57 protein-coding genes and 1 tRNA gene (2 of these 58 cut by a window edge) are annotated in these 55,763 nt (G+C 59.4%); 27 read left to right on the top strand and 31 right to left on the bottom strand.

Features of this window, described 5'->3' with window-relative positions:
* The 5 genes in view from CFA77_RS01460 to CFA77_RS01440 are tightly spaced (at most 53 nt apart) and all read left to right on the top strand, a layout consistent with a single transcriptional unit that may run on beyond the window.
* Positions 1-95, top strand: the 3' end of a protein-coding gene (locus CFA77_RS01460; RefSeq protein WP_206991941.1) for a 3-hydroxybutyrate dehydrogenase. It extends 688 nt beyond the left edge of the window; only the last 95 of its 783 coding nucleotides appear in the window; its start codon lies off the left edge, out of view; the stop codon is at positions 93-95.
* Positions 96-148: 53 nt separating this feature from the next.
* On the top strand, positions 149-505 hold the full coding sequence (locus tag CFA77_RS01455) for a hypothetical protein (protein WP_206991940.1): 357 nt from the start codon (positions 149-151) through the stop codon (positions 503-505).
* A 47-nt stretch (positions 506-552) separates the two neighbouring features.
* Positions 553-1,200, top strand: a complete 648-nt coding sequence (locus CFA77_RS01450) for a hypothetical protein (protein WP_206991939.1) — start codon at positions 553-555, stop codon at positions 1,198-1,200.
* A 19-nt stretch (positions 1,201-1,219) separates the two neighbouring features.
* On the top strand, positions 1,220-1,624 hold the full coding sequence (locus tag CFA77_RS01445) for a heavy-metal-associated domain-containing protein (protein ID WP_206991938.1): 405 nt from the start codon (positions 1,220-1,222) through the stop codon (positions 1,622-1,624).
* Entirely contained in the window at positions 1,621-2,007 is a 387-nt protein-coding gene (locus tag CFA77_RS01440) for a hypothetical protein (RefSeq protein WP_206991937.1), read from the top strand. Before CFA77_RS01445 ends, CFA77_RS01440 begins: the two co-directional genes overlap by 4 nt.
* 38 nt (positions 2,008-2,045) lie before the next feature.
* On the opposite strand, the gene CFA77_RS01435 is transcribed toward CFA77_RS01440, so the two are convergent.
* Entirely contained in the window at positions 2,046-2,687 is a 642-nt protein-coding gene (locus CFA77_RS01435) for an SCO family protein (protein ID WP_206991936.1), read from the bottom strand.
* A gap of 62 nt (positions 2,688-2,749) precedes the next feature.
* Between CFA77_RS01435 and CFA77_RS01430 the strand changes: the two genes are divergently transcribed.
* From CFA77_RS01430 to CFA77_RS01420, 3 genes are all read left to right on the top strand, one after another.
* Positions 2,750-4,120 carry an ActS/PrrB/RegB family redox-sensitive histidine kinase gene (locus tag CFA77_RS01430; protein WP_206991935.1) on the top strand — a complete coding sequence of 457 codons (1,371 nt, stop codon included), beginning with the start codon at positions 2,750-2,752 and terminating at the stop codon, positions 4,118-4,120.
* 47 nt (positions 4,121-4,167) lie between these two features.
* Positions 4,168-4,740, top strand: coding sequence for an ActR/PrrA/RegA family redox response regulator transcription factor (locus CFA77_RS01425; RefSeq protein ID WP_051608054.1), 573 nt, complete (start codon positions 4,168-4,170; stop codon positions 4,738-4,740).
* 109 nt (positions 4,741-4,849) lie between these two features.
* Positions 4,850-7,090 carry a TonB-dependent receptor gene (locus tag CFA77_RS01420; protein ID WP_206991934.1) on the top strand — a complete coding sequence of 747 codons (2,241 nt, stop codon included), beginning with the start codon at positions 4,850-4,852 and terminating at the stop codon, positions 7,088-7,090.
* 3 nt (positions 7,091-7,093) lie between these two features.
* Here CFA77_RS01420 and CFA77_RS01415 read toward each other — a convergent pair whose 3' ends face one another.
* Positions 7,094-9,148, bottom strand: a complete 2,055-nt coding sequence (locus CFA77_RS01415) for a glycosyltransferase family 39 protein (RefSeq protein WP_206991933.1) — start codon at positions 9,146-9,148, stop codon at positions 7,094-7,096.
* Positions 9,149-9,312: 164 nt separating this feature from the next.
* On the opposite strand from CFA77_RS01415, the gene CFA77_RS01410 reads away from it, so the two are divergent.
* Entirely contained in the window at positions 9,313-10,044 is a 732-nt protein-coding gene (locus tag CFA77_RS01410; RefSeq protein ID WP_084333547.1) for a glycosyltransferase family 2 protein, read from the top strand.
* Here CFA77_RS01410 and CFA77_RS01405 read toward each other — a convergent pair.
* Both CFA77_RS01405 and ccrA read right to left on the bottom strand, forming a co-directional pair.
* Positions 10,041-10,394, bottom strand: a complete 354-nt coding sequence (locus CFA77_RS01405) for a nuclear transport factor 2 family protein (protein WP_034817639.1) — start codon at positions 10,392-10,394, stop codon at positions 10,041-10,043. The two genes, CFA77_RS01410 and CFA77_RS01405, sit on opposite strands and share 4 nt — an antisense overlap.
* Before the next feature lie 11 nt (positions 10,395-10,405).
* Positions 10,406-11,662 carry a crotonyl-CoA carboxylase/reductase gene (ccrA, locus tag CFA77_RS01400; protein ID WP_034817636.1) on the bottom strand — a complete coding sequence of 419 codons (1,257 nt, stop codon included), beginning with the start codon at positions 11,660-11,662 and terminating at the stop codon, positions 10,406-10,408.
* Positions 11,663-11,824: 162 nt separating this feature from the next.
* Between ccrA and CFA77_RS01395 the strand changes: the two genes are divergently transcribed.
* Positions 11,825-12,709: an aminotransferase class IV gene (locus CFA77_RS01395; RefSeq protein WP_206991932.1), complete on the top strand. Its 885-nt coding sequence runs from the start codon at positions 11,825-11,827 to the stop codon at positions 12,707-12,709.
* On the opposite strand, the gene CFA77_RS01390 is transcribed toward CFA77_RS01395, so the two are convergent.
* Positions 12,655-12,957 (bottom strand): SemiSWEET transporter, encoded by a 303-nt coding sequence (locus CFA77_RS01390; RefSeq protein WP_034817631.1) that lies wholly within the window; start codon positions 12,955-12,957, stop codon positions 12,655-12,657. The genes CFA77_RS01395 and CFA77_RS01390 overlap by 55 nt on opposite strands.
* A gap of 113 nt (positions 12,958-13,070) precedes the next feature.
* Positions 13,071-13,589: a hypothetical protein gene (locus CFA77_RS01385; RefSeq protein ID WP_206991931.1), complete on the bottom strand. Its 519-nt coding sequence runs from the start codon at positions 13,587-13,589 to the stop codon at positions 13,071-13,073.
* Positions 13,590-13,715: 126 nt separating this feature from the next.
* Here CFA77_RS01385 and CFA77_RS01380 point away from each other — a divergent pair, with 126 nt between their 5' ends.
* A complete protein-coding gene (locus CFA77_RS01380; RefSeq protein ID WP_206993140.1) occupies positions 13,716-15,701 on the top strand; it encodes a protein meaA in 1,986 nt (661 codons plus the stop codon).
* 81 nt (positions 15,702-15,782) lie between these two features.
* Positions 15,783-17,207, top strand: coding sequence for a 30S ribosomal protein S6--L-glutamate ligase (gene rimK / locus CFA77_RS01375; protein WP_034817624.1), 1,425 nt, complete (start codon positions 15,783-15,785; stop codon positions 17,205-17,207).
* On the opposite strand, the gene CFA77_RS01370 is transcribed toward rimK, so the two are convergent.
* The 4 genes from CFA77_RS01370 to CFA77_RS17235 form a co-directional block, all read right to left on the bottom strand.
* Positions 17,194-18,462, bottom strand: coding sequence for a multidrug effflux MFS transporter (locus tag CFA77_RS01370; RefSeq protein WP_242517444.1), 1,269 nt, complete (start codon positions 18,460-18,462; stop codon positions 17,194-17,196). The genes rimK and CFA77_RS01370 overlap by 14 nt on opposite strands.
* Positions 18,463-18,592: 130 nt before the next feature.
* The gene (locus tag CFA77_RS01365; protein ID WP_034817622.1) at positions 18,593-19,165 is read right to left on the bottom strand and encodes a hypothetical protein; all 573 of its coding nucleotides are present in this window, start codon (positions 19,163-19,165) and stop codon (positions 18,593-18,595) included.
* Positions 19,166-19,332: 167 nt separating this feature from the next.
* Entirely contained in the window at positions 19,333-20,763 is a 1,431-nt protein-coding gene (locus CFA77_RS01360; protein ID WP_206991930.1) for an aldehyde dehydrogenase family protein, read from the bottom strand.
* 100 nt (positions 20,764-20,863) lie between these two features.
* On the bottom strand, positions 20,864-23,140 hold the full coding sequence (locus CFA77_RS17235; protein WP_034817619.1) for an NADP-dependent malic enzyme: 2,277 nt from the start codon (positions 23,138-23,140) through the stop codon (positions 20,864-20,866).
* A 171-nt stretch (positions 23,141-23,311) separates the two neighbouring features.
* Between CFA77_RS17235 and mutS the strand changes: the two genes are divergently transcribed.
* Positions 23,312-26,011: a DNA mismatch repair protein MutS gene (gene mutS, locus CFA77_RS01350; RefSeq protein WP_206991929.1), complete on the top strand. Its 2,700-nt coding sequence runs from the start codon at positions 23,312-23,314 to the stop codon at positions 26,009-26,011.
* On the opposite strand, the gene CFA77_RS01345 is transcribed toward mutS, so the two are convergent.
* From CFA77_RS01345 to rsfS, 4 genes are all read right to left on the bottom strand, one after another.
* Complete coding sequence (locus tag CFA77_RS01345) at positions 25,994-27,214, bottom strand: NAD(P)/FAD-dependent oxidoreductase (protein ID WP_206991928.1); 1,221 nt, start codon at positions 27,212-27,214, stop codon at positions 25,994-25,996. The two genes, mutS and CFA77_RS01345, sit on opposite strands and share 18 nt — an antisense overlap.
* A gap of 1 nt (position 27,215) precedes the next feature.
* Positions 27,216-28,514: a TAXI family TRAP transporter solute-binding subunit gene (locus CFA77_RS01340; RefSeq protein WP_206991927.1), complete on the bottom strand. Its 1,299-nt coding sequence runs from the start codon at positions 28,512-28,514 to the stop codon at positions 27,216-27,218.
* A 311-nt stretch (positions 28,515-28,825) separates the two neighbouring features.
* Positions 28,826-29,290, bottom strand: coding sequence for a 23S rRNA (pseudouridine(1915)-N(3))-methyltransferase RlmH (locus CFA77_RS01335; RefSeq protein WP_067327323.1), 465 nt, complete (start codon positions 29,288-29,290; stop codon positions 28,826-28,828).
* Positions 29,291-29,299: 9 nt separating this feature from the next.
* Complete coding sequence (gene rsfS, locus CFA77_RS01330; RefSeq protein ID WP_242517443.1) at positions 29,300-29,632, bottom strand: ribosome silencing factor; 333 nt, start codon at positions 29,630-29,632, stop codon at positions 29,300-29,302.
* Between the two features lie 261 nt (positions 29,633-29,893).
* On the opposite strand from rsfS, the gene CFA77_RS01325 reads away from it, so the two are divergent.
* From CFA77_RS01325 to CFA77_RS01310, 4 genes are all read left to right on the top strand, one after another.
* Positions 29,894-30,580, top strand: a complete 687-nt coding sequence (locus CFA77_RS01325) for a BON domain-containing protein (protein ID WP_051608048.1) — start codon at positions 29,894-29,896, stop codon at positions 30,578-30,580.
* Positions 30,581-30,625: 45 nt separating this feature from the next.
* Entirely contained in the window at positions 30,626-31,576 is a 951-nt protein-coding gene (gene gshB / locus CFA77_RS01320) for a glutathione synthase (protein ID WP_206991926.1), read from the top strand.
* Positions 31,577-31,604: 28 nt separating this feature from the next.
* Positions 31,605-31,964, top strand: a complete 360-nt coding sequence (locus tag CFA77_RS01315; RefSeq protein WP_156486770.1) for a hypothetical protein — start codon at positions 31,605-31,607, stop codon at positions 31,962-31,964.
* Between the two features lie 200 nt (positions 31,965-32,164).
* Positions 32,165-32,560: a helix-turn-helix domain-containing protein gene (locus CFA77_RS01310; protein WP_206991925.1), complete on the top strand. Its 396-nt coding sequence runs from the start codon at positions 32,165-32,167 to the stop codon at positions 32,558-32,560.
* Here CFA77_RS01310 and mutM read toward each other — a convergent pair.
* Positions 32,557-33,402, bottom strand: coding sequence for a bifunctional DNA-formamidopyrimidine glycosylase/DNA-(apurinic or apyrimidinic site) lyase (gene mutM, locus CFA77_RS01305; RefSeq protein ID WP_067327313.1), 846 nt, complete (start codon positions 33,400-33,402; stop codon positions 32,557-32,559). The genes CFA77_RS01310 and mutM overlap by 4 nt on opposite strands.
* Before the next feature lie 48 nt (positions 33,403-33,450).
* On the opposite strand from mutM, the gene CFA77_RS01300 reads away from it, so the two are divergent.
* The gene (locus tag CFA77_RS01300) at positions 33,451-34,239 is read left to right on the top strand and encodes a class I SAM-dependent methyltransferase (RefSeq protein WP_206991924.1); all 789 of its coding nucleotides are present in this window, start codon (positions 33,451-33,453) and stop codon (positions 34,237-34,239) included.
* A gap of 6 nt (positions 34,240-34,245) precedes the next feature.
* On the opposite strand, the gene CFA77_RS01295 is transcribed toward CFA77_RS01300, so the two are convergent.
* The gene (locus CFA77_RS01295) at positions 34,246-34,425 is read right to left on the bottom strand and encodes a hypothetical protein (protein ID WP_206991923.1); all 180 of its coding nucleotides are present in this window, start codon (positions 34,423-34,425) and stop codon (positions 34,246-34,248) included.
* Between the two features lie 81 nt (positions 34,426-34,506).
* Between CFA77_RS01295 and ubiB the strand changes: the two genes are divergently transcribed.
* Positions 34,507-36,021 (top strand): 2-polyprenylphenol 6-hydroxylase, encoded by a 1,515-nt coding sequence (gene ubiB / locus CFA77_RS01290; RefSeq protein ID WP_206991922.1) that lies wholly within the window; start codon positions 34,507-34,509, stop codon positions 36,019-36,021.
* Between the two features lie 127 nt (positions 36,022-36,148).
* On the top strand, positions 36,149-37,381 hold the full coding sequence (coaBC, locus tag CFA77_RS01285; RefSeq protein ID WP_206991921.1) for a bifunctional phosphopantothenoylcysteine decarboxylase/phosphopantothenate--cysteine ligase CoaBC: 1,233 nt from the start codon (positions 36,149-36,151) through the stop codon (positions 37,379-37,381).
* 2 nt (positions 37,382-37,383) lie between these two features.
* On the opposite strand, the gene CFA77_RS01280 is transcribed toward coaBC, so the two are convergent.
* From CFA77_RS01280 to CFA77_RS01240, 9 genes are all read right to left on the bottom strand, one after another.
* Complete coding sequence (locus CFA77_RS01280) at positions 37,384-38,637, bottom strand: folylpolyglutamate synthase/dihydrofolate synthase family protein (protein WP_206991920.1); 1,254 nt, start codon at positions 38,635-38,637, stop codon at positions 37,384-37,386.
* Positions 38,634-39,617 (bottom strand): acetyl-CoA carboxylase carboxyltransferase subunit beta, encoded by a 984-nt coding sequence (locus tag CFA77_RS01275; protein ID WP_206991919.1) that lies wholly within the window; start codon positions 39,615-39,617, stop codon positions 38,634-38,636. The genes CFA77_RS01280 and CFA77_RS01275 overlap by 4 nt, the downstream gene beginning before the upstream one ends.
* Before the next feature lie 29 nt (positions 39,618-39,646).
* Complete coding sequence (gene trpA, locus CFA77_RS01270; protein ID WP_206991918.1) at positions 39,647-40,474, bottom strand: tryptophan synthase subunit alpha; 828 nt, start codon at positions 40,472-40,474, stop codon at positions 39,647-39,649.
* Positions 40,474-40,749 carry a divalent-cation tolerance protein CutA gene (cutA, locus tag CFA77_RS01265; protein WP_371822966.1) on the bottom strand — a complete coding sequence of 92 codons (276 nt, stop codon included), beginning with the start codon at positions 40,747-40,749 and terminating at the stop codon, positions 40,474-40,476. The genes trpA and cutA overlap by 1 nt, the downstream gene beginning before the upstream one ends.
* Before the next feature lie 92 nt (positions 40,750-40,841).
* Positions 40,842-41,246 carry a VOC family protein gene (locus tag CFA77_RS01260; RefSeq protein WP_034817580.1) on the bottom strand — a complete coding sequence of 135 codons (405 nt, stop codon included), beginning with the start codon at positions 41,244-41,246 and terminating at the stop codon, positions 40,842-40,844.
* Between the two features lie 11 nt (positions 41,247-41,257).
* Complete coding sequence (trpB, locus tag CFA77_RS01255; RefSeq protein ID WP_206991916.1) at positions 41,258-42,469, bottom strand: tryptophan synthase subunit beta; 1,212 nt, start codon at positions 42,467-42,469, stop codon at positions 41,258-41,260.
* Between the two features lie 88 nt (positions 42,470-42,557).
* Entirely contained in the window at positions 42,558-42,941 is a 384-nt protein-coding gene (locus CFA77_RS01250; RefSeq protein ID WP_206991915.1) for a nuclear transport factor 2 family protein, read from the bottom strand.
* Between the two features lie 65 nt (positions 42,942-43,006).
* Positions 43,007-43,636 carry a phosphoribosylanthranilate isomerase gene (locus CFA77_RS01245; RefSeq protein ID WP_206991914.1) on the bottom strand — a complete coding sequence of 210 codons (630 nt, stop codon included), beginning with the start codon at positions 43,634-43,636 and terminating at the stop codon, positions 43,007-43,009.
* 38 nt (positions 43,637-43,674) lie between these two features.
* A complete protein-coding gene (locus CFA77_RS01240) occupies positions 43,675-44,193 on the bottom strand; it encodes a DUF11 domain-containing protein (protein ID WP_206991913.1) in 519 nt (172 codons plus the stop codon).
* A gap of 271 nt (positions 44,194-44,464) precedes the next feature.
* Here CFA77_RS01240 and CFA77_RS01235 point away from each other — a divergent pair, with 271 nt between their 5' ends.
* Positions 44,465-44,944, top strand: a complete 480-nt coding sequence (locus tag CFA77_RS01235; protein ID WP_206991912.1) for an SH3 domain-containing protein — start codon at positions 44,465-44,467, stop codon at positions 44,942-44,944.
* Between the two features lie 71 nt (positions 44,945-45,015).
* Here CFA77_RS01235 and CFA77_RS01230 read toward each other — a convergent pair whose 3' ends face one another.
* Positions 45,016-46,815 (bottom strand): DUF3604 domain-containing protein, encoded by a 1,800-nt coding sequence (locus CFA77_RS01230; protein ID WP_206991911.1) that lies wholly within the window; start codon positions 46,813-46,815, stop codon positions 45,016-45,018.
* A 236-nt stretch (positions 46,816-47,051) separates the two neighbouring features.
* A tRNA-Ser gene (locus CFA77_RS01225) sits at positions 47,052-47,141 on the bottom strand.
* A 107-nt stretch (positions 47,142-47,248) separates the two neighbouring features.
* Here CFA77_RS01225 and msrA point away from each other — a divergent pair.
* Complete coding sequence (gene msrA, locus CFA77_RS01220; RefSeq protein WP_206991910.1) at positions 47,249-47,905, top strand: peptide-methionine (S)-S-oxide reductase MsrA; 657 nt, start codon at positions 47,249-47,251, stop codon at positions 47,903-47,905.
* A 15-nt stretch (positions 47,906-47,920) separates the two neighbouring features.
* On the opposite strand, the gene CFA77_RS01215 is transcribed toward msrA, so the two are convergent.
* Positions 47,921-48,988 (bottom strand): hypothetical protein, encoded by a 1,068-nt coding sequence (locus tag CFA77_RS01215; RefSeq protein ID WP_206991909.1) that lies wholly within the window; start codon positions 48,986-48,988, stop codon positions 47,921-47,923.
* 126 nt (positions 48,989-49,114) lie between these two features.
* Between CFA77_RS01215 and gluQRS the strand changes: the two genes are divergently transcribed.
* The 5 genes from gluQRS to CFA77_RS01190 all read left to right on the top strand — a co-directional run bounded on the left by gluQRS (position 49,115) and on the right by CFA77_RS01190 (position 54,039).
* Positions 49,115-49,966 (top strand): tRNA glutamyl-Q(34) synthetase GluQRS, encoded by an 852-nt coding sequence (gene gluQRS / locus CFA77_RS01210; protein WP_206991908.1) that lies wholly within the window; start codon positions 49,115-49,117, stop codon positions 49,964-49,966.
* Between the two features lie 14 nt (positions 49,967-49,980).
* A complete protein-coding gene (locus tag CFA77_RS01205; protein ID WP_206991907.1) occupies positions 49,981-50,868 on the top strand; it encodes a DMT family transporter in 888 nt (295 codons plus the stop codon).
* Positions 50,869-50,933: 65 nt separating this feature from the next.
* The gene (locus CFA77_RS01200; RefSeq protein ID WP_206991906.1) at positions 50,934-52,505 is read left to right on the top strand and encodes an alkaline phosphatase; all 1,572 of its coding nucleotides are present in this window, start codon (positions 50,934-50,936) and stop codon (positions 52,503-52,505) included.
* A gap of 115 nt (positions 52,506-52,620) precedes the next feature.
* Positions 52,621-53,721 carry a Zn-dependent alcohol dehydrogenase gene (locus CFA77_RS01195; RefSeq protein ID WP_206991905.1) on the top strand — a complete coding sequence of 367 codons (1,101 nt, stop codon included), beginning with the start codon at positions 52,621-52,623 and terminating at the stop codon, positions 53,719-53,721.
* A 72-nt stretch (positions 53,722-53,793) separates the two neighbouring features.
* Complete coding sequence (locus CFA77_RS01190) at positions 53,794-54,039, top strand: hypothetical protein (protein WP_206991904.1); 246 nt, start codon at positions 53,794-53,796, stop codon at positions 54,037-54,039.
* On the opposite strand, the gene CFA77_RS01185 is transcribed toward CFA77_RS01190, so the two are convergent.
* From CFA77_RS01185 to CFA77_RS01175, 3 genes are all read right to left on the bottom strand, one after another.
* Complete coding sequence (locus tag CFA77_RS01185) at positions 54,036-54,530, bottom strand: SRPBCC family protein (RefSeq protein WP_206991903.1); 495 nt, start codon at positions 54,528-54,530, stop codon at positions 54,036-54,038. The two genes, CFA77_RS01190 and CFA77_RS01185, sit on opposite strands and share 4 nt — an antisense overlap.
* A 102-nt stretch (positions 54,531-54,632) precedes the next feature.
* On the bottom strand, positions 54,633-55,460 hold the full coding sequence (gene dapD / locus CFA77_RS01180; protein ID WP_206991902.1) for a 2,3,4,5-tetrahydropyridine-2,6-dicarboxylate N-succinyltransferase: 828 nt from the start codon (positions 55,458-55,460) through the stop codon (positions 54,633-54,635).
* A gap of 21 nt (positions 55,461-55,481) precedes the next feature.
* Positions 55,482-55,763 carry the 3' portion of a pyrimidine 5'-nucleotidase gene (locus CFA77_RS01175; protein ID WP_206991901.1) on the bottom strand. It continues 465 nt past the right edge of the window, so 282 of the gene's 747 nt are visible here — the last part of the coding sequence; the start codon falls outside the window, past its right edge — the gene reads right to left on this strand; it ends in the stop codon at positions 55,482-55,484.

The raw sequence follows: 55,763 nt of genomic DNA, 5'->3' as shown, positions 1-55,763 counted from the left end.
AGATTGGCGGCTTCGTTGCCTTCCTCTGCTCGCCGGATGCTGACCAGATCAATGGTGCCGACCTCTCCATGGACGGCGGCTGGGTGGCACAATAGCTCACTGAAAGGTCATTTGACGGCGCAGCTATCGTGCGAGATAGAAAACGACGATGTTCCAAAGGATCGCCCTTCTTTGCCTCAGCCTGTTGCTGATCGCATCCGGTACGGCAAGCGCCGCGCAGGACAGCTGTCCTGCATCGGATGTGGGCCAGATGACGCATGTGATGCCTGCAATGAATGGGGATTGCGACATGGGGATGGGGTCCATGGACCACTCCCAGCCAAAAGATCAGGACGGGCCATCGCACGATACGGCTTGTTGCTGTCCGGCCATCGTTGCGGCGCTGCCGAGTGCTGCTGCCCCTGAAGGCCATAGCGACCTTTACCCGCCCCTGTTCAATATTCCTCTGGATGCGACGCCAATCTCGGTCGCATCCGTTCCGGAGCCGCCTCCTCCCCGGGCCTGATGATCCTCTCATAATCTCAGGATCAACCCGGAACAAAGGAGAAGGCCTTGTCCTTCCTTTCCCGCGCCGCGCCTTTCGCGGCCTGTCTCACATGGGCGGCCCTCGCTCCCATGGCCGAGGCCCGTCCCGTCTCCTACCCAGGCGGCTGGACGGTCATGCAGATGAACAATGGGGATTCCTCCTCGCTGCATGCACACTATTCACCCACAGCATCGGACTCGATCGGGTTCTATGCAGAGCGTAACTGGGCCGAAGACGTCCAGTTCACCGGCCTGCAATACAACCGGCTGCTGAAACGATGGAACGGCCCTTCAAGCCAGGCGAACACCTATTTCAAATTGGGTGTGGGTCAGGCCGATCCGTTCGGGAGTGAGTCTCCTGAACTGTCCGGTTTTGCCGCTTTCGCCGCGGACTGGGAGACCCGCCGCTGGTTCGCCTCCTATGAGGCAAAAGCCACCGACTATGCCGGCAACAAGAGCGTGCGCCATAGTGGCCGCGTCGGCGTTGCCCCGTATATCGGCGACTATGGCGACCTTCACACATGGTTGATGCTGCAGGTGGATAACCACCCCGAAAGCAATGAGCCCGTTACCACAACCCCCCTCGTCCGGTTCTTCAAGGGCGTCCAGATGGTCGAGCTCGGCTACACGCTAGAAACCGAAGAGCTGCTCGCGAACTGGATCGTCCGGTTCTGACTTTCAAAGGATATTACTCATGAAACTGATTAAACCCGCTTTCGCGTCCCTCGCTTTTTGCCTGCTCGCCGCTCCGGCACTGGCTGATGAAACGATGGATCATTCCAAGATGGACCATTCGATGATGGATCATTCGGCGCATGCCGACATGGTCGCTGAACCCAATACCGATGCCGACCCGGCCGCTTCAGCCCAGACCGTCACCGCCAAGGTGAACGGCCTCGTCTGCGATTTTTGCGCACAGGCCGTCCGCAAGGTTTTCAAGAAGCAGGACGCCGTCGAAAGCGTCAATGTCGACCTGGACAATGGCGAAATCGTCCTTGGCCTGAAGGCTGGCGCGACGATGGATGATCAAACGATCGAAAAGCTGATCCGCAAGTCCGGTTATTCGCTCGTCAGCATTGACCGCGGTGGCGACGCATGAGCGAAGACGTAAAATCTCCCAGCACCCTGCCTGCCTTCCTGTCGCTGTTCACTTCAACCGGAACACTGATCTGCTGCGCCCTACCGGCCCTGCTGGTCAGCATCGGCGCCGGCGCGGTGATGGCAGGCCTGATCGAGGCCGTGCCGCAGATCACCTGGCTCGGCAAGAACAAGGGTCTCGTGTTCGGCATCGCAGCGTTGATGATCGCGTTGGCTGGGGCCTGGCAATGGCATGCAAGGTCGCTGCCCTGTCCAATTGACCCGGTGAAGGCACGGGCGTGTACGCGCGCGCGCCAGCTCAGTTGGGTCGTCTGGTGGGTCAGCGTTGTCGCATTTCTGGTTGGCGGGTTCTTCGCCTTCTTCGCGGCAAGCCTGTTCATCTAAGATGTTCAGGGCCCGGCTGGAAAGTCGGGCCCTTCATCCTAATCCTGCAGGATCTCTTCGAGACAGGCCGAGATGGTTTCAGCCGTGTCTTCATGCGTGAAGAAGGTCTTCAACTGCCAGTTCTCATCCATCAGATAGAGCAGCGACGTATGGTCCATTGTGTATTCGGACTGGCTTTCAGATTGCTCTACGCGAGAAAAGTCCGACAGGAACTCATCCGCGGCCGCGCGAACTTCCTCTGGCGTGCCCGTCAGGCCGACGAGGTTTTTCGGAAAGCGCGGCGCCTTCACATAGCTAGCCAGAACTTCGGGCGTGTCCCGTTCCGGATCCACCGAAATGAGCAATGTCTGCGGCGGCTCAACACTTTCGGGCAGCTGCTCATAGGCGCGCTCCACATTGACGAGCGTCATCGGGCAGACGTCCGGGCAATAGGTGAACCCGAAATAGATCAGCGTCGGACGACCTTTGAAATCGGCTTCCGTCACGCGCGCCCCGGAATCGGAGATGAGTGAGATCGGCCCGCCAATCTCCGGATAGGCACGGCTGAGGCAACTGGCCTGCGCACCTCCGGACTTTACCGCTCCGGCGGAGTCTTTCTCCGGCGCGCTGGCGGGAGCGCAGGCGGCCAATACGGCGGTGGCGAGCAGGGCGGATGACGTTGCAATCGATCTGAGCATCATAGGGGGGATATGCGCCGCAAGCGGCGCTTGGCGCAAGCGTCACGCTGCCGCATAAGGCGCTAATGGATGATTTGGCCCGCGACGGACACATAGATCTCGACGATGCGATCTTCACCCTTCCCCCAGAAGGGTTGGGATCGGCGCAATCCGCCCTCGGGCGCACGCGCCTGCGCACTTTCATCACGCTGCGCTGGCTGGCCGTGGCCGGGCAAACGGCAGCGGTATTGTTCGTGGCGTTCGGACTTGGCTTCGACATGCCGCTTGCGCTCTGCCTGTCAATCATTGCGGCGTCGGCCTGGTTGAACGTGTTCCTGTCTTTTGCCTTCCAGAGCCAGCGCCTGACGCGCGGGTGGGAGGCGACCCTGCAGTTGGCATTCGATACGGTACAATTGGCTGCGCTGATCGCCGCGACGGGTGGACTGTCAAACCCGTTCCTGTTGCTTCTGGTTGCCCCCGTGACTGTTGCTGCGCTCAGTCTCAGCTCGTTCAGGGCCTCCCTTATCGCTCTGCTTGCCTTGGTATTGGCGGCCCTGATGCCGCTTATTCACATGCCCCTGCCCTGGGGTGTGGCGAACTCTTCGATTGCGCTGCCGCCTCTGTTCCAGCTTGGCCAGTTCGCAGCCCTTGCTGTCGGTGTGGTCTTCTTTGCCTTGTCAGCGGCGCGGGTCAGTCAGGATGAGGCCCGGCTCGTGCGCGCGCTCGATGCAGCGGGGGTCGTCATGGCGCGCGAGCAACGCCTGTCCGCGCTCGGTGCAATGTCTGCAATGACCACACATGAGTTGGGAACCCCGCTTGCCACGATCCATCTCGTCGCGAAGGAATTGCAGTCGGATCTCGACTCCGAGGATCCGCGCGCCGAGGACATTATCCTGATTGCCGAACAGGCCGACCGGTGCCGCGCGATCCTCGCCACGATCCGTGAAGCGCGCGAAGCAACCGACATCGTGCATGCGCGAATCCCGCTGGATGCGCTGGTGGCCGAGGCCGCTGCGCCATTCAAGGGGTTGGGCGTGGATCTGACCGTCCGGGCGGAACCTGCTGAAGATGGCACACCACGTGCGCCGACCCTGAAACGCAGTCCGGAAGTTTTGCACGCGCTGGGTGCCTTCATCGAAAATGCGGTGAGTTTCGCCGATACGCGCGTGAACGTCGTGGCGACTTGGACTGCAGACCAGATCATGGTCACAATCAGCGATGACGGCCCCGGCTTTGCCGCCGAAGTGCTGCCGAAACTGGGCGAGCCCTATGTCTCTCAACGCGGCGAGGCGCATCTGGGCGGGGGTGACATGGGGCTTGGATTCTTCATCGCAAAAACGCTTATTGAGCGCACCGGCGGCCGCATCGCGACCCGGAACAGGACCCCGCCGAAAAAGGGCGCGGTCGTCCAGACTCTATGGCCCCTTGGCATTTTGCAGGCGCCTGACTTGGATTAATGACCGGTTCAGACCTATATGACGGTTGTTACATCAAGGAAAAGCCAATGGAACGGCCCATCACTGTGAATTTGCACGAGAGCCTCAAGGATGTTGAGGATCGCTCATGTCTCGTAATGGACGATGATGGTCCGTTTGTGCAACGCATGGCCCGCGCGCTCGCCCAGCGCGGTTTCGTGGTCTCTGCCGTCTCGACCGTGTCCGAAGGCAAGGATATTGCCCGCCTGAACCCACCGGCCTTTGCCGTTCTGGACCTGCGCCTGGAAGATGGCAGCGGGCTGGATGTGGTGGAAGTACTGCACAAGCACCGTCCGGATGCTCGCGCTGTTATCCTGACGGGGTATGGCGCCATTGCGACAGCCGTCGCCGCTGTCAAAGCTGGCGCTGTGGACTATTTGTCGAAGCCTGCAGATGTGGAAGACATCATTCGCGCGCTCGCCGCATCACCTGACGAAAAGCCCGCTCCGCCAGAAAATCCGATGTCAGCCGACCGGGTTCGCTGGGAGCATATTCAGCGCGTCTATGAGCTGTGCAATCACAACGTTTCGGAAACCGCGCGCCGCCTGAACATGCACCGACGGACGCTGCAACGCATCCTTGCAAAACGCGCCCCGCGCTAAACCTGTATCCTGTAATAGTGTTGCCAGAATACGTCGCTTTGGCTGACGCAGCCTCGGCATCAGCTAAATGCAGTTGCGTCGCATTCTGAACGGCTGGTAATCGCCGCTCATGAAAAAATTTCAGTGCTCAGTCGCCCCGCTCGCCCTCCTCGCTTTTGCCCTCCCAGCCACGGCCCAGTCCGATGACCCGGTGAACCGGCTGGACACGATCGTCACCACAGCCACCCCGAGCGCCACGCCTCTGACAGACATTCCGATGTCCGTCAGCGTGATTGATACCAGGGATCTGTCGCTGGCGGATGCTTATGTCAGTGCCGAGGACATGACTGACCTGCTGACCGGGGTTGAGGCCGCTGTCGCAAACGGTACGCAGGTCGCCTTCCAGATTCGCGGCATCGGCGCGGTTGACCATCAGGCCCTGACGCCCACCGCCGCTGCGGTCTATTCCGATGGCGTCTATCTGGCGACCAACGTCCAGACGGGCCTGATGCTGTATGATCTTGCCCGTGTGGAAGTTCTGAAAGGCCCGCAAGGCACGCTGTATGGCCGCAACGCGTCCGGGGGCGCGATCAATTTCATCTCCGCGAAACCTGGCGAGGACCAGCGCCGGTATGTTCGGGCAGGCTATGGCAACCTGAATCGCGCTGACCTGGATGGCGCCTATGGGGAGCACTACGATAATGGCTTCAGCTATCGCCTCGCCGGGCGGTACCTGTCGCGCGACACCGCACTCGACAATGTTGCCGGCCCGGAAGATGCGGGCGGTGTGCGGGACGAATTCGGTTTGCGCCTCGGCCTCAATTGGGACAAGGCGTTTGGTGGGTCCCTGCTCGTGCGCACGCACTATGAGGAAGACAATGGCGTCAATGCCGCGCCGCGCAATGATACACTTGACCTTAACGACCATGAGATCGCGGTGGGCCGTGACGGCGTTCAGGATACCGATAATGAATTCTATGGTGTCTCGGCAGAATATGAGCGCGCTGTCGGGCGGTGGACGCTGACATCTCTCACGGCCTTCGAAGGGTACAATCAGGATTACGGGTTTGACTTTGACGGGGCCGTCGTCCTGTTCGACAATCCGAACTTCAACGCCAACCTCGCCTATATCCGCGACTTCCGGCAGTACTCGCAGGAATTCCGCCTGCAGACAGACTGGGACGGCGCCAGCACCATGATCGGTGTATCGGGATCGCTGGAAGATTTCAGCCAGACCTATACGATCTGGTGCGGCGACCTGGATGCCGACACGCTGCTCGGCACCTGTCCTTATGTCGGCGCCGCCAGCCGGGCAGGGCCAACCCCGACCTCAGATGCACGGGCGATGACTCTGATCACAGATATCAGGCAGGACCGTTCGGCTCTGGCCGCCTTCACCTATAATGAATTCGACCTCTCTGATCGGTTGACCGCTACACTCGGCGCGCGGGTAACGCATGAGCGGATTGAGGGTCAGGGAAGCGGCCGTCACATCTTTGAGGATGGCACGATTGGCTTCAACAATGTCGGGGGTCTCGGCCTGGCGGCAGGCGCGAACGAGATCGAAAAGACGCGGCTTTCGGGCAACGCGGCCCTCGCCTACGAACTCGGCCAAGGCAACGCTTATGTCTCGGTTTCCAACAGCTACAAATCGGGCGGCTTCAATGGCGAAGTCCAGAATAACGCCACTCATTTCGCTGATGCGGGCTTGTTCGACGCAGAGACCGTCACAGCCTATGAGGTCGGCTACAAGAGCCGACCAGACGATACGTTCACTTACAGCATCGCTGCATTTCTTCAGGATTATCAAGACCCGCAGGCGCGCATCTTCGTGAACTTCGCCTTGCCCGACGGTTCAAGCATTACGTCCAACTCGCTGTCCAATCTTGATGAAGCGACATCCTACGGGGTGGAAGTCGATTTGGCATGGCAGGCTACGGAGCAACTATCGCTGGATGGTGGCTTGACGCTTCTGGAAACCGAGATTGATCAGTCGTCCGACATTGGCGGAAATGCCGACACATTTGACGGCAACCCCCTCCCCTTCGCACCAGATGTCTCCGCCACCCTCGGCGGGCGCTACGAGTTCGCGGTTGCGGAAACGATCGAGGCCAGCCTCGCCGCACACGCCAAGTATCGCGGTGATTACTATCTCGACCCAGAGGGCCTGGACAGCCGCATGCAGGACGGCTTCACGACCCTGCAGGCAGAGGCGAACTTCGTGTTTACAGATACCGGTCTCAGCTTGACCGTATGGGGACGGAACTTGACCGATGAAGACTATGCCGTCTCAGGCTATGGCTTTATCGGGTATGACACATTCCGTTCCGACCCGCGCACCTATGGCGTGCGGATCGGCTACGAGTTCTAGAAATCAATCCGGGCAGTCGCCATAATCGAAGCGGAGGGCCCGGAAATTGACTGGGTCCCCGTTTGAATAATTCAACGCATAGTAAGGCTCGGTCTCGGTGACACAGAGGCGCATCTGGTCGGCCTGAGCGCGCAAATGGCGGATCTCGTCTTCGATCGGCGGCTCGGCCTTGCGATCCTCGAAATTGACGAGATAGACGACCGGATAAGCGGACGGGTCTTGAGGCAGGTCGAGCGGGGTTTCCGGCGGGTGGAGATTCTGCGTGCCAAGGGTCAGCACATAGGAGGGCTCGGCATAGCCAAGCGCCAGGATGCGTTCCGGCGGCTGCCAGTCACACGCCTCGCCCGGCACACCGCAAACATCCTCCAGCGCCAGACGCGCCGTTTCGGTCGGCTGCACCCAGACCTGGCTCGGCAGCATGAAGATGCGGATATGCCAGCCGATTGCGACGGCCGCATAGATGGCGAACATGGCAGCATTGCACTCATGGCGCCGACTGAACTCGATGATGGCAACTCCACAAAGGCCAAAGCCGATCCACCAGAACCAAAGTGGGAACGCCCGATAATCCGCCCATGATGCGAGCACGTCTTCGGGAAAGGCTGTCGAGAAATCGCCCGCCGTTTCCGCCATGAAATAGGTTGTCACACCGGGGAATGACGCGGCAAGTAAGAGGATCGCCCCCAACGCGAACAGGATCAGGGACGCCCATCGCGTAACGGGCCACAATTCCCCTTCCATCATTTTAGCCGCTGCATAGCCTGCGAGCAGTCCGAAGGCAGGATAGGCCGGAAGGATGTAGTGACTGAGCAGGGTCGGCATCAGTTCGAAGAAGGCATAGGTCAGGACCGCCCAGGCCACGAGCATGCGGACCGCGCGCGTCTCGTCAGGTATGATCGCTTCTCCGACCGGATGCTTCGCCATCCATGTGTCGCGCCCCGACACCCACCAGAAATAGGCGAGCAAGACTGCTGGCCATGCTGGCAGCGGCTTGAGGGTGGCAATTGTGTTCAGCGCTTGTGCTGCCAGTCCCGTTCCTGCCGGGCGCGGCAGGAAGGGCAGCAGATAACTCAAGATCAACAAGACCGCGAACAATGCCGCGCCCACCAACAAAACGTGCTTCAGCCATGCCGCGCCTTGCGGCTTGATGGGCTTCAACGTCTTCCACGCCGCCACAAAGCCGGGAATGATGAACAGGGTCGCCGGGAAGAACCAGGCCGGAATATGGGTAAGATGGTAGAATGGCCAGCCACCATGCCCCTCAGAGGCGCCGGTGAACTTGTCTTTCAGATCCTTGCCGACCGCGCCCTTGATGTATTGCCCATCAGTCGCAGCCTGAATCCAGAGAAACCAGGGCAGCACCATTGCCACGAAAATCGCTGGCCCCGGCCACCAGAGCAAAACGCGCCACCAGTCGCCTCCCTTACCATCTGTCGCCTTGGCCCAAACCCATGCCCCGATCCCGGCATAGGCGGCCACCATCGGCGTCACTGGCCCCTTGATCAGGAAGCTGGTGCCCATGCAAAACCAGAAGAGCAGCGCCATCTTTTTCGACTGGTCACGGCGCATATAAAGGCGCGCAAGCGCACCTATACTGAGCGTTGTCAGGAAAACGAGCATTCCGTCTGTTTTCGAGATGTGCGCTTCCGATGTCAGAAGGAGCGTCGCGCCGAACAAGGCTGAGCCGACAAAGCTGGCCCTTCGCCCAACCAGGACCAGTCCGGCCCAGAAACAGGCAAGCGTTCCGAAGGCGGCCCCCAACCAGCTCGGCACGCGATAGGTCCAGATCTGCTTTGCCTCGGGCCCCGTAAACACTGCCGTCGAGGCGGCCTGCAGCCAGTGAATGCCTGCCGGCTTCTTGTTGCGCAGCTCATCCTGATACTGGATGCGGATATAATCCTGCTCCTCCAGCATTTCCTTCGAGGCCTGCGCAAACCGGCTCTCATCCCTGTCGAGGGCAGGCAAATTGAACACGCCGGGCGCGGCAGCGCCGAATGTAAGGATGAACAGGACGAACCAGGGTTTCCAGCCGGTGGAAAGTCGATCAAGCAAAGTCATGATTGCCATTTACCTTGTTCATGTCCGCGCGTCTTCAGGGTTTTGCGCTGAGATTCCTAGCGTGACAAATGCGCCGCAGGGCTCGCCTTGCGTCAAATCGCTTTGTATGAGCGTGCGAAACCTGCCTCGCGCGCTCGCGAGCCCCTGCCTGAAAGGTGCCAGCCGTGGCCCAGTCGCTTGAATTTTCCATCGTTGTTCCGGTTCATAATGAATCCGGCAATGTCGAATCCCTGATCACCGAGATTCACCGCGCGCTCGATGGGCGCGCATTCGAAATGGTGTTCGTCGATGATGCGTCGACCGATGACACGCGGGCACGCCTGATCGAACTGAAGGAGCGCTTTCCGATGTTGCGCGTGATCGGGCACCGCAACAATGCCGGGCAGAGCCGGGCCATCCGTTCCGGAATAATGGCGGCGCGCGCGCCGGTGATTGGCACGCTGGATGGCGATGGACAGAACGATCCAGCCGATCTGCCAGACCTGTACCGCCAGCTGACGCGGGCAGATGCGCCGGAATCGCTGAAAATGGTTATGGGCCGCCGCACCAAGCGTAAAGACACTGCCTGGAAGCGGTTTGGCAGCAGTTTTGCCAACAAGATCCGCAAACGCCTGCTGCGGGATGATTGCGACGATGCCGGCTGTGGCGTGAAGGCGATCTATCGGGAAGCCTTCCTGAGGTTGCCCTATTTCGATCATATCCATCGCTACGTCCCTGCCCTGATGCAGGCCGAAGGCTTCGATGTGGAATATCGCGACGTGAATCATCGCGAGCGTCGTAGCGGAACATCGAACTATACGAATTTTGGCCGATTGGCCGATGCCCTGTCCGATTTGCGGGGCGTTATGTGGTTGGTCCGCCGTCGGCGCAATCCGGGCGGCATGGACGAGCTTTAGCCGTAGGTCGCGACAGCGATACAGATTTCGCCATCCTCATCGAAAATAAAAGTTTCAGCCGCGTTCTGGCCGCGATGGTTGGTGTAAAGCAACGTGATCGCGTCTGATCCGGTCAACACGTCTTCCAGTTCAAAATACAGATCACTCGCGCTGGCCATTGCGGCCTGCCAGTATTTGCGCAGCCCCGCTTTTCCAGTCAGGAAATCCTCATCCGTCCCCATCACCAGCGCAATGCGCGGCGAATGGAACACGACCCCGTCGGCATAGTGCGACAGCACAGCGTCGAGGTCGTGATCATTCCAGGCTGCTACCCATTCACGGGCAAACGAATCAGCGTCCGGTCTGGCCATACGGCCTGTTACTAGGCTTGGCCGTTTACCGCCAGAACATCTTCAACCGTTCGGAGACCCGGCTTTGGTGAGGTCACCAGAACAGCCATGTTTCCAGGCAGATGTTTGTTGTCCAGCATCTTGTCGTGCGCGGCCGGAATGTCTTCCCACGGGAAGACTTCGGACATGCCCGGATCAATGCGCCGATTGATCACCAATTGGTTCGCGGCGCTTGCCTGTTTCAGGTTTGCGAAATGGCTGCCCTGTACCCGCTTCTGCCGCATCCAGAGGAAGCGCGCATCCATGGTCAGGTTGAAGCCGGTCGTGCCGGCGCAGATGACGACCATGCCGCCACGCTTCACAACGAACACAGACACAGGGAAAGTCGACTCACCCGGATGTTCGAACACGATGTCGACATCCTTCTTGTCAGTGAGTTCCCAGATCGCCTTGCCGAACTTTCGGCTCTCTTTCATATAGTCATTGAATTCCGGACCATTCACCGTTGGCAGCTGCCCCCAGCAATTGAAGTCCTTGCGGTTGAGCACGCCTTTGGCACCGAGACTGAGCACATGCTCTTTCTTGTCATCGCTTCCGACAACCCCAATCGCGTTCGCCCCCGTGACAGCACAAAGCTGGACACCGAAGCTGCCAAGGCCGCCCGAGGCGCCCCAGACAAGGACATTGTCTGCCGGCTTCACGATGTGCGGGCGGTGGCCGAACAGCATGCGGTAGGCTGTGGCAAGCGTCAGTGTGTAGCAGGCGCTCTCTTCCCAGGTCAGATGCTTGGGGCGCGGCATGCATTGGCGCGCCTGCACGCGGCAGAATTGGGCGAAGGAGCCGTCTGGAGTTTCGTAGCCCCAGATACGCTGACTGGGCGAGAACATCGGGTCGCCGCCATTACATTCCTCGTCGTCGCCATCATCCTGGTTGCAGTGGATGACCACTTCGTCACCCGGCTTCACGCGTGTCACTTTGCGACCGACAGCCCATACGATCCCGGACGCGTCGGACCCTGCAACGTGGAAATCCTGCTTGTGAACGTCGAATACGGACATCGGCTCGCCAAGTGCGGCCCAGATGCCATTATAGTTCACGCCAGCTGCCATCACGAGGACCAGCACTTCGTCGGAATCGATTTCCGGAACCGGAACCTGTTCCAGCTGCATCGCCGTTGACGGACGCCCGTGACGGTCGCGGCGGATCGCCCAGGCGTGCATCATCTTCGGAACGTGGAACTCCGGCGGGATCTCGCCGAGCTCGTAAATATCTTTGGTTTCCCTTGCCATGGCAGGGGGGCCCTCCTCCTTGATTACATTTCCGGGATGGTCCGGCGCACAATTATTCGTGGCTTCACAAACCACCCGGTTCCCGCCACCTTGGCCGCTGAACGAAGAGCTTGCAAGAATTTTGTTGCGCTGCACAAATTTCGAAAAAGGGGCGTTGCAATCATGTCTATCGGCGACACGGTTTATCTGAACGGAGTCTTCACCCAGCGGAAAGACGCCCTGATCTCCCCGCTGGACCGGGGATTCCTGTTTTCCCACGCAGCCTATGAAGTGACCGCTGTTTACGGCGGAAAACTGATCGATTTCGAAGGTCATGTGTCGCGCCTCGGCAACACGCTGGAAGCAATTTCGATCCCTAACCCACATGACGCGGCCGCGTGGGAGGACATTCACAGCCAGTTGATCGCCCGCAACGGCCTTTCAGAGGGACTGATCTATCTCGAAGTTTCAGCAGGCGCCTACGACTCCCGGGATTTTGCTGGCCCGGAGACCTTCACACCCACAATTTTCCTGTATGCGGATCATCGCCCCCTGATCAGTGAGAAAGCCGAGCAGGGCATTCGCGCCATCTTCCTGAACGACATTCGCTGGCGTCGGCGCGATATCAAGACAACTCAGCTCCTGTCGCAGGCCCTCGCCTACCGCGCTGCGCGCGAAGCCGGCGCCGAAACCGCGTTCATGGTCGAGGACGGCCACGTCACCGAAGCGGCCTCCGCCAATACTTGGATCGTGACCGAGGAGGGCCGGATCATCACGCGCAATCTGTCCAGCGACATACTGCCCGGAATTACGCGCGCCCATGTCATTGCCCGGCTTCGCAATCAGGGACTGGATATCGAGGAGCGCGCCTTCACACCGGATGAGGCATACGCTGCCAAGGAGATTTTCACGACCTCAGCGGGGGCTATGATTGCGCCTGTCATACAGCTGGAGGATCGACCGGTCGGCACCGGCAAGCCGGGTCCTGTTACGCGGCAAGTACAGCGCCTCTATTATGAGGCGATTGGCGCTGATGTGGAAAAGGTCGCGGCTTGGGCTTTGGCCTGAAGCGAGTGACGCACTTTGAGGGCCAGGATCATACTGGCCAACAGCAGCGTGACGCTATTGGCCACGATCATGGGGAGCGATCCCAGCAGAATGCCATAGACCAGCCAGCCTGCGACGCCGGTAGTGAACATCGCATACATGATCAGCGATATCCCATCAGTCCTTCCGGTGCGAATGACCATCAGGGCCTGAGGCAGGAAAGACAGGGTCGTCAGAGCTGCGGCCATCAGGCCAATCATGTCAGACATTGAGGGGAAATTCCTTTAGAGCCTGCGCCATATAGCCGATTTGCAGCCCTCACGAAACCGCCTGGAAACGCATGGTGCTCATGAATGTTTGCGGTAACGAGACCATACCCGTTTCAGTCGCGGTCGATCACTTCGCCTTCGATGATTTCACCCGGCCCTTCGCCAGCCTGAGACGCCCCGCCCGGCGGCGTGATATTGGCGTTCATCTGGGCCATGACACTCGACACTTCCCGGGTCGCCATGCGCGCGCTGATGGCATTGGCCAGCAGAGCAACGCCAGCCACGGCAAAAAAAAGACCAAGATCAGTCAGACCGAGCCCCCGCGCCAGAATGGTCTCACGAAACAGAGCGAGCACGCCAAGGCTGACAATGAACAGGCCAGCCAGAAAGCCTGCTCGCACAGCAAAGCCGGGCAATAATCCCGTGATGGCGGGGTACCCCTCATTCCCGGACAACCGGTGCAGTCGAAACCGCTCGACCCAGCTGACCGCCAACATGCCCGCTGCGAGCAAGGCGACCATGAGCACACTACGCTCCATCAGCGCTGCAATCACCACACCGACCGGAAAGGCCAGGATAGCGACAATCCGCAATAGCAATGCAGTCTGGATCAGATTGGTCGGTTGATTCACTCGGGGTCTCCTCTCGCTTGTATCTGGTTGCTCAGACATCCTGACGCAAGCAGTGACGCTTGCTTTGCGACGTCGCACACGGCATGCTGCGCCGCAACATAACAAGGGGAGAATTCCGTGGCAGACATGGACAAAGCATACCAGCACGCACCGGACCGCCCGTGGATTTTCCGGACCTATGCCGGACATTCAACGGCAACAAAATCCAACGAACTGTATCGCGGCAACCTCGCCAAGGGTCAGACAGGCTTGTCGATTGCCTTCGACCTGCCCACCCAGACCGCGTATGACGCAGACCACATCCTCTCCAAGGGCGAAGTTGGCAAAGTGGGCGTGCCGGTCAAGCATCTCGGCGACATGCGCCTCCTGTTCGACCAGCTGCCGCTGGAAGAGATGAACACATCAATGACGATCAATGCGCCAGCCGCCTGGATGCTGGCGCTGTATGTGGCACTGGCGGATGAGCGCGGAGATGATCGCAAGAAACTGCGCGGCACCACTCAGAATGACATTGTGAAGGAATACCTTTCGCGCGGCACCTATGTATTCCCGCCGGAACCGAGCCTGCGTCTGATCTCGGATATGGTCAGCTGGTGCTACACCGAGGTCCCGAAATGGAATCCGATGAATGTCTGCTCTTACCATTTGCAGGAAGCGGGCGCGACGCCGGAACAGGAACTCGCCTATGCTTTGGCCACGGCAATCTCGGTGCTGGATACCGTAAAAGCCGGAGGGCAAGTTCCGGAATCAGACTTTGAAACGGTCTTCGGTCGAATTTCCTTCTTCGTGAACGCCGGAGTTCGTTTCGTTACGGAACTTTGTAAGATGCGTGCCTTTGTGGAACTCTGGGAAGAGATTGGCCGCGAACGCTATGGCGTGACCAGTCCGAAGGCGCTGCTATTCCGCTATGGCGTGCAGGTGAACTCGCTTGGCCTGACCGAGCCGCAGCCTGAAAACAATGTCTATCGCATCCTGATCGAGGCAATGGCCGTCACCCTGTCGAAGAAGGCTCGTTGCCGGGCCCTGCAGCTGCCGGCCTGGAATGAGGCGCTGGGCCTGCCACGCCCATGGGACCAGCAATGGTCGCTGCGTCTGCAGCAGATCCTCGCCTATGAAACAGACCTCCTGGAATACGAAGACATCTTCGACGGCAGCCATGTCATCGAATCCAAAACAGAAGAGCTGAAGGCGCTGGCCCGGGATACGCTGGCTGACCTCGATGCGCGGGGCGGCGCAATCCAGTCGATCGACCATATGAAGGAGAGCCTCGTCGGCGCACATATTGATCGCATCAAGGCGATTGAGAGCGGTGATCTGACCGTGGTTGGCGTCAACCGCTATGTCGAGACGGCGGAGAGCCCACTCGCAGGCGGCGACGGATCGATCCAGACGGTCGACCCGGCAGAGGAATCCGCCCAGGTTCGCGACCTGAAAGAATGGCGCAGCAAGCGAAATGCAAGCGCCGTTGAAAATGCGCTCGCAGCGCTGAAGCAAGCCGCACAGGACGGGACCAATATCATGGAGCCCTCGATTGCCTGCGCGAAGGCCGGCGTCACGACAGGTGAATGGGGCACGGCAATGCGGGACGTGTTTGGCGAATTCCGAGCACCCACGGGCGTCGCCATGGTTATCAAGACCGATGGCGAGGAAGATGCGGCCGCTGTCCGCAAGGACGTCGAGCGTGTTTCCCAAGCGCTCGGGCGCCAGCTGACCTATGTGCTCGGCAAGCCGGGCCTCGACGGCCATTCCAACGGCGCCGAACAGATCGCGGCACGGGGCCGGGAAGTCGGCATGAATGTCGTCTATGAGGGCATCCGGTTCACGCCGTCGGAGATTGCTGCGCAGGCCAAAGAAGCGAATGCACATGTCGTTGGGCTGTCCATTCTCTCTGGCAGCCACCTTGATCTGGTACGCGAAACAATTGCCGAGCTGCGCGCGGTCGGCCTCGGAGACGTGCCGGTCGTCATCGGCGGGATCATTCCGCCGGAAGATGCCCGTGCCCTGCGCCAGATGGGCATTGCCCGTGTCTACACGCCCAAGGATTTCAAGATCACCGAAATCATGGGCGACGTGGTCGGAATCGTCGAGAAAGCCTGGCTGGTCGAAGGCTGATCCGCTGCGTTCTGCGGATAAGAGATTGAATACCTGCCGGTTCACCTTTATCGGGCGCGAACTGGCAGGAAGGCTTTCATAATGTCGCAATCAGACCCGTTCCAACTCGGCTGGGAAGAGTGGCTGACTCTGCCCGATCTCGGCTTGCCCGCGATCAAGGCGAAGGTGGATACCGGCGCGCGCACGTCTGCACTGCACGCCAGCGTCATTGAGCCATTCGGGCCTGCCGATGCACCACAGGTGCGCTTCCTGATCCAACCGGACCCGAGTGATCCGGGCTTGGAAATCACATGTTCCGCGCCGGTTGTAGACCGCCGCGACGTGACCAGCTCCAATGGGGACACCGAGCTGCGTTATGTGATCCAGACCGATGTCGAGATGGGCGGACGCCGCTGGCCGATCCAGCTGACGCTGACCAATCGCGAGAGCATGACCTACCGCATGCTGTTCGGCCGCGGCGCGATCCAGCCGGACATGATCGTCAACGCAAACGCGTCTTTCCTTCAGCCGAAACTCGACTTTGCAGCCTATGCGGGCCTGCCAAAAAAGAAGCCCGTCAAACGTCCATTGCGCATTGCGTTGCTCACGCGCGAGCCGCGGAATTATTCAAGTTTGCGCCTCATCGAAGCGGCACAGGAGCGAGGCCACGTGATCGAGGCCATCGATACCGCACGCTGTTACATGCAAATTGGCACGACACATCCGCAAGTCCACTATGATGGCAAGGCACTGCCCCGCTATGACGCGGTGATTCCGCGCATCGGGGCAGGGATTACAGATTACGGCTTGGCCGTGCTGCGACAGTTCACCAATACCGGCGCATTCTGCTTGAACAGTGCCAGTGCGATCGGCCATTCGCGCGACAAGCTGATGGCGCACCAACTGCTTGCCCGCGCCAAGATCGACATGCCGGTCACGGCCTTTGCGCACAGTCCGAAAGACACCAAGGATCTGATCTCGCTGGCGGGAGGCGCGCCTGTGGTGGTGAAATTGCTCTCATCCACGCAAGGCAAGGGCGTCGTGCTCGCCGAGACCCGCAAGGCTGCGGAAAGCCTGATTGATGCCTTCCGGGGTCTGGAAGCAAACTTTCTGGTACAGGAATTCGTCGAAGAAGCTGCAGGCACCGATGTTCGGGCGTTCGTCGTCGGCAACAAAGTGGTCGGCGCAATGAAGCGCCAGGCCCAGAAGGGCGAGTTCCGCTCAAACCTCCATCGCGGCGGAACAGCCTCAACCATCAGGCTGTCCCGCACCGAACGCGACACGGCCCGGGAGGCCGCCAAAGTGCTGGGCTTGCGCGTCGCAGGTGTCGACCTGCTGCAAACCGAAAAAGGCCCCAAAGTGCTGGAGGTAAACTCTTCGCCGGGTCTCGAAGGCATCGAATCGGCCAGCGGCAAAGACATCGCCGGCCTGATCATCGAGCATCTGGAAAGCCAGGTTCGGCCCTTGTCTCGCATTCGCGAACCGGCCGCCCGAAAGCGCCGGCAAGCCAAGCTCAGCGAGAGCTGAACAATTTGCCCTTCTCGGTGATCAATACGATCACGAGCGAGCCCACCCCAAGACACGCAAACCCGAGAACGAGCGGCACCGTCGTGCCATTGTAGTAGCTTCCGATCAGAATTCCGAGAATGCTTGAAACTGTCGTCGTGGCGAAGCCGTAAGCTGCGGAAGCCGTGCCTGCAATCTTGCCCAACGGCTCCATGGCGAGTGCCGAGAAGTTTGCACCCATCAGGCCAAAACAGGCAAATGTCATCGCGAACATCGGGAAAAACCATAACAGGCTCTCGCCGAAGAAATGCGTCACCAGCGCCAGCGACGTCGACATGATGATGAAGAACACCATTGCGGCATGACTGATGCGGCGCATGCCAATTCTCTCAACCACGCGGGAGTTGAACAGATTTGCGCATGCGAGCGCACCTGCCACACCAGCAAACCAGAACGCGAATGTTTCTTCCTGGCCGAAGACATCCCGAAAGATCTGCTCTGAAGATCCGATAAATGAGAACAATGCGCCGAATATGACACCGGAAGCGCACATGTAACCGAACGTGATGCGACTACGTATGACTGCCATATAGCTGCTGGCGGCAGACGAAACATTCAGAGGATTGCGCGCCTCGGGCGCCAGGGTTTCTGGCAAGCGCAACCATGTCCATGCAAGCAAAAGCCCGCCGAACAAGGCAAGGACGCCGAATATCCATTGCCAGGGGGCGACGAACAGGATCAGCTGACCCATGGCAGGCGCGATCATGGGCACAACCATGAAAATGGTCATGACCAATGACATGAAACCCGCCATACGCCGGCCTGCATAAAGATCACGGACGACCGAAACAGCCACAAGCCGGGCGCCTGAAGCAAAAACGCCCTGCAGGAAACGCGCAGCAAGCAGCGCATGAAAATCCTTTAGCGCGATACAGAGTAGCGCAGTCAGCGAGTAACCAACCAATCCGACGAACAAGGGGACGCGCCGACCGAAGCGGTCGGAGATCGGCCCCCAAACGAGTTGAGGCGCGCCGAAGCCCAATACATAGGAAAACACAATCATCTGCTGACGATTGGCATCCTCCGGGGAAGCACCTGTCAGACCGATCGAATCCGCGATCTCACCCAGTGCAGGCAGCATGATGTCAATGGCGAGCGCGTTAAGCGCCATCAGCGCCGCAACCATGACGACCATCTCCGTGCGCCCCGGCACAGGTCGACCATGGGCACCTTGCAAGGTGCGCGGCTCAGGAACGGGCATTTCAGAGTCCGGCATGGGTTCGACAGGCTTTCTTGAGATTCTCAAGGGCCCTATCTGGGCCTCCTGCAAAGGAATGGCCAGTGTCCAGACCAGAAAAAAGCCCCGCCAAATGGCGGGGCTGCAATGCGAATTCGCGGGTCGAGGACTATTTCAGCTCCGGTCTCATGATGTTTGGGCTGAGATTGAAGACAACTTGCTCTGCATCAAAATAGGCGGCATCGGCGGGCTTTTCGCCCTTACCCATAAGGATTTCTGCAGACGCGACATAGCTCGTCCGCTCACGGTATTCCCGTGGGCCGCCCCAATAAGCGTCATAAGGTCCAAACGCAGAATAGCGAGACCGACGGAATGGGTCATGATAGTAGGCCGCATAAGGGCCGAAGTATCTGTAATTCAGGTGGAAATGGTCGTAATAGGGCGAGCCTCCGCCAACCGGCACAAGGCGGCTTTCAGAATCTGTGTCGCGGCGTACGACCCGGAAGTGGTCATACCCGTTCAGTCGGGTCAGCTCCGCAGCCCGGTAGAGCAAATAGGTCTCTACGGTCTTTCGATCTGTCAGGGAGTTTCCGGAAAACTCGACCTGGAACCGATTGTCCTCGATCTTCATTTCCGAATAGCCGCGATCGCCATCCAGAGCGGCCTGATATGGCGTTGCGGTCGCGCAGGCGCCGAGCACGGCCAAGGCAGCGATTGCACCTGTAAGCTTGAATTTGGGCATGGAATATCACCCTCCAAAGCGATGTTTCCTGTAATGTATGGGGGAAGTTAGCTGAACACTAGTTGAATTGGCTTCACAATTCAGAGAGCCGCCTGATCGATGTCAATCAGGCAAACAAAAAGGGCGACCCGAAGGCCGCCCCATAATATTTTCAGCCGTGAAACCGACTAGGCGGCCTTGTAGCCCATGACTGCCTTGACTTCGAGAAACTCCTCAAAGCCATGCTCGCCCCATTCCCGGCCGTTGCCGGATTGGCCGTAGCCACCGAATGGTGCCGTGAAGTCTGGCCGCGCACCATTGACCTGAATCTGACCGGCACGAATGCGGTTGGCCACTTTGCGGGCTTCATCTTCAGCGCCCTGCACATAGCCTGCCAGGCCATAGACTGTGTCATTGGCCATTTCGACAGCGTCATCCACATCCTCATATGGGATCATGACGAGCACTGGCCCGAAGATTTCCTCACGCGCAATGGTCATGTCATTGGTGACATTCGCAAACACGGTTGGACGCGCGAAATAGCCCTTGTTGAAGCCTTCCGGACGGCCTGGTCCACCGGCGACCAGCGTCGCGCCTTCCTTGATGCCGGTCTCGATCAGATCCTGAACCTTCTGGTACTGGTTGCCGTTCGAAATCGGACCGATAGCGCCCGGTGAGGCTTCACCTGGCATCATCACTTTCACCGATTCAGCCGCTGCCTTTGCGATCGCAATCGCCTTGTCCTGTTGGTCCTTCTGGACGAACATGCGCGATGGCGCGTTACAGGACTGACCCGTATTCGTCATCATCTGCATAACGCCGCCACCGACAGCCTTCTCGAGGTCTGCGGATGGCAGGATAATATTCGGGCTCTTGCCGCCGAGTTCCTGTGCGACGCGCTTTACGGTCGGCGCAGCCGCCTGAGCCACAAGCACACCTGCGCGTGTGGAACCGGTGAAGCTCATCATGTCGACGTCAGGGTGTGAGGACAGCGCCGAACCGACACCCGGACCATCTCCGTTGACGAGGTTGAATACGCCCTTCGGCACACCGGCCTCGTGCATGATTTCCGTCAGGATCATCGCGTCGAGCGGCGCGATTTCGGACGGCTTGAGCACCATGGTGCACCCTGCAGCAATTGCCGGAGCAACCTTGCAGGCGATCTGGTTCAGCGGCCAGTTCCAAGGCGTGATGAATCCGCAAACGCCGATTGGCTCCTTGCGAAGCAGCGTCGTACCCTTCAGCTCCTCGAACTGATAATCACGCAGAATGGCTGCAGTGGTCGCAAAATGCCCCATACCGGCAGGCACTTGCGCCGCATTGGCAAGCCACATCGGCGCGCCCATCTCGTTCGAGATCGCTTCTGCCATTTCCGGCATACGCGCCTGAATGCCTGCAGCGATCTTTTCGAGCAGCTCGGCGCGGTATTCCACGCTGGTCTGCGAAAATGCCGGGAAAGCCTTCCGAGCTGCGGCAACGGCCTTATCGACATCGGCCTTGGAACCAATCGAAATGACCGCGAAGTTTTCTTCAGTGGCTGGGTTCTCGATTTCCAACGTGCGCGGCTCAACGGGATCAACCCATGCACCGTCGATATAGAACTGCTTGTATTCCTTCATGCCGTTCGGGCCTCCCTGTGGTCCATATGCTTGGTATGACTATAGGTGAGCCACTCGCCGCCTGCGAGTCCTGACGCTGGGGAATTTCGTGACGATGACGTTAGCCGCCGTGCACGTGATCCACATCAAAGGCCGCAATCGTTGCGAGGTTCACAATGTCACCGACCGTTGCGCCGAGCGATGCAATCTGTACCGGCTTCTCTAGACCCAGCAGCATTGGCCCAATCACCGTCGCGCGGCTCATCGATTCCAGAAGCTTGGTCGAGATAGATGCGGCGTGAATGGCTGGCATGACCAACACATTTGCCGGACCAGTCAGGCGCGAGAATGGGTAGAGCAGCTTGTGGCTGGTGTTCAACGCAACATCCGCGCTCATGTCACCTTCATATTCGAAGTCGATATCCTTCATGCCATCCAGGATGGCAACGGCATCGCGCACCTTTTCGCCGCGCTCGCCCATCGGGTTGCCGAAGGTCGAATAGGACAGGAATGCCACGCGCGGCGAGAAGCCAAGTGAGCGGACGCCTCGGGCGGCCTCTATGGCGATATTGGCTAGGTCTTCGCCCTGCGGCAGCTCGGTGACGCTAGTGTCTGCGATGAAGACCGTCCGCCCCCGGTTAATCACCATCGACATGCCAATTATGGCCTGTCCCGGTATCGGATCGAGCACCAGCAGCGAGTCGTTCAAGGCGACGTCATAGTTACGGGTCACACCCGTGACCATGCCATCAGCGTCGCCATTCTTCAGCATGCAACAGCCGAAGACATTGCGGTCCTGGTTCACGAGACGCTGGGCATCCCGCTTCAAATAGCCGTCGCGCTGGAGGCGAGCATACAGCATGTCCGTGTAGACCGGATTGTTGTCAGACAGGCGCGCATTTAGAATCTCAAGTGTACCGGGCTGGATACCCATCTGCTCCATGGCGCGCTCGACCTGAGCCTCGCGACCAATCAGGATCGGATGACCAAGCCCCTGGTTCTTGAAGCTGAACGCGGCGCGAACGACGGCGGGCTCTTCACCCTCAGCAAACACGATGCGGCGCTGCAGCTCCTTACAGCGAGCCTGAACCCCCTGAATGAAGGAAGCGGACGGATCCGCGCGGCGGGCCAGCGAATGCCGGTAGGCTTCCATGTCATCAATCGGTTTGCGAGCCACGCCGGTATCCATGGCGGCCTGCGCCACGAAAGGCGGAATGAAGCTGATCAGGCGCGGATCAAACGGGGTTGGGATAATGTATTCACGCCCGAAGCTTGGGCGCGCGCCATGGTATGCAGCCGCCACTTCATCCGGCACGTCTTCGCGCGCCAGCTCAGCGATTGCCCGTGCAGCTGCAACTTTCATCTCTTCATTGATGCCACGCGCACGCACGTCCAGCGCGCCGCGGAAGATGTACGGGAAACCCAGAACATTGTTGACCTGATTGGGATAATCCGACCGGCCGGTGGCAATGATTGCATCATCACGAACCGACTTGATATCTTCCGGCGTGATTTCAGGATCAGGATTGGCCATGGCGAAGATGATCGGGTCCTTGGCCATCGACTTGACCATCTCTTTCGAAACAGCGCCCTTCGCGGACAGGCCCAACAGCACGTCAGCGCCTTCGATTGCTTCTGCGAGCGTTCGCTTTGTGGTTTTGACGGCAAAGGCGGACTTGAACTGGTCCATCTTCTCGGTGCGTCCCTCATAGACAACGCCGCTGGAGTCACACATCAGGATATTCTCAGGCTTCACGCCGAGATGGCGAATCAGTCCTGCACAGGAAAGACCGGCGGCCCCTGCCCCCGAGACGGCGACTTTCAGATCTTTCAGTTCCCGACCCGTAATGTGGCAGGCATTGATAAGGCCGGCCGCGGCAATAATCGCCGTGCCGTGCTGGTCATCATGAAACACCGGAATGTCGAGGTCTTCGCGCAGACGGCTCTCGATGATGAAACAGTCCGGAGACGAGATATCTTCCAGGTTGATGCCGCCCCACGTGGAACCGATGTTCCGGACCGTCATGATGAATTCTTCGACGTCTGTCGTGCTGACCTCGACGTCGAAACTGTCGATATCGGCAAACCGTTTGAACAGGACAGACTTGCCTTCCATCACCGGTTTGGACGCCATCGGCCCAAGATTGCCGAGGCCGAGGATGGCAGTACCGTTGGAAATGACCGCGACCAGATTGCCCTTGGCGGTATAATCGTAGGCCCGGTCTTCGTCTTCCGCGATGGCAAGCACGGGCACCGCAACGCCGGGACTATAGGCCAAAGACAGGTCACGCTGCGTACCCATAGGCTTGGTCGGCGCCATGGAGATCTTGCCGGCGTGTGGCTGCGAGTGAAAATCGAGGGCTTCCTGGTCTGTGAAGCTCGGCCGTTTAGTGGTCATCGCGCGGCAAATCCGTTTTGCAAAAAGTTTCAATTGAGGCGGCAAACTAGGCCGGTGCGAAAGCCATGCCAACCGTAAAACGGGCCATTCGGTGCGATATGATCACTTTGTCGCGCGCAAGCTGGTGCGAGGCTTTGCGAATCTCCGGCACTGACGATAGCGTCCCCGCCCATGGCCGATACTTCTGCTCCCTCGAAACCCACTCCTGCGCCAAGCCCGTTCATGGCGCAATACCTGTCTATCAAGGCACGTCATGAAGATGCCATGCTCTTCTTCCGGATGGGCGACTTTTACGAACTGTTCTTCGAAGACGCGGTTCAGGCCTCGAAAGTGCTCGGCATAACGCTGACGTCACGAGGTGAGTATGAAGGCAAACCCATCCCCATGGCAGGCGTGCCCTATCATGCCGCCGAGGGTTATCTGGCGCGCCTGATCAAGGCCGGATGCCGGGTTGCCGTTTGCGAGCAGACAGAGAGCCCCGCAGAGGCCAAGAAGCGCGGATCAAAATCCATCGTAAACCGGGACATCGTCCGCATTGTTACGCCCGGAACGCTGACCGAAGACGCCCTGCTGCCCGCTAATCAGGATCAGGCGCTAGCCGCGATTGCCATAGGAGGCGGCGGAACCGAAGCGGCCATCGCCGTCTGCGATGTCTCCACCGGACGATTTGATGTCTCCGCGCTCGCAGCGAACACGCTTGCTGACAGCCTGATGGCTTATCCATTGTCTGAACTGTTGGTGTCCGAGGGCGATATCGACAAACCTGCCATCGCAAATGCGACTGCGCTCTCCACCGCACCAGTGACCTTCCGGCCCGCCCGCAGCGCGACGTACAAATCAGGCGAAGCCCTTCTCAAAGAAACATTCGGAATCGCTGCGCTGGAAGCGCTCGGCGACTTCGGCCGCGCAGAACTCGCAGCAATCGGCCTATTGCTGGATTACGTGAAGCTCACCCAAGCAGGCAGCGACATCCGATTGGACCCACCCATTCGAGCACGCGCAGAGGGCTATCTAGCGATTGATCCAGCAACCCGCACGAGCCTGGAGATCGACCGATCCATGCGCGGCGACCGCGACGGATCCCTGCTGGGCACAATCGACCGGACCGTCACCGCACCGGGCGCGCGGCTTCTGGCCTCGCGTCTTTCGCGTCCCTGTGTCGACCGGGTGGAGATTGATGCGCGGTATGACGCTGTGGCTTGGTTTGCGGATGATCGCGACGCGGTGGAATCCGTCCGTGCCAGCTTGAAGGCTGCGCCGGATCTGGAACGTGCGCGGACACGGTTGCGCCTCGGTCGGGGTGGGCCGCGCGACCTCGCCGCGATCGGGCTCGCACTGACTGCCGCACATGAAGCGGCAAGCCAACTGACAGCCAGCTCTGCGGGCCTGCCGCACAAAATCGATGAGGCTGTTGCCGCACTCGACCTGGGCAAGGACAAAGACTTCGCCACACTCGCGCGGGATTTGGAGACAGCACTTTCGGAAAACCCACCCACACTCGCCCGCGATGGCGGGTTCGTTGCACCCGGCTGGGACGAGGCGCTCGATGAAGCCCGTGGCCTGCGCGATGACAGCCGCCAGATCATCGCTGCGCTACAGGCTCGCTACGCTGACGAAACCGGCATCACTGCGTTGAAGATCAAGTTCAACAATGTGCTTGGCTATTTCGTCGATGTCCCGGCCCGCTATGGCGACCCGTTGATGAAGCCGCCTCTGTCCGAAACCTTCATCCATCGTCAGACCCTGGCCAGCAATGTGCGCTTCTCTACGCAGGAACTTTCTGAACTCGCGGGCAGGATCTCCCGCGCAGAAGACGAAGCAAAAGCGCGTGAAATGTCCGTCTTCGAAGGGTTTTGTGAGCGAATCGATGCACTAAACTCGCCTCTATCCCGCACTGCAGGCGCCATTGCGGACCTCGATGTCGCGGCAGCCTCAGCAGAATGGGCGTTTGAGGTCGACGCGATCAGACCCGTACTGACAGAAGACACCACATTTTACGCCACGGGGCTGCGCCACCCGGTGGTCGAAGCTGCGCTCAAGAAAGATGGCAAGGGATTTACCGCCAACGACCTGGGACTAAGTGCCGAGGGCGATTTCGGAACGCGCCTCCTGCTCGTGACTGGTCCGAACATGGCCGGTAAGTCCACCTATCTAAGACAAGCCGCGCTGGCCGTTATCTTGGCGCAAGCAGGGCTCTTCGTGCCTGCGCGATCCCTGACATTGGGCTTGGTCGATCGGATCTTTTCGCGCGTCGGCGCGTCCGACGATCTGGCACGCGGGCGATCCACCTTCATGGTGGAAATGGTTGAGACCGCCGCCATTCTTAATCAGGCTACGGAGCGCAGTTTCGTCATCATGGACGAGGTCGGCCGGGGCACATCAACCTGGGACGGTCTCGCCATCGCCTGGGCGGCAGTCGAGCACCTTCATTCGGTCAACAAGGCCCGGGCCCTGTTTGCCACTCACTATCATGAGCTGACCAAACTGGTTGAGGACTTGCCCGGTGCGGCCAATGCTTCGCTCCGCGCCAAGGAATGGAAAGATGACCTTGTCTTCCTGCATGAAGTTCAGGCCGGGCCGGCGGACAAGTCTTACGGCGTACAAGTGGCCAAGCTTGCAGGCCTTCCAAAGAAGGCCGTCAAACGGGCGGCGCAAATCCTGAAGCAGCTTGAGGCTGAACCTGACGCGCCCGAAAACCTGCCCCTCTTTGCTGCCGCATCTCTTGCGCCGATCACGGACGAGGAGAATGCAGATCAGATAATTGGGCCATCAGAATCCGACCTGTTGCTGCAACAGATTGACCCGGATTCCCTGACACCGCGTGAAGCGCTTGACTTGCTGTACCGCCTCAAATCACTCGGCAGTGAATGATACATCGCCAGCCTTGAGCCCAAGCCTGTTGAGCGGCCTGCCCATTCCGCCCGACACCATGGCGGCGAGCACTTTCGGTGCGGGCGGTATCTTGCTGATCGGGGCCGCCAGCCAATCGCGTAACCATGCAAGTATCGTGGAATCGGACTGGTAGACCGGCGTGAAAAGCCAGCTCATAGTCTGGAACATTCTGACGTGCCCTGAACGCATTGAAGTGTAGTGGCGCAATTGTCTGTCCAGATCGTCGTGGACGCACAATGCCCGCGACAGCGCATAAGCATCAAGCAAGGCCATGTTGGCCCCCTGGCCCAGTTGCGGGCTGGCCGCATGCCAGCTGTCGCCGATGTGCACCAGCCGCTGGTTTACGGCAGGGGCGTGTGTGCGATGGTCATATTCTGCATAGGTTAGCTGAGCGTGGCTCTTCAACTGGTCCAGGAAGACAGCCGTTTCCGGCCAGAGCGCGACCGCCTCTGCTTTCCAAGCTGACAAGGGAGCCTGCTTCCATGCCTGATACTGATCCGTTCGGATGGACCAGAAATAGGTGAGCGTGTCCACGCCCTCTTCTTCTGAGCGGCCTGATGGCATAACCCCCGCCATCTGACGGGCCTGCCGGTAGCGTTGTGCCAAGGCGTTCCGCTCAAACCCATGTCCCTCCTGCCACGGAAGGGTTGCCCAGAGCGCGCCATATGCGAGCTGGCTGCGCGGACGAGATGAGAGCGGGGAGCGCACACCGAGTGCATCAACCACAAGATCAAACGGCCCCAACGTCTTTCCGTCCCCTGTGGTCAGGTAACCTCCCACGGCCTGAGCCGCGATGATCCGTGTGGACGGGACAATATTCGCGCCTGCCTCTCTGGCTGCTTGATACACCAGGTCAAACAGGACGGGACGCTGGATGGATATGCCCCGAAGGCTGGGCCGGATGGCATCATATCGGACATCCAACACGGTGCGCCCGGAATTGACCGCCTGGCCATGCAGGCGCCGAATAGGCGCGCCCAGCGTTTCGGCTCGCTCACGCAAGCCGAGCTCGCCCAATATCGTCAACCCCGTTTCTTGCAGGATCAGGCCAGACCCGACAGGTCCTGGCGCATCGAACTGGTCATAGACGGTGACGTCATGGCCGGCTTGGGCAAGCAGGGCTGCCGCGGCCAGTCCCCCAATGCCGGCACCGGCAATGGCTATCTTTCGCAATGAAGTCATGTCAGCCGGCAACCTTCACCGGATTTCGCTCACGCACCAGTTGCTTGACGAACTCGACATGACTGCGAAGCCGGTAAAGATCGTCCGTATAGGAAAGCGGCACTTCAACGGCACCGATTTCTGCCTGCAGGGTTTCGAGTTCCTCCTGCACCTTGTCACGTTCCGCCTTGTTGTCGGTCGAACGTCCACGCTCTTCGAGCGCACGCAAGTCTTCATACCAGACATAGATTTTCCGGCGCACACGCCAGCGATAGATGGGAGGTGCGACCCGGACCAACGGGAAGAGCAAGGTCAGCAACGGGATTGCAAGCACCCAGGCCCTGTCCAGAAAATTCGCGACGTCGAACGAAAAGTAACGGCGCAGGAATGACGGGCCGTCCTTGTAGTATCGACGTGCCTGTTCGCTGATGGGCAGATCGATCAGGTCCGGATCAGGATACTCCCCCGCCGGGGCCAGCAGCGTACCTTGGGAATGAATCGCCGTTGCAGCATCTATGAGAAGCGCTTCGATGGCCGGGTGCAAGTCCTTGCGGACGACGAGTTGAGCGACAGGTGCGACCAGGGGGATGTCTGTTGCTGGCAGATTCTTGCCGATATCCACAACGCCTCTCAGAAGGACAATATCTGACAGCGCCTCGTGTCGGCGCGCCAGGGCCGGAGCGCGGTCAAACGGAAGCAGGCGGACAACATCCGGACTGTTCAGCAATCGGTCCACATAAGATGCCTCCACCGAGGCAGAGAAAGCAGCAGCGTCCAGACTCCCAGACAGAAGGGCGTCCGCCGCCGCATTGCCCGAAAGCGGCAGCCGAGACGTTTCATCCCATTCGCCCCCATAATCGGCCTCTAGCTCCAGGGCGAGCATGCGCGTGCCTGACCCGGCACCGCCAACTGCCATTCGAGCATCGTGAAGATCGCCCAACGTGTCAGCGGGAACATCATTCCGGACAAACACCCAGAAAGGCTCCGGAAACAGTCCTCCAATTGAGCGCAACTCTTCCTCATCGGACACAGTTGAGAGTCCGCCCTGCACAAGGCCGACATCAACCTCGGAATCATCCAGCAGGCGCAGATTGTCGATTGAGCCCTGCGTCTCCACCAGCACAACCTCCACCCCCTCTTCCGCGAGAAGACGCTGATAGCGTTCTGCAAAGGCATGATAGGCACCGCCCGGGCTGCCAGCGGCGAACCGGATCGTTTTCGGTGGCGCAGGGTCCATCAGCACCAGAGCCAGGAGCACGCCCGCAAAGGCAACGACGACCAGAGGCCAATAGACTTTCAGGAAGTCCCTCAATCCCGACATGGTAACCGCCTCCCACCGCGCTAGTTCGGTCGACTACTGCTCTAGGCCGGGAAATTGCAAGGATCAACAAAGTGTAAGGCTCTGCCCTGAAATCGCCTCATGCGTGCCGCGCATGGAACCTATTCCGTTACAAGAGTGTTCATCAATGTATCGAGGCACCATCTGGAGCCCAAGCGACCAGAAAGGACGATCCCGTGAGCCATCCCATATCCATCACACGACTATTGTCTGTTGCCGTTTTAGGGGTAATCGCGGCCGTAACATTTGCCATGGTCCTGATGCCACAGCCTTCACTCTACGCAGGTTGAGCCTTAATCCTTGTGATAGGGCGTCCCGGCGAGGATCGATACAGCGCGGTAAACCTGCTCTGTCACCATCACCCTGACAAAACGATGGGGCCAGGTCTGGGGTCCAAAAGCCAGAGTATCCGGAACAGCTGACTTCACCGCGTCGCCATAGCCCTCGGCTCCCCCAATCAGGAAAACGAGGTCAGGCACGCCCTGATCGCGCCATTTGGCGAGATTTTCAGAAAATTCGCGAGATCTTTGTGCCCGTCCGAACTCGTCCAGTCGGATACATTTGGCACCTGACGGTAGTTTGGCGAGAATCCGGTCCGCTTCAGCGTCCAGTCCGCCGCCGCTGGGCACTTCGATCTCTTCAATGCCGCGAAAGCCGAGGGATCGTGCGATCGGCCCTGCACGCTTGATATATTCATCGACAAGTTCGCGTTCCGGCCCGGCCTTTAGCCGCCCGACGACCAGAAAGATGATCCGCATGGTCGCCCGCTAATTGGCTGGCACACGATGGGCATTGTCAGATGCCCAGATCTTTTCGAGATTATAGAATTCCCGGACTTCCGGGCGGAACAGGTGGACGATGACATCCCCGGTATCGATCAGCACCCAATCTGCATTTGGCATACCTTCGACACTGGCCGGGCGACCGGTCAGTTTCTTTACGTCTTGTGCAAGATGGTCTGCGAGAGCCGCAACATGCCGGCCTGAACGACCGGATGCGATGATCATGAAATCTGCGAGCGAAGATCTTCCATCAAGGTCAATGAAGAGAATGTCTTCAGCCTTGTCATCCTCAAGGGCCTTGGCGAGGGCTTCGGCCACATTACGGATTTCTTCGAGCGTGGCCTGCTGGGCGGGCTGGAGCCGCGGGGCGCTGGGGGTCAGGGGTCCGGTTCCTTCTTGTTACGTCCTCTTCAGATAATAGCATCTACGGGGCCGAACAACCAGCCATTAAAGGTCTGTCGCCGTCATATCGAGTCTGAATTCGCACCAAATTGCACCTTATGCGCAGTTTGCCAGATTTTCGCCGCATGTTCAGGGCATATTCCGACGTCATTCTTGTTGCTGATGGAGTAGAGTTTCATGCGCATGCAATTTGCTGCTGCCGCCGTTTTGTTTGCTTTGCCGCTCGGGGGTTGCGCCGTTGCAGCGCTTGGCACCGCCGGGGCCGTTGGCGTTGCCGCCGCCCAGGAGAAATCGCTCGGTGAAGCTGTGGACGATGCCACCGCGTCGAATGAGATCAAGAGTAAGCTCCTGTCTGAAAGCGCAAACAAGTTTGGAGAGGTCGATGTGGAGGTCACCGGGGGACTCGTCCTGCTCTCCGGCCGCGTAAACACTCCGGAAGAGCGTGTGAAAGCCGAAGGTATCGCCTGGACCTCTCACCTCACGCGCGATGTCGCCAATGAAATTCGTATCCAGCCTCCGGGCGGTTTCCTCGCAAATGTCTCCGATGAAGTCATCACGGGTCGGGTCCGCGCACGCCTGGTTGGGTCCAGCACGGTCAAAAGCCTCAACTTCAACATCGAAACCTATAATGGCGTTGTCTACCTTATGGGCATCGCGCGGTCGGCCGAGGAGTTGAAGCGCGCAGCCGAGGAGGCCAGTGTGGTGGGCGGCGTGAAACAGGTGGTTTCCTATGTCCGCATTCGTGACAATACCCGCACCCAACAAGCCGCGCCGACGACGCAGGGCACGCCCCCTTATCAAACAGCACCCGATGCCTCATATGACTATCAGGCCGACGGGGAACTGATCGGCGCCAATTACTAGCCGGGTCAGGTCGCGCGGGCGGCGGCCCATGAAGGGAGCCGCCTCATGAGCCTTCGCGTTGCGATCCAGATGGATCCGCTCGAATCCGTCAATATCGACGGAGACACCACTTTTGCCCTGGCCGAAGTCGCACAAGCGCGCGGCATGGAGCTTTTCGTCTACGGTCCCGATGACATGAGCATCGAGCAAGGCCGCGTAACGGCCCTGGTTCGACCCGCGCGCGTTCAACGTGTGAAGGACGCACCCGGCCTGTTTGATGCGCCCGTTCGGCTGGATCTTGCAAAAGACGTTGACGTCATCTTGATGCGTCAGGACCCACCCTTTGACATGAGCTATATCACGGCCTGCCATCTGCTTGAGGAAATCGCAGATGAAACCCTCGTCGTGAACGACCCGGCTGGCGTCCGATCCAGTCCAGAAAAGATTTTCCCGCTAATGTATCCAGACCTGATGCCGCCAACCCTTGTGTCGCGCGACTTGTCTGTCATCGAAGCCTTCCGCGCAGAGCACAAGGACATCATCATCAAGCCGCTCTATGGGCATGGCGGCGCAGGCGTGTTTCGCCTGAAGCAGGACGATTCCAATTTCGACTCGTTGACTGAGCTCTTCTTCAGTCGCTCGCGTGAACCGGTCATGGTTCAGGCATTTCTGCCGGCCGTCAGTGAGGGCGACAAGCGCATCATCTTGATCGATGGCAAAGCCGCCGGCGCGCTCAACCGACGCCCCAAGGAAGGTCAGGTCCGATCGAACCTCGTTGTCGGCGGTACGGCCGAGGAGACAGATATGAGCGACGCGGATATGCGGATTTGCGAAGCCATCGGGCCGGAATTGAAACGTCGCGGACTCGTCCTGACGGGCATCGACGTGATTGGCGGGCGTCTTACCGAGGTGAATGTCACCTCTCCTACCGGTGTTCAGGCCATCAAGAAACTCAGCGGCATTGATATCGCTGCCGATTTCTGGAACGTTGTGCAAGACAAGCTTGCGAGCCGCTGAAGCTCCCGGCAAGAATGGGGACATGATCATGAAACTGACAACGTCTATCGCCATCGTGTCTTTCTGTCTGGCAGGGACGGCCTGTTCTGAAAATTCCAGCAGTGAAGACGCAGCTGTCGTCGCTACCGAGACCGCCCAGGTCGAGGACGAATATACGGGCTCCCTCAATCTGAACCTGCCAAGTTCATCGGCGGCTCAGGACACTGGCAGCGGTACGCTGAATTTGCGAATTGGGCAGTCGGACGAAGATGATGGTCTGCTGATCGGGTCCGGCGGTTTTGGCGGAGGCCAGTTCGAGGATGCTCCGTCGCTTGGCCTGTCCCTTCCTGACGATACTGCAGAGCCGGCATCGTCAGAAGACGACGTCATTCGGCTTGATCCGAAATAGTCGTCGGCCCAATTGATCATCCTGCATGAGGATGTTGGCTCTGGCCGCCTCGAAAGATAAAGCAAAACTCGACACACAATCGCAAGTTGCGTGCGGGCATTCTTTGGGCTTGAAAACCACTCAGGATTGAATATTGTCAGCCCCTGATTTCAATGGGTGCGCGGCGCATTGCGTCAGACACCCGGCCTCAGGGACCCAGGATGCCGCATGCCCCATCTCCCCAGGACGTAAGAAAACCCACAGATGCAGACCGCTTTATCGGTCGGCAAGTCCGACAAGCGCGTCGTGAAGTGGGGATGACGCAAGAGGCGTTGTCCGAAAAGCTGGGCCTTACTTTTCAGCAGGTTCAGAAGTATGAGGCCGGCCGCAGTCGTTTGTCAGCTGGCAGGTTGAGGGACGTGGCCATCGCCCTCGGTAAGCCGATCAACTATTTCTACGAGCCATTTCCTGCGGCACCCGAGGTCCGCGACCTTGAGCATGCAAAGATAGGTTTGCTGAAGCGGGAGGCGAAAAAACTCGTCGACTCCCTTGTACGGGCAGATGATCTGGAAACAGCCATTCAGATTCTGGCCGCGCTGGGGCCATCTCGTCCCTAGCGTTGGCAGGCACTACAGAAGAAACTCGACCTACCTGATTGGACGATGCGTTGGATCGGCTTGGTGCAGTTGCGGCAAGAGTCCCCTTCCCGGTCATAGACGGCGAAAGTGTGCTGGAAATAGCCAAGCTCCCCACTCGCGCTGGCGAAATCTGAGATGGATGAGCCGCCTGCCGCTATAGCTTCGGCTATAACGTCATTGATCGCTGGCACGAGGCGTGCGGCGCGCTGGCCCGGCACGGTCGCTGCACTCCGGCGCGGGGATACACCCGCACGCCACAACGCTTCGCACACATAGATATTACCGAGCCCGGCAATCACCGACTGGTCGAGCAGCGCCGATTTGATCGGCGTCTTGCGCCCCCGCAGAACCGTATTCAGATACGCCTCGGAAAACCCATTGGAAAGTGGCTCCGGCCCCATCGCCATTAACCTTGGATACGCCTGAAACTGCTGCGCGGGCCAGAGTTCCATGAAACCAAATCGACGCGGATCATTATAGGTTACGCGCGCGCCGCTTTCGAGCTGGAAGACAACATGGTCATGGCGTGGGTCTGTGCCGGTCTCGTGATGGAACGCGCCGAGTTTGTCGTCCGCCACCGTGAACCGTCCAGTCATGCCGAGATGCATGACGAGGACCTCATCCGTCGACAGGGCAAGCGTCAGGAACTTCGCCTTGCGGCCCAGATGGGTGATACGCGCACCGCTGAGGCGTTCGGCGAACCGGTCGGGGAAGGGAAACCGTAGATCAGCCCGGTTGTGGACCAGACGCTCAATACGCTGGCCCTCCATGACTGGCGCAAGTCCGCGGCGAACTGTCTCGACTTCGGGTAATTCAGGCATGGCTATGGCATATAGCCTAGGGTGATCGAGGCAACTATGGTGGCGCGCATGTCTGCAGATAGAGATACGGAACGCAAGGTGTCGTTCGGCTTCGAAGAGGTCACCGAGACGGAGAAGGTCGCCCGCGTGAAAGGCGTCTTCCGCTCTGTCGCGTCCCGCTACGACCTGATGAACGATCTCATGTCCGCAGGCGTCCACCGCCTCTGGAAGCATGATGCGATGAATCAGGTGAACCCACAGCCCGGCGAGCGCCATCTGGATGTTGCTGGCGGCACCGGCGAATTGGCACGCGCCTTCCTCACCTTGGCTGACAAGGCGGGCAAGCGCAGGGGCATCGACACGCCCGCCACCGCAATCGTGTCCGACATCAATGATGCCATGCTGGACGCAGGCAAAGCCCGCGCGGACAATGCTAAATGGGAAGGTCGGCTAGACTGGATTTGCGCCGACGGCCAGAATTTGCCCTATCCCGACCGAGCATTCGATGCCGTCACGGTGTCGTTCGGAATTCGCAATTTTGCGGATCGTCTGGAAGGATTGCGGGAGTTCCGCCGCGTGTTGAAACCGGGCGGCAGATTGGCCGTTCTGGAGTTCAGCCATATGACGGTCCCTGCCCTGCAGGCCGCATACGACACATACAGTTTCAATGTGATCCCGCGCCTCGGCAGCCTGGTTGCGGGAGATGCCGATAGTTATCAGTATCTTGTTGAATCAATACGGAAATTTCCGACACAGGACGCCTTCCGCAAAGAAATCGAAGATTCAGGCTTTTCTCGTGTGAGCGTCACGAATTATTCGGGAGGCATCGCCGCCCTGCACTTCGGCTGGGCGGTCTGATGCGGGTCAGCTTGGGCTCGAATCCGGCGTCAGACTGGAGCGCTGTGCAGGGTCCAGCAACAGCTGGTCTGGGGCTTGGCTCGGCTCGGCATAGTAGATCGCCGCAGCAATCATTGCAGCCACAAGCAGTCCACTCGTCACAAAGTATAGAGTTCCTTTGTTTTTTGGTGCTTTTTTAGTGGCCATGACAGCCTCCTCTGTAAACATATCTTCCCTCATCAAACGCCGTCCGGGCCTGCCGGTTCCCGTTGGCGCGCGGAGCATGGCATGGGACTGATTGGAGATTATCGCCGCCTGATGCGCGCTGGCATAGCGCTCGCGCGACACGATGTGATCCTGCCGGGCGCTTACCAGACCCGCCTGCCTCTGCCTGCCCGCATCGCCGGGCGGGTGCTACGCGTCTTTGGTGGTGGGGCACGCGGACGGCCTGGCCAGCGGCTTGCCCGCGCATTGGAAAAGCTGGGACCGGCCTATATCAAGCTCGGCCAGTTCCTGGCCACGCGCCCGGATGTGTTCGGCGCTGAAGTCACCCAGGATCTGGGCCGTCTGAAGGACAAGCTGCCGCCCTTTTCGATGAAAGCGGCGCGCGCCGCCCTCGCGGAAGAGTTTGGTGAGGCTGACGCCGCACGCCTGTTTGCCGAATTGTCAGACCCGGTTGCGGCCGCGTCCATCGCGCAGGTCCACAAGATGTCCCTGCCAGAAGGCGAACGCGCCGTGAAAATCCTGCGGCCGGGCATTGAGCACAAATTGATGGTGGAACTTTCTGCCATGAAACGCGCTGCGCGCACCATCGAAGGCATCTCAGCCGAGAGCCAGCGTCTGAAACCTGTGGCTTTCACTGAAACCATTGCGAATGCCATGATGCGCGAAACCGACCTGCGCCTCGAAGCAGGCGGCGCAGACGAAATGCACGAAATCAGCCAGAAATCCGGCCATTTCGTCATTCCCTCCGTCGATTGGGACCGCACCGGTCGCCGGGTTCTTACCATCGACTGGATCGACGGAGTTTCTCTCACCGATCCAAAAGCGCTGGACCGTCCCGGCATCGACCGCAAGAAATTGGCGAACGACATCACGCAGGGCTTCCTGACCCATGCGATCGAATACGGCGTGTTCCATGCGGACATGCATGAAGGCAATCTCATCATCACGCCGAAAGGCAAGGTGGCCCTGGTGGATTTCGGAATCATTGGCCGGATCGGCCTGGTCGAGCGCCGCTTCCTCGCCGAAATCCTTTGGGGCTTCCTGAAGCGCGATTACCGCCGTGTTGCCGAAGTCCATTTCGAGGCCGGTTATGTACCGGCCAACCAGTCCATCGGGGAGTTCGCACAAGCTCTCCGTTCCATCGGCGAACCCGTACATGGCAAACCAGCCGAAGAAGTCTCGATGGGTCGCGTCCTGCTTCAATTGTTCGACTATACGCACACATTCGGAATGTCCCTGCGTCCGGAACTTGTCCTGCTCCAGAAGACCATGGTCCAAGTGGAAGGCGTCGCCCGCGCGATCGACCCGTCGCACAATATATGGTTTGCGTCCGAACCCGTGGTCGGCACGTGGATCCGGCGCAGCTTTGGTCCAGAGGGCGCCGCAAAACTTGTCGCCGGCAATGTGAAAGAGGTCACCAACCGGTTGAAGCGTCTGCCAGAAGTCATGGACAAATTTGAGGCCTCACTACTCGAACCGGTTTCGCCCCCGCCGCTTCCACGCCGGTTTGCGCCCTGGTGGGGCTGGTTTGGCTTCATCGCGGCCTTGGTTGCGCTGGGCATCTGGGCAGCGAAATAGCGAGTTTCGGGCATTTCCCTGCTGAAACCCGCGAAAACCTTAACCGAGCCGCCAAGTTCACAGGGATTTCATGGGGTAACGGCAAGAAATTTGCGATAAGACACGCTTAACAAACAGAGCCCGGCCCATGACGCAAAAACGCATCCTTTTGATCATTTCCGGCGGTATTGCCGCCTACAAGAGCCTGGAACTGATCCGGGAGTTGCGCCGGCGCGACATTGCCTGTCGGTGCATCGTGACGAAGGGCGGCCAGGAATTCGTCACCCCTCTCTCGGTCTCCGCACTGTCCGGCGACAAGGTCTATACCGAGTTGTTCAACCTCAGTGACGAAGCGGAAATGGGCCATATTGAGCTTTCCCGCTCGGCCGATCTCGTCGTTGTCTGCCCGGCTACCGCAGACCTGATGGCCAAGGCCGCAGGTGGCCTCGCCAATGATCTTGCCTCCACCACACTTCTGGCGACTGACAAACCTGTCCTGGTCGTGCCCGCCATGAATGTGCGCATGTGGCAGCACCCAGCCACGGTGCGGAATGTCGAAACGCTCCGCGCGGATGGCGTGACGGTGATGGAGCCGGACGAAGGCGCGATGGCCTGCGGTGAATTCGGTCCTGGCCGCCTTCCGGAACTTCCGGTCATCGCCGAAGAAATCGAACGCATGCTGGCAGGAGACGCCACCGGCGCACTCGCGGGAACCCACGCGCTTGTCACAGCAGGCCCGACACGTGAACCGCTGGATCCTGTTCGGTTCTTGTCCAACCATTCTTCCGGCAAGCAAGGCTATGCGATTGCCGAAGCGCTCGCGCGTCTTGGTGCGCAGGTCACTTTGGTCTCCGGTCCGGTCGCCCTGCCCGCACCACGGGGAGTGAATTTCGTACCGGTCGAGACAGCCCGCCAGATGTTGAAGGCCTGCGAGGACGCTCTGCCTGCTGACGTGTTCGTTTCTGTGGCCGCAGTTGCTGACTGGCGCCCGGCACGGGCCGCAACCAAGAAGCTGAAGATCAAGGGCGCGGGCAGCGAACATCCCTCCATGGAACTGACCGAAAACCCGGACATCCTCAAGACGCTGGCCAACAAGCGCAAGAACCGACCCGCCCTGGTGATCGGCTTCGCCGCAGAGACGCATGATGTCGAGGAACACGCTGAAGCGAAGCTCGCCCGCAAGAATTGTGACTGGATCGTCGCCAATGATGTCTCCGGGGATGTGATGGGCGGCTCGGAAAACGAGATTGCCCTGATCACCCGGAACGGATCCGAACGCTGGCCACGCATGGGCAAGACCGAAGTGGCGCGCCGACTGGCGCACAAGGTCGCTGAAACGCTGAATGATGAAGGCGACGGGCTGAAACTCGCCGCTGAATAGCGCTACACTGGCGGCTCGCCATTCCGCGCGAGCACTTCCCCTGCCAGATACAGAGATCCGCAAATCAGGATACGATCAACGCCGGTTGCCGCCGCAGCCTTGAGCGCAGCTTCGAGGCTGTCGTACGCGGCGGCTTTCAGCCCCGCATTGGTGGCCGCTTCCGCCAAGGCTTGAGGTTCGGCGCCCTGATGACCCGGCGCGTTCGGCAAGGTGAAGACCTCAGGTCGCACCTGCCGGAACGGCATGAAATAGCCGGTCGCATCCTTGGAGGCGAGCATGGCTGCGACCAGTGCGGTACGCCCGGGCATGTTGTTCAGCTGTCTCGCAATGGCGCGGGCCGCATGCGGATTGTGTCCGCCATCCAGCCAGATTTCCTGATCGGGAGCGAGCGCCGTAAGCGGCCCGTCTTTCAGGCGCTGCATACGCGCAGGCCACACCACGTTGCGGGCGCCTTCGAAGATCGCATTCTGGTCGATGATTGTGGAATTCCCGAACAGCTGCACGGCCATGGCGGCCAGAGCCGCATTGGCCCGCTGGTGTTCGCCCAACAGGCCAAGGTCTTCCGGCATTGCATCAATGAAGTGCGCTTTCAGGCGATAGAGCGGCGCGCCAACATCTTCGGCCCGTTTTGCGATGACATCGTCACAGATCTTGCGCTGAATCGCGGTCAGCGCCGGGCGGCCGGACTTGATGATTCCCGCTTTCTCACCCGCAATCTTGCGAATATCCGAGCCGAGAAAGGCCTTGTGATCAAAGTCGATCGGCGTAATGACGCTCAGCGCGGGCTGGTCGATCACATTGGTCGCATCATAGCTGCCACCAAGTCCGACTTCGAGAATCAGTACATCAGCCGGCACTTCCGAGAAGGCGAGCAGGGCCGTGGCCGTCGTCGCTTCGAATTGTGTGATCTCCTGCCCCTTGATCGCGTCATGGGTTCGCTCCAGCCAGTCGATCAGGCGCGCATCATCCACGATCTCACCGGCGAGCCGGATACGCTCGTTGAAACGCACGAGGTGCGGACTGGTAAAGACATGAACGCTAAGGCCCGCTGCTTCCATCATGGCCCGCATGAAGGCGCAGGTGGACCCTTTGCCGTTGGTTCCGGCCACATGTATCACGGGCGGCAGCCTGTCTTGCGGCCGCCCAAGCAACTCAAGCGCATTCAAGACGCGCCCGAGCGATAGTTCAATCGTGTCTGGATATAGCCCTTCGAACCGCCCCAGCGCCTCGGCCAGGGCCGAACTGTCACCGATCAAGCAGAGCTGCCCTTACTCTTGTTTGGGGTCTTGGCGGCATGCGTTTTGGGTGGCGTCAGAGAAACCGGCAGGCGATCTTCAGCGCGCCGCACATTTGGCATCAGCATCGACAGGACATTTGAGATCGTGTCCTTCAGCTTGCGCCGGTCGCAGACAATGTCCACCTGACCCTTTTCGCGCAGGAATTCGGATCGCTGGAACCCTTTCGGCAGGCTTTCGCGAATGGTTTGTTCAATCACACGCGGGCCGGAAAAGGCGATCATTGCGCCAGGTTCGGCAATATGGATATCGCCAAGCATCGCATAAGATGCCGACACGCCGCCCGACGTCGGATCAGTCAGCAGCACAATATAAGGTAGTTTGGCTTCGGCCAGTTCATTGATCGCGAGCGTCGTGCGCGGCATCTGCATCAGGCTCAGCGTGCCCTCCTGCATGCGAGCGCCACCGGACGCCGTGCACACAACAAAGCCCGCCTTGCGGGCCAACGCCATCTGCGCAGCCGCTACAAAGCCTTCCCCTGCCGCCATGCCCAAGGATCCGCCCATAAAGGCAAAATCCTGAACCAATACGACCGTGGGCACGCCGCCGATCTTTCCATAGGCCGCCACCATACAGTCTTCCTGGATGATCGGTGCGCCACCATTTTCGGACTCTTTCTTGTCCCGGGCCGCAATCTTGGCCTTCGCAGCCTTCAGGCGCGACGGATAAGGCTTGTCATCCTTGAATCTCAGGGGGTCATGCGGAACCGATGGCAGGGCCAAAGGCTCCCAGCGCTCATCATCGAACAGGAGGCGCAGGCGGGTGCGCGGGCTGATCCGCAGATGCGCGCCAGCAGGTGTGACATGCCAGTTTTCTTCCAGATCGGTCTTGTAGACCAGTTCGCCGGACAGAGGACATTTCACCCACAAATCGTCGGGCGTGTCCTTCTTCGCGAGCATGGTCTTCAGGCCCGGCGGGGTGACCTTGGTAATCCAGTTCATGCCAGAACCTCCTCGGCGGCAATCAACACTTAAGGCTTGGTGATCGTTCTGATCGCCGAGCTCAACTCCTTCGCCAACGCGCCCATTCCCCGCGGTGCACTGGCAAAATCCCCCGATTCGTGGGCCTTTTCTGCATGCTCCACGAAAGCGGAGCCTACGACAACCCCATCGGCAATTTTAGCCATTTCTGCAGCTTGAGCGCCAGTTTTGACGCCAAAACCCACACAGACCGGCAATCCTGAAACACGTTTGGCCATTTCAATGTTCCCGGCAATCGCCTGCGGATCCGCGCTGCCAGCGCCTGTAACGCCTGTCACAGCGACGAAATAGAGGAATCCGCTGGCGCCTTCGGCAACTTTTTTCATGCGGTTTTCATGGGTGGTGGGTGTCGCAAGCCGAATCACGGAAAGATCGTATTGCGCATAGGCCTCGCGCAGTTCGCCATCTTCTTCCGGCGGCAAATCTACCAGGATCGTTCCGTCGACACCGGCCGCATGAGCCGCCTTGGCAAACTCAACATATCCCATGCGGAACACAGGATTGGCATATCCCATGATAATGACAGGCGTTGTCTGGTCCTCGGCGCGAAACCGGGCCGCCAGCGCCAGCGTGTCAGCGAGCTTTGTTTTATTGGCGAGCGCGCGCAAGCCCGCCTTCTGAATGGATGCCCCATCGGCCATCGGGTCGGTAAAGGGCGCGCCAAGCTCAATGATATCGGCGCCGTTGTCGCGCAGCGCGCACATGGCAGCATAGCTCGTCTCAAGGTCGGGGTCGCCGGCCATAAGGTAGGAAACCAGAACGGCGCGGGATTCGCCGCTTGCGCGGGCGAAGGTGTCTGTAATGCGGGAAGTTGGCATCAGGTGTCCGTATTCTCGTGAACCCATGCCTCATAAGGCGCATTCGCCTGAATGCAAGGCAATGCGACCATAGCGGGTACTTCATAGGGATGGTGCGTCAGGACGAGGGCTTCGATCCGATCCCAATTCGCTTTCGGCGCTTTCAGCCACAACACGAATTCGAAGGCCTGCTCCACCACACTCTTCCAGCGATAGGTGGACGAGACCGGCCCTTCGAGATTGGCGCAGGCAGCGAGACGGTGCTCGATGGCCGCGTCGCCAATTTCCTCGGCCACACGGCGCGACGGACAGGTAATGCGAATGAGAAGGAGATCAGTCAATTTACTCTCTCGACAAAAGATAAAGTGAAGGCGCAGGGGAACATTTTCTAACCGCCTCGTCCATCGGGATCGTGGCAAACGATGCAAATCTTGTTTCCATCGAGATCTCGGAAATATGCCCCGTAATAGTTCGCGTGATATTGCGGGCGCAGGCACGGGGTACCCTCATCCTGAGCGCCGCGAGAGATGGCAATTGCGTGCGCCTCATCTACGCTGGGCCGGTCGGGTGCGAGCAGGGCGAGCATCTGGCCATTGCCCGGCTCGTGTCGCTGGTCATTGAACGGCCGCACCAAAGCGACCAGCGGGCGGTCATCGCCCGGACGCCGCCACATGATAAACGGATCAGACCGCTCGAATGGTACACGCGGATTCCCAAGCGCCTGCATGATCGGCTCGTAAAAGGCAGCTGCATTTTCCAGATCATTCGTGCCCAAGGTCACATGCGAGATCATCGGCCTCTTCCCTACATATCGACGCCGAGGGCCTTGGCGACCGAGAAAACGTCCTTGTCGCCGCGACCACACATGTTCAGGATCATCAGCCCATCCTTGCCGAGTGCCTGAGCGACCTCACCTACGCGCGCGATGGCGTGTGAGGGCTCGAGCGCCGGAATAATTCCCTCAAGCCGCGTGCACAGCTGGAAAGCTGCAAGCGCCTCCTTATCCGTGCACGACAAGTATTCAGCGCGACCGGAATCTCTCAGGAAAGCGTGTTCTGGCCCGATGCCCGGATAGTCCAGTCCCGCCGAGATCGAATGCGCATCGATGATCTGGCCGTCATCGGTTTGAAGGAGATAGGTCTTGTTCCCATGCAGGATGCCCGGCTTGCCGCCATTCAGCGCGGCAGCATGCTCTCCTGTCTCAATTCCGTGGCCAGCGGCCTCGACGCCGATCAGGCGAACGCCCTCATCTTCAAGGAAAGGATGAAACAGGCCAATCGCGTTCGAACCACCGCCGATACAGGCCATGACCGCGTCGGGCAGGCGCCCTTCCCGCTCAAGGATCTGGGCGCGAGCCTCCTTGCCGATAATGCTCTGAAAGTCGCGGACAAGCTCCGGATACGGATGGGGCCCCGCAGCCGTGCCAATGCAGTAGAAGGTGTCTTCGACATTGGTGACCCAGTCACGCAGTGCTTCATTCATTGCGTCTTTCAGGGTGCCTGTGCCGGAAGAGACCGGGACGATCTCTGCGCCGAGCAGTTTCATGCGGAAAACGTTCGGCTTCTGGCGCTCGACATCCGTCTCGCCCATGAAGACAACGCAATCCAGTCCGAAGCGCGCGCAGATTGTCGCCGTGGCAACACCATGCTGACCGGCGCCCGTTTCGGCGATGATGCGGGTCTTGCCCATACGCCTGGCGAGCAGGACCTGGCCGAGGCAATTATTGATCTTGTGCGCGCCCGTATGGTTCAGCTCATCGCGCTTGAAATAGATTTTCGCGCCATCGAAATGCTCGGTCAGCCGCTCCGCAAAATATAGAGGCGATGGACGCCCGACATAATGGGCCCACAAATCGTCCATTTCCGCCTTGAAAGCTGGATCTTCCTTGGCCTTGCGGTATTCGGCCTCAAGTTCTAGGATCAATGGCATCAATGTCTCGGCGACATAGCGCCCACCAAAGTCTCCAAAGCGGCCATTCGCATCTGGCCATTGATCCCATGTGTTCCGCAAATCCATCGTCCTGCTTTCCTTGAACTACCCGCCCGTATCTAGACCGAAGGACGTGCCAAGGAAAGCGCGACGATGCGCCCGGCCCCGTGACGCGTCAGCCCATGGGGGAATAGAAAAATTCCTCTCGAACGATCTTCCCGTCCTTGACCGTATACACGCCAACCTCCTTGGCTTGCATCCGCTCGCCGGACTCCTTGTTGGTGACATCCATGTCGAAGACGAGAGAAAATTGGTCATCCCCAAACAGGAACGGCCCCTCGGCGCTGACCTGGTGCACATCGTGCGCACCATACCACCAGTCGTGCTTGCCCTTGATGGCGTCGAGCCCCTGAGCTTCGCGGCCCGCATCGCCCATTGCAAGCGCTTCGACCGACACACAATCTTGCGCGTAAAGTGTCTCCAGCGCTTCGGCCTCGCGGCCAGAATTGCAGCATTCCGCCAACTTGCCAGCGACACTCGTCAGTTCTTCTGGAAACATGACACGTCCTCCCATTGCCAATAGGAGCCATATTAGCACAGAACAAAAACGGAACAATCGGTTTGTTATGAATTTTTTGAGGCGTCGATGAATGTCTTTACCAGTACCCGGTCCTTCAGGCCGCGAACACGCTCTACGCCTGAAGAGACATCCACTGCTGGCGCACCGGTCAGACGCACGGCATCGGAGACATTGTCCGGTGTCAGCCCCCCAGCAAGAATCCAGGGTGCCGGTCTCTGCCAGCCTTTCAGCAAATTCCAGTCAAATGACAATCCGTGCCCGCCTGTCCGATCAGCGCCCTTAGGCGGTTTCGCGTCCACCAGAAGCCGATCGGCTGCCGTGTAGGCCTCAGCCCGTTTCAGATCGTCTGAATCGGCAATTCCCACGGCTTTCCAGATCTCCAGACGCGTCCGCGCCTTGACTTCGGCGACGCGCTCAGGGGATTCCGAACCGTGCAATTGCAATATCGGAAACCCCAGCGCCACGATCCGGTCGATCTGCGCGTCGTCCGGGTCAACCAGCAAGGCCACCGGCGTGGCGGACCCTACCTGCATCAACAGGTTGGCCGCCGCTGCTTCCGTTACGTGCCGCGGGCTGGCCTCGGCAAACACGAACCCAATCCAGTCTGCCCCGGCTTGCGCGGTATAGCGCACGACGTCGGGATCGGTCAGGCCGCAGATTTTTACGAGTGTCATGCCGCAGGCGATACGCTAACGGCCTTGCGTCCGTCAATTCAGGGGCTGACGGGACGCGTATTTTCCTTGAGGACCGCCGCAAAGAAAATCTTGCCTGAATCTTTCGGACCAATCTCACGATTGAAGGTCCAGCGCATATGCGTGATCTCTTCCGGCATGGACACGCTCACCGGCTGGATCTCATCGAGACCGGATTCCGCAATCAGTTTTTCACGCGGCACGTATGTCGCCCCACCGTCCATGGAAAAATCAACAGAGGCCTGATCATATTCGGCCATGGCAGAATCTTCGAGCAGGCTCACATCTGCCGGCACTGGCAAGGTCAGAACAGCGTCCCTTGCCGGGGTTTCGCCCGGGTTTGAATATGTCACGGAATAAAACAACTGCTCACCCGGCTTCACTTCCTCAGCAGGCAGCAGCTCCATTTCCAATCCGCCCTCTTCGTCTTCAATGACGATCACACGTTCAACCTGTTGCTCGACGATGAGTTCCTGGGCGAACGCCGGAAGTCCGATGAGGAGAGTTCCGGCAAGAGTGGCAGCTGCGCGTATCAGCATGGCGTTAATCCTTGGCAGGGACGGTTAAAGGTTCAGCGTCAAGAATTGCGACAATTAGTTAACATTCGCTCAAAATCCATAAAGCATTTGCAGAGTTTCCAGTCTGACATTGCCAGATCCTCAACACGCGCCTTGGTGTCGCCACAGAGGCGCCAATCCGGGGACACCGATGTTGCACACCGACACCATTTCCCGGGGAGCTGACAAACCCTCGGCATAGGGATCTCCTAATCATGGTGAACCACGCATTCTCAGGATCAGGACTCATCCCATGCTGAATAAAAAGTTGAAAACCCTCCTCGCTATCGGCCTCGTATCCAGCGCAGCCGCATTCGGGCCCATCGCCTCTGCCCAGGCCCCGCGCGAAAACCCGCAAAGCGCCGCCAGCCATCATGGCATCCGCTATGTGAAAGCGGAAGCTGTAAACGTGCGCGGCGGCCCTGGAGTCAGTAACCCTATCATCACTGTACTGAACCTTGGTGCGGAAGTGTCCATGTATGTCACCAAAGGTGACTGGGCGCGGATCTCTGGGCCGGGTCAGCCGGAGAAATGGATTTACGCGCCACTTCTGCAGGACAACAAACCCCAACCGGTGAAGGCGGCAAAAAAGCAAACAGCGGACCGGCCAACGCAGAAAGCATCCGCCAAGCCTGACAGTCACCAGACGCACGAGCCTGAAGCGTCCCCTTCAAAGAAGGTAGAACATCCGACGGCTCAGAAGGAAAAGCAGGACGCACGGCCTGCACGGTAGACTGCCGCAACTTCACCTCTTCTCCGACGGCTCGCATCAAAGAGCCCTCGGACGGAGTCCCTTGCACAATATTAGGTTGGCCCAGGCTCATACCAGATTGGAGAACTCCACACCCTCTCCTGTATGACCGGATGGAGCGTGGGATTAGGCGGAGTGCCGTTTCGAATGGCGTCCCAGGTAGACCAGCGGCACGTCGGATTTTCCAGTATCCGCACATAGTAGAAGGCCCGCTGGTCGGGGTCGAACGTGGGGTCTTGCCACAGCGTGCGGAGAGCGACGTCTCCCTTGAACGGCGTGGGCTTACAAGTCGTCAGATCTACCGTTGCGAAGTTGTCTGGGCACCGGAACGTCTCGGGGTCAATCGTGCCGCCATCAGCACATGCAACATCGAACACCTGCTCACGAGATTGTCCGTCCTCGACCCACCCCTTCACAATCTGCGCACGCTGCAAGAACGCAGATGACGGATCGCGAAGTCCCCAAACAAAGAATTCAGGCGCCTTGTCTTCTTGATATGACAGATCGCCCCCCATTGGGACCGCCTGTGCATCCATCTGGGCGATACTCTCTGGGATCACCCCTCCCTCTCCCGCCAGATCGTATCCCGCAAAGAACCGAACCTTGATCCGCGGCCCGGAAGTGGCGAACGTTTCCTTGCGCCGCAAGGCATCAAAGATCATGTCGCGGGTGTTGGACTCTGCCCATACACCAACAAGGCCAGCCGAACTCCAGGATTGATAGGGCTTGGATGCTTCGCGGGAATTTGGTGTCCCATCAGGCCAGGTGGTCGCACGGTCCGGCGGCACCGAACTGCGCAGTTCAGCCGTTCCATCGACAACGCCTGCCTTTGAAAAATAGTTCGCTTCTTCTACCGATCCAGGCGCGCTGTTGTGCGTGTCAGAAGAACCTACAAAGCCGAACCGAAAGGGATTGAACCCTTCAGTCTCTTGCAGGAGCAAACCATCCTTCAACGCCTGGCGCACATAGCTGCCACGGAAGTTGGTGACGTCACCATTGGACCCAACCCGCTTTTCCATCAGCTCGAAATCTGACCACTCATCATTCGGAGAGAGGATCGGGTGCGTATCTGATGTCCCCTTGACCTGCGTGATCTCGACCAGCGGCTCATTGCGCATCCGTAAGGCGGCATAATCTGCGTCCATCGGCTCGTCATTCCGGCGAACCAGTTCAAACATGATCCCGTCCGACCCGTTGGAATTATGAGGAATGGCCAGCGCGTCGGCCCCCTCTTCGCGCCATTGGTCCATTTTATTCCAGAGGTCTTCGGGGTCTTCGGAATCCAACGCGGCAAACGGAAATTCCGGCACGGTCGCCGATCGAAACAGGACATTCCGATGAAGGTTCAGTCCACCTGGTTCGGAGGTGAACTCGTATCCGACAAAAGTCGTAAACCGACCGGGCTCATTATATTTTTCGGCGGCGTCCTGAACGATGCCCCATGCCCGGCCGATCACATCAGGTGCCTTGAAATCTTCCGGCATGTCGTTCGCACGATAGCGAGCCAGAACTCGAAAGAATGCGGCATTGGCCTCCGCAGGACTTTCACTGAACAGCCCGGCGGCGAGCGGGTCTTTGGACAACCGACGAGCCGGATCATTCGCTTCCCGCATTGCGCCAAGGTATTCAGCATGATCCGTCACCGCCACGAAATCGAGTGGGGGCCCCAAGAGGCGGACAGGCATGCCATTGGCGTGCGTGATCGTCTCTCCACGCGCGAACCGATAGGCATCTTCCGGCAAGGTGCGTACATTCCCGAGATAAGCATCGAAGGAGAGGCCCGTATGGACGTGGAGGTCTCCGAAATACGCATTACGCTCCGGATTGAACGCTACGCCCGCTCCTGTTGACATAACTTCGGCAGATTCCGTCTTATTTTCTGAAACCGGCGACGGCGCGCCAACGACAGTGCCATCGCATGCCGTTAAAGCTGCAAGCAAAATGATACCGGCAGACCATAGGATCCAGAGGCGGAAACGGGAATATTTGAGCAAGGTCATGACCCGACAATACCTGCCCAATCGGGATTCCGTCTGTGCGAACGACGCCCTCAGCCTTGACGAACGCATCGTTTGGACCTGGGAAATGCTGGCGGTGAGACAGGGATTCGAACCCTGGAGACTATTGCTAGCCTACACACTTTCCAGGCGTGCGCCTTCGACCACTCGGCCACCTCACCGTACTCAGCAGAGGGGAGCCAATAACCGAAGGCCTGCAAGATCGCAAGACTGTGATTGCCGTTCCCGGCAGACAAACCCATATGAGACACAGAAAGGGAGACCCCTCATGTTGTTCTCGAAGAAAAAACTGACCATCCCGGATGCCGAGAGCGCCCTGCCCGGCCGCCCCGATCCGATCCCGACCGCCACCACGCATTATGTATTCGACCGTGACCTGCAGGGCCCCGTTCCGGCGGGATACGAAACGGCCGTATTCGCCCTCGGCTGCTTCTGGGGCGCTGAGCGTGTATTCTGGCAGCAGGATGGCGTTTGGCTGACCCGGGTAGGTTATGCTGGCGGATCGACCCCGAACCCGACCTATGAAGAAGTCTGCTCAGGCGGGACCGGGCACACGGAAATCGTTGAAGTGGTTTTCAACCCTGCCGAAGTGACCTTCGCCGCACTGGTGAAACTGTTCCTCGAAAGCCATGACCCAACCCAGGGAATGCGTCAGGGAAATGACATCGGCACGCAATACCGCTCGGCAATATACACGATATCCGAGGCACAAGCCGAAACTGCGCGTGAGATGATCGCAGTATATGAGAAGTCGCTTGCCCAGAGCGGTCATGCCAGCCAGATCACAACGGAGCTTGCGCCGCTGGACAAGGTTTATCTCGCCGAGGAATACCATCAGCAATACCTTGCAAAAAACCCGAACGGGTATTGCGGGATTGGAGGCACGGGCGTGTCCTGCCCAATCGGCCTGGGTGTGTCGACCTGATCGCGAAAGCTGGCGCTAGCCGCCGAAATTCACGGCAAACCTTTTGCGTGTCTCAAGCAGGTTCTGCGCCTTGTACATGGCGTCAGAAGCGGCTTGGGCGCGCTTTATGGTCGGGTCTGCCTGCAAGGCCTCAATCACTTTGGTGAGGTGACTGATCGCCTCCTCGACGGTCTTGCGATCGAACTGGTTTGTCGCGCGCGCCAGCAGGGCCCGGCCGAGATCCATGTGCGCCTGAACGGCCCGCGATGTGTCGCCATCACTCTTGATATCCTGGAGATGGATTCTCCGAAGCGTGATCACGTGGTCGAGCGCATCCATATCTCCAGACTGTTCGGCAACGTGCACCAGAGACGCGCAAAAATCGGCTTCGATACGGCTGCGCAGAGCGACCGGAAGCGTAGGCGAGTCCTCAAGGATTTCAGCCAGCGCATTAGACAGGATCTTTATCTTTTCGGGCCGGAAGGATTGCGGATTGGCCAGCGCAGGCTGCAATTCCCGCGCAAGGAAGTAAGCGGCCACTCGTGGCATCTGCCCCTCAAGGTCGATCATCTTTCCGGGCATTGGCAGCGTGAACAGCTTCGCTTCCGTGGCTGTCAGGCCACCACCGCGGCTTAGGCCGTGAATGACAAAGCCATCTTCGCGCCGACCCGTCCTGTCTGCCCAGACCAGCATGTCCGCATCTGCCACTTCCAGTCGCCGACGGGCACGCTGGACCGCGCGCGTTTCGATGCCGCCGTGAATAGTGCCCGTGCGGAACACTTTCAGGGGCGCACCGAAATTGAATTCGGAGAGGTGGGAATTGAGCGCCGAGAGCAGCCATTTCCATGCGCGACCCGAGCCTTTGCCAGCCGGGCGGGCGACAAGCACGCGGTATCCGGGCGACTTGTCATTGCGCGCAGCCCGGGCCCCGGACGCATTGCGCAAAGTCTTCAACAGCGAACCCAGCAGGCTGAACATCAGGACGACCAGTGCAACGAGCAGGACACACAGCATCACGAATCCAAACGTGGCGAGCTCTGTCGCATCCACCACATTTGTTTCGAACCAGCGCTCGGCTGTTGTGAACCAAGTATCCACAGGCATTCGAGATGACCTCCTGTATGTCTGTGCGATACGGTTCCTGCCCTGTGCTTGCAACAGCTAAACGCTGTTCAGCCTGTGCGGGGGATGGTTAGATTGCCTGAGAGACAAGCTGATTCAGGGGGTCGCATGGGTGCCGGGGAATTTGTCACGCGGTTCGCACCGTCCCCCACCGGGCATTTGCATCTCGGTCACGCGCTCTCGGCTTTCCATGTCTGGGACACTGCCCGCGCCCATGATGGAAAGGTGCTGTTGCGGATTGAAGACATTGACCAGACCCGATGCCGTCCGGAGTACGAAACCTCCATTCTCGCCGATCTTGAATGGCTCGGACTGGACTGGGATGGCCCCGTGCGACGCCAGTCGGACCACTTCGCTGAATATGAGTCCGCGCTCAACTCCCTGAAGGCGCGCGGGCTGGTTTATCGGTGCTTCAAGACCCGTCGGGAAATTGCCGCCGCGCTGCCTGCCGGGGCCAGTCCCGATACGGCAGGCTTCACTGGCAAGTCGCTCCCTGCGGACAAGGAGCGGGAACTGCTGGACCGGGGACACGCCTATGCGTGGCGGCTATCCCTCTCGGCTGCCCGCGCCCAACTCGGCCCTGTATATGATGCCTTGAGCTATACGGTCTTCTCAAAGTGCGGCCAGCACAAGGTGAAAGCTGACCCCGCACCCTTTGGCGACGTGGTGCTGGCGCGCAAGGATACGCCAACAAGCTATCACCTCGCCTGCTGCCACGACGATGCCTTGCAGGGGATCACGCATGTCATACGCGGCGAAGACATCCGGGAGATGACATCGGTACATGTCCTGCTGCAGGCGCTGATGGACTGGCCACAGCCTCTTTATACGTTTCATCCGCTCGTTTTGGGGGCAGATGGCAAGAAATTGTCCAAGCGCGCCGGGGACCGGGGATTGCGCGCATGGCGTGAAGACGGCAAGACGCCTGAAGACATTCGCGCCATGACGGGCCTCATTTAATGACATCCACAGAAATGACAGCGCCGGTACGCCGGGAATGGCTCGGCGTGCTTATGCTGGTTGGCGGCGCGGTTGCGATCGGATTTGCGCCGATTGGCTTGCGCTTGGGTCTCGACGACCTCGGCCCGCAGGCCATTGCCTTCTGGCGCTACACATTTGCCCTGCCCGTGCTGACTGCGCTCGTCTTGCTGGTCGAGCGGCGCGCTCCGCGCAAACCGAACATATATGTCATCCTGGCCGGGATCTGTTTCGCTGTGGACATTGGCTTCTGGCACTGGTCCCTCACCCTGACCAGTGTGTCCAATGCCACCTTCATCGTGAATCTCGGAAACGTCTGCGTCGGCTTCCTCGCATGGCTGTTCCTGAAGGAGCGCCCTGCGCCGATGTGGTTCTTCGCCGTAATCCTGGCGATTGGCGGCGCATCGGCCCTGTCACTCGGCGGTACCGCCGAAGGGGGAGCCAGTTTTGTCGGGGATCGGATTGCGATCATCGCGGCGATCAGCGTATCGGGCTATTTCCTCTGCTCGAAGCTCGCCCGGCGAACACTGAACGGTCTGGAGACTTTGTTCTGGCTGACACTTGTGGAAGTGATTGTCGGAGCCATCATGGTCATGGCTTTCGGTGAAAACTTCCTTCCGGAGAAATTGTCGGGTTTCGCCGTGCCCCTGTTCCTCGGGATCGTGATCCACGTCGTCGGTCAGGGTTTGATCATCACCGGGCTTGGCAGCACGCCAACCTCCATCGCGGGTGTCATCATCCTGATCCAGCCCGTCATGGCTGCCGCGATTTCGTGGCATCTCTTTCAGGAACCTCTCACGACCTTGCAGGCAGGCGGCGGCATGCTCATTCTTGTCGCGGTCTGGCTGGCCCAGCGCGGCCACAAGGTGGATCCAATCGACTGAGTGCAGCAATAGTGTCACGAACTCAGTCTATGCCCGCCCCAGACCTGATATTCCGGAGACTAATCATGCGCCGCACTGCTCTATCCCTTGCTTCATTCACCGTCCTTGCTGTCGCGGGCTGTTCAGCGCCGTCTGATACCGCCGTGGCACAAAGCGAAGCTTCATCGGCGCCGCTACGCGAAGGCACGACACCCACCCAGGCAAGTGATTCCTATTATCAATCTGCCGCTGAAGCCGTAGACACACGCATTCAGCAGCGCGGTGTAAAATCGGCCAAGAATGTCATCCTCTTCGTCGGCGATGGCATGAGCATACCGACCATAACAGCAGCACGTATCTATGCTGGCCAACAGCGTGGGCTCGACGGCGAATCCTACACGCTGACCATGGACACGCTGCCACACATGGCCCTGTCCAAGACTTACAGCCACGACTTTCAGGTTTCCGACTCCGCCTCCACCGCGACGGCGATGGTGACCGGCGCCAAAGTCAATTCCCGCACGCTCGGCATCCTGAAGGAAGCCAGCTTCGGGAATTGCGCGAGTGTTGAAGGGCATACGACCGATTCCATCTTTGAACTGGCCGAACGGTCGGGCCTCGCCACGGGTCTCGTTTCCACCGCTCGGCTGACCCATGCCACCCCTGCCTCGGCCTTTGCCAAGACGCCCAGCCGAGACTGGGAAGACGATAGCAGCCTGAAGGGCGGCGCGGCAGGCGACTGCAAGGACATTGCGCGTCAGTTCATCGAGTGGCCGGAAGGCGACGGGTTTGAAGTCGCGCTGGCCGGAGGCCGGGCGCATTTCACCACCTCGGAGGAAGCCGACCCGGAAGCGGAAAACCGTACCGGCAGCCGCACCGATGGCCGCGACCTGACCGCCGAATGGACCGCAAAATCCGAAGATCATGTCTATGTCACCGATAAGGCTGGCTTTGAGGCGGTCGACTTCGCCTCGGGTGCAAAAGTACTCGGCCTGTTCGAGCCGTCGCACATGAAATTCGCGCTCGACCGGGACGAAGACCCGGCAGGCGAACCCTCGCTTGTCGATCTGACCAAGGCCGCCATCACGCGCCTGTCGCAGGATGAAGACGGCTTCGTGCTGCTCGTCGAAGGCGGCCGGATCGATCATGGCCATCACGGCGTCAGTGCCGCCCGGGCCCTGTCGGAAACCGATGAGTTGGATCAGGCCGTCGCGGCAGCCCTGGAGATGACCAATGCGGACGAGACGCTGATCATCGTGACCGCGGACCATTCCCACACGATGACCATTTCCGGCTATCCCAAGCGTGGCAATCCGATCCTCGGCAAGGTCGTCAGCGGGCTGGATAACGCCCCGATGAATGCCCAGGACGGCAAGCCCTACACAACGCTCTCCTATGCCAGCGGCATGACCGCCTGCCGGATGGTCGATGGCGAGCCTGATTGTGTCCGCGAAGACCTTTCCGACATCGACACAGAGGACAAGGATTTCCAGCAACCGTCGCTGGTGTTCATGCCGTCCGAAACGCATGGCGGGGATGACGTGGCCATCTTTGCAACCGGTCCCGGATCGGAACTGGTCTCCGGGGTGATGGAGCAGAACGAGATCTTCCACGTCATGGGCCGCGCTTCGGGACTGGTCGCCGCGCCAACAGAATAGGCCCCTGCCGTAGCGTCGGGCCTGTTCAGGCGACGCGTTCTGGGGGAGACTTCTTTTGAAATCCGGTCATCGGCGCCAGCAAGAGCGCGGAGACCGGGCCAAAGGAGGAAGACCCATGAAGGCTGCTGTCATGCGCGCGCCCAACGCGCCGCTATCCATTGAAGATGTCACGATTTCCAAGCCCGGACCGCGCGAAGTGCTGGTCCGGCTGAAGGCGGTCGGCGTCTGCCATTCGGATGTGCATTTCTGGGACGGGAACTTCCCCGCCGAATTGCCGGTCATCCTCGGGCATGAAAGCGCCGGCATCGTGGAAGAAGTCGGCTCCATGGTCTCAGCGGTCAAGCCGGGCGACCATGTAATCTCGATCCTGTCGCCCTTCTGCGGCACCTGCGAGTACTGCCTGACAGGCCACATGTCCGTCTGCCATACGGTGAACAAGGAACACTTCCAGCGCCAGCCCACAGAAGCCCCCCGCCTCTCCATCAAGGGTGAAAAGGTCGGCCAGTTCCTGAACCTCTCTTCCTTCGCCGAACAGATCCTCGTCCATGAGAACGCGCTATGCGCAGTCGACAAGGATATGCCAATGGACAAGGCCTGCCTGATCGGGTGCGGCGTCATTACCGGTGTCGGGTCAGTCTTTCATTCCGCCAAGGTCGAGCCGGGTTCCACGGTTGCCGTCCTCGGCTGTGGCGGCGTCGGGCTTGCCGCGATCAATGGCGCAGCCATCGCAGGCGCCAGCCGTATCATCGCGGTAGACCTGTCAGACGAGAAACTCCAGATGGCTGTCCGTTTCGGCGCGACCGACACCGTCAATCCAGGCAAGGTCAATGCGATCGAGGCCGTCAAGGAACTCACCAAGGGCGGCGTCCACTACTCCTTCGAATGCGTCGGCCTGAAACAGACGGCTGAACAGGCCTACCACATGCTGCGACCACGCGGCGTGGCAACCGTGATCGGCATGATTTCGCCCGGCGTTAACATCGAGATCCCCGGCATTGAATTGCTTGCAACAGAAAAACGCCTGCAGGGGGCGATCATGGGGTCTAACCGGTTCCGGGTGGATTTCCCGCGCCTGATCGAACTGTACAGACAGGGCAAGCTGCACCTTGATGATCTTGTCTCTGACCGGATCGGTCTTGAGGGGATCACCGGCGCCCTCCAGAACCTCAAGGACAACAAGAGCACGGTCGCGCGGCAGGTGGTCGTGTTCGACTAGGCTTCGGAACTGCCCGGCTCGCCCGGCATTGTTGTGATCACTGAGCATGATCACAACAGAAAGCGGGCCTTGATGTCGGAGAGTTTGGAATGGATCGCGATGGGCACCGGCATTGTCGCGGCCATCATGGTGTCGGCCGATCTTGGGCGGCGCATTACCGGCTTCGCCTTTATCGTGTTTGCGGTCTCTTCCACATGCTGGGTTGTGATCGGCCTCTCGGATGACGAGGCCCCGCTCATGTACCAGAACATTGTCCTGACCGTGATCAACTTCATCGGCATATATCGCTGGCTGATCCTCAAGAAGGAATCGGGCTAGAGTCCGAACCGGCCCGGTTTGTCCCGGATCAGGGCTTCGAGTTTCGGCATGCCGTCTTTCAGGCCCTTGGCAAGCTGTTTGGAGACAATTCCGCCCAGGATCAGCGGCGCACTGGCCTTGCCCGCCCAGCGCAGCTCGCAGCCTTCCGGCGTTTCAACGACGACATAGTCCTCAACCGCGGCCGAGACCGGCAGCGTCGACTTTTCAAACCGGAAAGCCATCCGCTTGCCCTCTTCCCAGGCAAAGAAGGTTTCCTCGACTTTCTGGTCCCCGATCTCGACGGTGCGCGTGGTCCCGACCCCGAACGGCTCCGGGCTCGTCCAGACCACGTTCGTAATCGGCAGCCATTCCGTCCATGCCTCTGCGTCCAGCAAGGCGGCCCAGACGGCGGACGCCGGAAATGGGAATGCATGTGCGACCCGCAGTTTCGGACTCACCGTCGCGAGATAGTCTTCGCCGACCGGCTTGTGCTGTTTCAGTGACTTGGCCATTCAGCCCTCCCCTCTTCCTGATTTCAGGCAGGATGGAAGCGCACCGAACGACCTGTCAAACCGTGCCGCCACGGCAGCACAGGACAGACCCTTGGCATTAGATCAGTCCCGCAGCAGTTCGTTGACACCGGTCTTTGAGCGGGTCTGGGCGTCGACGGTCTTGACGATGACGGCGCAGGCGAGGCTCGGGCCGCCATTCTTGTCGGGCAGCGTGCCCGGCACGACGACGGAATAAGGCGGCACCTTGCCATAGGTGATCTCGCCGCTGTGGCGATCCACGATCTTGGTGGACTGGGTGATGAAGACGCCCATGGCAATCACCGAGCCTTCTCCGACGACCACACCCTCGACCACTTCGGACCGCGCGCCGATGAAGCAATTGTCTTCGATGATGGTCGGGTTCGCCTGCAAGGGCTCAAGAACGCCGCCAATGCCGGTGCCGGCCGAGATATGGCAATTCTTGCCGACCTGCGCGCACGAGCCGACGGAGGCCCAGGTGTCGATCATTGTGCCTTCGCCGACATAGGCGCCGATGTTCACATAGGACGGCATCAGGACCGCATTCCTCGCAATGAAGGCGCCGCGGCGCACAGCGGCCGGGGGCACCGCACGAAAGCCCGCGGCCTCGAATTCGGATGAGCCCCAGCCCTGAAATTTCGATGGAACCTTGTCCCACCAGTTGCCGCCGCCGGGCACGCCGGAAATCATGCCATTGGCATTCAAGCGGAAGGACAGCAGAACAGCCTTTTTCAGCCATTGATGGACAGTCCAGTTGCCGTCGCCATTTGGGCTGGCCACGCGGGCCTCACCGGAGTCGAGCAGGTCAATGGCCGCCTCGACGGCTTCGCGCACCTCACCCCGTGTCTGTGTGTTCAGGGTGTCGCGGCTTTCCCACGCCTGTTCAATCGCATTGGCCAGGGCTTGTGTCATCTGTCTCTCCGGGGGCAGGTCTTAGTCGAGTGTTTCAATTGCCGCCTCAAGGAAGGCAGCAAGGTCGCCCGTCACATAGTCTATGTGGTCAGGCCCGTCATCCCCCAACAGATCGTCCAGATTGGCAGGACGCGCCTCAATCGGCTCGTGGCTCCAATCCTTTTCGGAGTGCACCAGAACCGTCGTGAAGCCCATATCCTTGGCTGGAAGGAGATTGCGCGCGAGATCCTCGAAGAAGATTGCCTTGCGCGGTGCCACATCATGCAGCGCACAAAACCGGTCATAGGAGCTCTGGTTCGGCTT

It is taken from the genome of Hyphomonas sp. KY3 (assembly GCF_017309975.1).
GTDB lineage: Bacteria > Pseudomonadota > Alphaproteobacteria > Caulobacterales > Hyphomonadaceae > Hyphomonas.
This window is presented reverse-complemented; position numbering and strand designations above follow the sequence as displayed.

Bases quoted from the DNA above. Each gene is read 5' to 3' on its own strand.
- CFA77_RS01205 (WP_206991907.1), top strand. From the start codon at position 49,981: ATGACAGCGCCGGTACGCCGGGAATGGCTCGGCGTGCTTATGCTGGTT.
- rimK (WP_034817624.1), top strand. From the start codon at position 15,783: ATGTCGCAATCAGACCCGTTCCAACTCGGCTGGGAAGAGTGGCTGACT.
- CFA77_RS01395 (WP_206991932.1), top strand. From the start codon at position 11,825: ATGTCTATCGGCGACACGGTTTATCTGAACGGAGTCTTCACCCAGCGG.
- CFA77_RS01445 (WP_206991938.1), top strand. From the start codon at position 1,220: ATGAAACTGATTAAACCCGCTTTCGCGTCCCTCGCTTTTTGCCTGCTC.
- CFA77_RS01455 (WP_206991940.1), top strand. From the start codon at position 149: ATGTTCCAAAGGATCGCCCTTCTTTGCCTCAGCCTGTTGCTGATCGCA.
- CFA77_RS01360 (WP_206991930.1), bottom strand. From the start codon at position 20,763: ATGAAGGAATACAAGCAGTTCTATATCGACGGTGCATGGGTTGATCCC.
- CFA77_RS01310 (WP_206991925.1), top strand. From the start codon at position 32,165: ATGCCGCATGCCCCATCTCCCCAGGACGTAAGAAAACCCACAGATGCA.
- CFA77_RS01315 (WP_156486770.1), top strand. From the start codon at position 31,605: ATGAAACTGACAACGTCTATCGCCATCGTGTCTTTCTGTCTGGCAGGG.
- CFA77_RS01345 (WP_206991928.1), bottom strand. From the start codon at position 27,214: ATGACTTCATTGCGAAAGATAGCCATTGCCGGTGCCGGCATTGGGGGA.
- CFA77_RS01365 (WP_034817622.1), bottom strand. From the start codon at position 19,165: ATGCCCAAATTCAAGCTTACAGGTGCAATCGCTGCCTTGGCCGTGCTC.
- CFA77_RS01380 (WP_206993140.1), top strand. From the start codon at position 13,716: ATGGACAAAGCATACCAGCACGCACCGGACCGCCCGTGGATTTTCCGG.
- trpB (WP_206991916.1), bottom strand. From the start codon at position 42,469: ATGGATTTGCGGAACACATGGGATCAATGGCCAGATGCGAATGGCCGC.
- CFA77_RS01230 (WP_206991911.1), bottom strand. From the start codon at position 46,815: ATGTCAACAGGAGCGGGCGTAGCGTTCAATCCGGAGCGTAATGCGTAT.
- dapD (WP_206991902.1), bottom strand. From the start codon at position 55,460: ATGACACAAGCCCTGGCCAATGCGATTGAACAGGCGTGGGAAAGCCGC.
- CFA77_RS01425 (WP_051608054.1), top strand. From the start codon at position 4,168: ATGGAACGGCCCATCACTGTGAATTTGCACGAGAGCCTCAAGGATGTT.
- CFA77_RS01295 (WP_206991923.1), bottom strand. From the start codon at position 34,425: ATGGCCACTAAAAAAGCACCAAAAAACAAAGGAACTCTATACTTTGTG.
- CFA77_RS01200 (WP_206991906.1), top strand. From the start codon at position 50,934: ATGCGCCGCACTGCTCTATCCCTTGCTTCATTCACCGTCCTTGCTGTC.
- msrA (WP_206991910.1), top strand. From the start codon at position 47,249: ATGTTGTTCTCGAAGAAAAAACTGACCATCCCGGATGCCGAGAGCGCC.
- mutS (WP_206991929.1), top strand. From the start codon at position 23,312: ATGGCCGATACTTCTGCTCCCTCGAAACCCACTCCTGCGCCAAGCCCG.
- CFA77_RS17235 (WP_034817619.1), bottom strand. From the start codon at position 23,140: ATGACCACTAAACGGCCGAGCTTCACAGACCAGGAAGCCCTCGATTTT.
- CFA77_RS01420 (WP_206991934.1), top strand. From the start codon at position 4,850: ATGAAAAAATTTCAGTGCTCAGTCGCCCCGCTCGCCCTCCTCGCTTTT.
- CFA77_RS01215 (WP_206991909.1), bottom strand. From the start codon at position 48,988: ATGCCTGTGGATACTTGGTTCACAACAGCCGAGCGCTGGTTCGAAACA.
- gluQRS (WP_206991908.1), top strand. From the start codon at position 49,115: ATGGGTGCCGGGGAATTTGTCACGCGGTTCGCACCGTCCCCCACCGGG.
- CFA77_RS01260 (WP_034817580.1), bottom strand. From the start codon at position 41,246: ATGATCTCGCATGTGACCTTGGGCACGAATGATCTGGAAAATGCAGCT.
- CFA77_RS01235 (WP_206991912.1), top strand. From the start codon at position 44,465: ATGCTGAATAAAAAGTTGAAAACCCTCCTCGCTATCGGCCTCGTATCC.
- gshB (WP_206991926.1), top strand. From the start codon at position 30,626: ATGAGCCTTCGCGTTGCGATCCAGATGGATCCGCTCGAATCCGTCAAT.
- CFA77_RS01275 (WP_206991919.1), bottom strand. From the start codon at position 39,617: ATGAACTGGATTACCAAGGTCACCCCGCCGGGCCTGAAGACCATGCTC.
- CFA77_RS01390 (WP_034817631.1), bottom strand. From the start codon at position 12,957: ATGTCTGACATGATTGGCCTGATGGCCGCAGCTCTGACGACCCTGTCT.
- CFA77_RS01430 (WP_206991935.1), top strand. From the start codon at position 2,750: ATGGATGATTTGGCCCGCGACGGACACATAGATCTCGACGATGCGATC.
- CFA77_RS01415 (WP_206991933.1), bottom strand. From the start codon at position 9,148: ATGACTTTGCTTGATCGACTTTCCACCGGCTGGAAACCCTGGTTCGTC.
- CFA77_RS01195 (WP_206991905.1), top strand. From the start codon at position 52,621: ATGAAGGCTGCTGTCATGCGCGCGCCCAACGCGCCGCTATCCATTGAA.
- ubiB (WP_206991922.1), top strand. From the start codon at position 34,507: ATGGGACTGATTGGAGATTATCGCCGCCTGATGCGCGCTGGCATAGCG.
- coaBC (WP_206991921.1), top strand. From the start codon at position 36,149: ATGACGCAAAAACGCATCCTTTTGATCATTTCCGGCGGTATTGCCGCC.
- CFA77_RS01250 (WP_206991915.1), bottom strand. From the start codon at position 42,941: ATGTTTCCAGAAGAACTGACGAGTGTCGCTGGCAAGTTGGCGGAATGC.
- CFA77_RS01300 (WP_206991924.1), top strand. From the start codon at position 33,451: ATGTCTGCAGATAGAGATACGGAACGCAAGGTGTCGTTCGGCTTCGAA.
- CFA77_RS01185 (WP_206991903.1), bottom strand. From the start codon at position 54,530: ATGGCCAAGTCACTGAAACAGCACAAGCCGGTCGGCGAAGACTATCTC.
- CFA77_RS01240 (WP_206991913.1), bottom strand. From the start codon at position 44,193: ATGCTGATACGCGCAGCTGCCACTCTTGCCGGAACTCTCCTCATCGGA.
- CFA77_RS01325 (WP_051608048.1), top strand. From the start codon at position 29,894: ATGCGCATGCAATTTGCTGCTGCCGCCGTTTTGTTTGCTTTGCCGCTC.
- CFA77_RS01405 (WP_034817639.1), bottom strand. From the start codon at position 10,394: ATGGCCAGACCGGACGCTGATTCGTTTGCCCGTGAATGGGTAGCAGCC.
- CFA77_RS01190 (WP_206991904.1), top strand. From the start codon at position 53,794: ATGTCGGAGAGTTTGGAATGGATCGCGATGGGCACCGGCATTGTCGCG.
- CFA77_RS01440 (WP_206991937.1), top strand. From the start codon at position 1,621: ATGAGCGAAGACGTAAAATCTCCCAGCACCCTGCCTGCCTTCCTGTCG.
- mutM (WP_067327313.1), bottom strand. From the start codon at position 33,402: ATGCCTGAATTACCCGAAGTCGAGACAGTTCGCCGCGGACTTGCGCCA.
- CFA77_RS01335 (WP_067327323.1), bottom strand. From the start codon at position 29,290: ATGCGGATCATCTTTCTGGTCGTCGGGCGGCTAAAGGCCGGGCCGGAA.
- CFA77_RS01435 (WP_206991936.1), bottom strand. From the start codon at position 2,687: ATGATGCTCAGATCGATTGCAACGTCATCCGCCCTGCTCGCCACCGCC.
- CFA77_RS01370 (WP_242517444.1), bottom strand. From the start codon at position 18,462: ATGCCGGACTCTGAAATGCCCGTTCCTGAGCCGCGCACCTTGCAAGGT.
- CFA77_RS01245 (WP_206991914.1), bottom strand. From the start codon at position 43,636: ATGACACTCGTAAAAATCTGCGGCCTGACCGATCCCGACGTCGTGCGC.
- ccrA (WP_034817636.1), bottom strand. From the start codon at position 11,662: ATGGCAAGGGAAACCAAAGATATTTACGAGCTCGGCGAGATCCCGCCG.
- CFA77_RS01340 (WP_206991927.1), bottom strand. From the start codon at position 28,514: ATGTCGGGATTGAGGGACTTCCTGAAAGTCTATTGGCCTCTGGTCGTC.
- trpA (WP_206991918.1), bottom strand. From the start codon at position 40,474: ATGCCAACTTCCCGCATTACAGACACCTTCGCCCGCGCAAGCGGCGAA.